Here is a 57,671-nt window from a genome sequence, read left to right on the forward strand (position 1 = left end):
CTACGAACCCAAGCTTTATTAAGATGAGCGTTGATGACGCTTATTACACTTCGGCTGAATTTTCTACTAAGAAAGAACCGATCACCAAAGGAGTCATCGTTAAAGTTCTAGGGATTGAATTTTCTAATTGGGGCATACCTCGTTTGAAATGTGACAAAGGCTTCCTTACTGCAAATAAATCTTATGTGCAACAACAGGACATGAGCAACTATTTCACTACGAACCCAAGCTTTATTAAGATGAGCGTTGATGACGCTTATTACACTTCGGCTGAATTTTCTACTAAGAAAGAACCGATCACCAAAGGAGTCATCGTTAAAGTTCTAGGGATTGAATTTTCTAATTGGGGCATACCTCGTTTGAAATGTGACAAAGGCTATCTTACTGCAAATAAATCTTATGTGCAACAACAGGACATGAGCAACTATTTCACTACTAACCCCGGTTTGGTTAAAATGATTCAAGATGATTTTTATTACACCTCTGCTGAGTTTTCTACAAAAAAAGGACCTATCTCTAAAGGTGCAATCGTAGACGTTTTGGCTATCGAATTCTCTAGTTGGGGAGTTCCTCGCTTGAAATGTGAAACAGGATATTTATCCGCTAATAAAATTTATGTCGAAAAATTTGAAGAAAAAAACGAATTCTAATTTTATTTTTGTTCTACTCTTTATGAATATCAATAGATTTCCTTGAAAAAGTAAGGTTTCCCCGCTATAATGCAGAGAGGTTTAACTATTCTATATGAAGTGAGGAAAACAATTGATTACTGTAAATGATGTAAGTTTGCTATTTTCAGACCGCAAACTTTTTGATGATGTAAATATTAAATTCACGCCTGGTAACTGTTATGGCTTGATTGGTGCTAATGGTGCCGGTAAATCAACGTTTCTAAAGATTTTGTCTGGCGATATCCAACCAACAACTGGAAATGTTGCTTTAGGCCCTGATGAACGTTTGGCTATTTTGAAACAAAATCACTTTGACTTTGAAGAAAATACTGTTTTAGAAACGGTTATCATGGGTCACAAACGATTGTATGAAGTAATGAAAGAAAAAGACGCTGTCTACATGAAAGAAGATTTCACGGATGAAGATGGAATCAAAGCGGCTGAGCTTGAAGGGGAATTTGCAGAGTTAAACGGTTGGGAAGCTGAACCAGAAGCAGCAGTTTTACTCCAAGGATTAAACATTCCTGAAAGTTTACATGACCAAAAAATGAGTGAACTAACAGCTGGCCAAAAAGTTAAAGTGTTGCTTGCGCAATCCCTATTCGGTAAACCCGATGTTTTACTACTAGATGAGCCGACCAATGGATTAGACACTCGCTCAATCAATTGGTTAGAAGAATTCTTGATCAACTTTGAAAATACAGTTATCGTCGTTTCCCATGACCGTCACTTTTTAAATAAAGTATGTACGCACATGGCTGATCTTGATTTCGGAAAAATCAAACTATATGTTGGGAACTATGATTTTTGGTTGGAATCAAGCCAATTAGCGGCAAAATTACAATCCAATGCCAATGCGAAAAAAGAAGAGCAAATCAAAGAATTACAAGACTTTATCGCTCGTTTCAGTGCGAACGCATCGAAATCCAAACAAGCGACTTCTCGTAAAAAAATGTTGGACAAAATTACTTTGGATGATATCCAACCTTCTTCACGTCGTTATCCATTTGTTGGCTTTACACCAGATAGAGAAATCGGAAATGATCTACTACACGTAGAAAATGTTTCTGTAACAATTGATGGTAAGAAGATTCTGGACAATATCTCATTCTCTTTAAATAACGTTGATAAGGTAGCCTTCATTGCAGATAATGATATCGTTACAACCACTTTATTCAAAGTGATTATGGGTGAAATTACTCCTGATACTGGTAGCGTTCGTTGGGGGGTTACAACCACTCAAGCTTACTTACCGAAAGATAACAGCAAAGATTTCGACACTGATTTGACGATTTTAGATTGGTTACGCCAATTTGCAAGTAAAGAAGAAGATGACAATACGTTCTTACGTGGATTCTTAGGAAGAATGTTATTCTCTGGTGAAGACGTCCTGAAATCAGTAAACGTCCTTTCTGGGGGCGAAAAAGTGCGTGTGATGCTCTCTAAATTAATGTTGTCTAAATCAAACGTACTTGTTTTAGATGATCCTACAAATCACTTGGATTTAGAATCGATCACGGCTTTGAATGATGGCTTGATGGCCTTCACTGGTGCTATTTTATTTGCATCACATGACCACCAATTTATTCAAACATTAGCGAATCGTATTATCGCTGTTTCTGACAAAGGTGTAGTTGACCGTGCAGATACAACGTATGATGAATTCTTAGAAAATAAAGACGTTCAAAAACAATTGGATGAATTGTTTTCTGGTGAGTATTAGAAAAGAATTTTCTCCATAATTTAATAGGATGAGGCGAAAGGCATTCTTGGCCTTCGTCTCATCCTATTTTTATTCATTCTGTTCATACCCATATAATTTTAGTTTACCAGAGAGGTACTCCCCTAAATAAATTTCATTGATTCCTTTGTACTGTTCCTTTTGCACTTGTTCAGCCAACCATTCGATATCTCTATTAATCAATTCCAACACATCATAGTTTGCTTGTCCATCTACAATGATTGGATACCGAATACTTTCATCCCCAAATTCTATCATTGTTAATTGGCCATTTTGTTCCAAGACGGCTCTTTTGACATTTTCAACTTCGTAGATAGCATTCGCTCTTAACTTAAACATTAATTCATTTGCTGAAATCCCACACCTGAGACACTCATTCACATCAACTTTTCCATCTTTGATCAAAGTGATTGGCCTACCATCTACAATATACTTTACATATCGATTATGTTCTTTTGCAAACTTAACTGTCAATACAAGCAACGTCCAAATAATCAATACTAAAACGAACTGTAGTACACTTATTGAGTCGTTATAAATTACCCCGCCTATAATTCCACCTAGGACATAATTTTGAACCTGATCCATTGCTGAAGAAGGGGCTAGGTTGCCTTTTCCCATTAAATTGATCTGAATGATTAAACAAATAATTCCCAAGCCAAGTTTGATGATAATTGGACTATAGAGTTGCATGATATCTTCCTTTCTACTTTAACTTATTTCGTAATTATAATATCTGAATTCATCAAGTGCGCTTCTTCTAAGACATAAGAATTTTGATCCGTACTTAATATCGTCTTGTAATATTTATCTTCGATTTTTACAAGTGTTCCATCCACTAACTGAGTTGAGCTTACAAGAATCTCTTTTTTGTCTACACCTTTTTCTTTTGATATCTGCTTCACAAAATTGACCATTTGAGACGATTGTGAATTTTTACTTTGATTTTGTGTATAGTCAGAATACTGAACACCTAGTAAAAACAATAGTAGCAAAAAAGTGATTATACTCAAATCTCGATATTTCGTTTGAATACGATGACGCATATACAAACTAAACGCAATAATCATTACAATCAATGCACCAAAAATAAAAAAATACTTGATATAATCATTGAGATTTGATTGTGATTCTAAGTAGTCTATACTATAAAAATTCAATAAAAATACCTCCAATAGAAATTTAGTCTTTAAAATAGATAGTAATAAAATATGCTTTATTAATTCAAAATAAAAGCATACTTACTTACAAAACAAAACACCCCGTCACAAAGAATGTACTAGGTGTTTTGTTTTTATCTCTTTTTACCTCTTGAAAAAACTGCAATACAACCATTCCCAGTATGACTAGTGATGGTTGGACCTAATGGATGCAAACGAATCTCTTTAACCTGAATTTTTTCCTCGATCAAAGCTTTGACCCTCTCTGCACTTTCTAAATCACCAGCATACGCAATAAAAACTGTTTGTTTTAATGGCTCCGTCATTCCTTGAACCGTTTCATCTGCCAGTTTCTTCAAAGCTTTGCTACGTCCTCGGACTTTTCCGATATTTTGCAGCTTCCCTTGATCATCTACCACAATGATCGGCTTAACGTTCATTAGACCGCCGATCGCAGCTGCTGCTTTGGAAATCCTGCCGCCACGTTCTAAATGCTTTAAATCGTCCACTGTGACCCAAGAATGAACAGTCATTGTATTGTCAGATAACCATAGTAGAATTTCGTCTATAGAATGACCATTTGCTTTTAACTCGATTACTTCACTGACTAACAAGCCTTCTCCAAGACTAGCAGCTTTTGTATCAACAACATAAATTACAGCATCCGGATGTTCTTCTTTCAAAATGTCAACAGCTTGCATTGCACTTTGGTATGAGCCACTTAATCCAGAAGAAAAAGCTAAATACACTATCGGAATCTGCTTTTCTACAAACGGTCTAAAAAATTCAATATAGCGTCCCACATTCACCTGAGAAGTTGTCGGCATACCACCTATTTTTATTTCTTGTAAAAACCAGTCATAGTCAAATGTTTTCCCCAAATCATCCACTAATTCTTTCCCATTTATCTGAATCGTCATACTGATAAAATCAACATCATTTGCTTCTAAATATGTATATGGTAAATCACAGCATGAATCTGTCATCAATTTGAATGTCATTTTTAAATCCTCCCTAATTCCTTTTCTATTTTACCACATAATTAATGGATACTCATGTGTTATTAAGTTCGTAAGTAATCAAAAAAGGCTTCTATTTGGAGGAAAATGAAAAGAGAGAGACAATTCTTCCTTTGTCCCTCTCTCGTTTCAAGATTTAAATTTGTGCCCAAACACTTTCCAAAACATTCGTTTGGTTACGGTCTGGTCCTACTGAAAATGTTGAAATACGCACGCCAACTAATTCAGAAATACGGTGAACATAGTTTCTCGCATTTGCAGGAAGATCTGCTAATGTTTTACATCCCGTAATATCTTCTGACCAACCAGGTAACTCTTCGTAGACAGGTTTACAACGGCTCAACTCTTTCAAGCTAGCTGGATAATGATAGATCAACTCGCCATCTAATTCATAAGCTGTACAGATCTTTACTGTGTCTAAGCCACTTAATACATCAATCGAGTTCAATGAAAGATTTGTAATTCCTGACACACGTTTAGAGTGACGCATCACAACCGTATCAAACCAACCCACACGACGCGGACGACCTGTTGTTGTTCCATATTCTTTCCCAACTTTACGAATTGTTTCTCCTGTTTCGTCAAACAATTCCGTAGGGAATGGGCCATCACCAACTCGTGATGTATAAGCTTTACAAACACCCACAACTTTATTAATCTTAGAAGGTCCAACACCGCTACCAATTGTAACGCCTCCAGCAACTGGGTTTGATGATGTTACAAATGGATATGTTCCTTGATCGATATCTAGCATAACACCTTGAGCGCCTTCAAATAATACGCGTTTACCTGCATCTAATGCATCATTCAAAATAACAGAAGTATCCGTTACGTATTGTTTGATTTGTTGACCATATTCATAATATTCTTCAAAAATATCTTCAAACGCAATTGGTTCGCTGTCGAACATTTTAACAAATTGACGATTTTTTTCTTCTAGATTTATTTTTAAACGTTCTTCGAAAATTTCTTTATCTAATAAATCAGCTATACGAATCCCTACACGAGCGGCTTTATCCATATATGCTGGGCCAATTCCTTTAATCGTTGTACCAATTTTATTTTCACCTTTGGCATCCTCTTGTAATTGATCCAATTGGATGTGATAAGGTAAAATCACGTGAGCACGGTCAGAAATACGTAAATTATCTGTCGTGACATTATTATCTTTTAAATAAGCCAGTTCTTTTACAAGAGATTTCGGGTTGACTACAACACCATTTCCGATCACACTGATCTTGTCTTTGTAAAAGATACCTGAAGGAATCAAGTGTAGTTTATAAGTGATACCATCAAACTTAATGGTATGACCTGCATTATCTCCGCCTTGATAACGTGCGATGACCTCAGCATTTTCACTTAAAAAATCCGTGATCTTTCCTTTTCCTTCATCGCCCCACTGCGTTCCGACTACTACAACTGATGACATTCGAACACCTCGTTCTAAATTATTTTGTCCTGAATCATTGTACCAATAAAACAGAACGCTTTCAAGAAAAAATCGAATATTGTTTTTTTGAAAAGAAAAAATCCAACCAAAACACGAACATTATTCCATTAATTATTTTACATCAGATAAAAAAACGAATTTTTTTCATTACCTTGTAAAGAAGTTTTATTTTGTTATAATCGTTAACAATACATTATAAACTTATATAGGAGGTATATTCGGGATATGAAATATTATTTTTGTTTAGAGATTGACGAATCTTTGTCTTTAGTCCAACCAACATTAACAATGGCGCACGATCTCTTTGAGCTAGTTGATTCAGATCGGGATCATTTAAGAAAATTTCTTGATTTTATTGATTCTTCCACAACTTATGAGTCTCAAGAGCGTTATATCAAAATGAAATTAGAAGGGGACATCAATGGAACCGACCGCTTATTTATCATCGCATTTAATCAAAAACTAATTGGTTGTATCGACCTACATCTCATTGATGCAGCTAATAAAAAAGCCGAACTCGGTTACTGGCTTCACTCAGCTCAAACCAATAAAGGTATTATGACTAAAATAGTGAAACACGTATGTAGCATCGCATTTGAAGATATGGGGTTAAATAAATTAAGCATTCGTGCGGATGTCGAAAACAAAGCGAGTAATCTTGTTGCCATCAAAAATGGCTTCTCTTTTGTTGGAACAGACAAATCAGAAGTGCTTATGTATGGCGAATTTAGAGACCTTAATAACTATTCTCTTTTAAAAGCCGATTTCAGCTAAAACAAGAGCCCAAGTAAGTCCTTTATGAAAACGGCTCTATAATTTATAGGACTGATGAATCAGAATTGATTCTTCAGTCCCATTTTCATTTTAGATATTAAAAAACATATCGTTCTCTAGTATGATTAAATCACCACAAAATAAACAACTGAGAGGACGATATGCTATATGAATGATTCTATCAAAAAAATGCTACGACTGACAGATAAAGATTTAATGATTAATGAGGTCTCTTACGAGACTTTTCAGAATACAAAGACATTGATCGTCGATGCTGTTCTCTCACCTGTTCCATATGCCTGTAGAAATTGTGGTTCTTCAGTGATAGCTGGGAATGGGAAATCGATTGTGGTTAAAAATGGCAAGAAAGAAACCATTATACGTTTTGAACAATAAAATCATATGCCAATGATTATGCGTCTAAAAAAGCAGCGCTATACCTGTAAAAACTGCCAAACCCATTGGACCGCTCAAAGTTATTTTGTCCGTCCAAGACATTCAATTGCGAATCATGTCAGATATAAAATTACTTCTTTACTGACTGAAAAAGTATCTTTATCTTTTATTGCGAAAAGTTGTCAGGTATCGTTGACAACCGTTATTCGCACATTGAAAGAGTTGAAAAGCTATTTACCAAAGTCTTCCAAAAGGATTCTACCCAAAGTATTGATGGTTGATGAATTTCGTTCTCACGCTTCCACTGAAGATAAAATGAGCTTTATTTGCGCAGATGGCGAATCAGGAAAGTTAATTGACATTTTACCTACACGAAAATTGCCTCGATTAACAAACTATTTCCGAGACTGTACCAACCCTGAAAAAGTAGAATTCTTAGTTACAGATATGAACGCCGCCTACTTCCAGCTCACCAAGAGTGTTCTACCAAATGCGAAATTAGTGATTGATCGGTTTCATATTGTCAAACATATGAATCAAGCATTCAACGATTTGCGTATCCATGAAATGAAAGAACTACGTAATGCAGGTCAAAACAGCGAGGCTGAAAAACTGAAAAAGAACTGGCGCTTTCTGTTAAAAAATCGTGCAAACATTAATCATTATGAATACAAAACATGGCTAAGTTTTCGAGCGCCTAAATATCCGTTTCTTACCGAAGCGATGATGATCGATCGATTGCTTGGTTTTTCCACGCCCCTGAAGGTGGCGTATCCCTTTTTTCACGAGTTGGTTGAAGCCTTTCGAGACAAAGAGTCCGAATTGTTTTTCTCCTTATTGAAAGAACTTCCAGAAACATTAGATGACAGCTTCCGTAAGAAACTTCAAAACCTTCTGACCTATGAAGAAGGCATTACCAATGCGATGATCTACCCTTACTCTAACGGGAAAATAGAAGCGAAGAATACCCATATAAAGACAATGAAACGAGTATCATACGGATTTAAATCATTTGAGAACATGAGAATCAGAATCTTTTTGATCAATCAATTAATCAAAGTGAAATAACAAAAAATCTGAGCCAGAATGAGATTCATTCTGACCCAGATTTGATTTTGCACAACTCATCAGTCCCTATTGACAAAGAGCCATGAAAACTTACTTGGGCTCTCCCATTATTTCTAGCTAAAGTTAAAACTCTTCTCTTGGTGATAACGAGGCGAACTTGTTAAACTCTTTGATAAATAACAGCTCTACGGTTCCTCGGGCACCACTACGGTTTTTTTCAATAATAACTTCGATTACATTATCAATTTCAGGTTCTTCACGATCACCGTCTTCTCCATCTTCTCCACGATCATAATAATCATCACGGTATAGGAAAGCAACGATATCTGCGTCTTGCTCAATAGATCCTGACTCACGGATATCACTTAGTACGGGACGTTTATCCTGACGTTGTTCTACACCACGAGATAACTGAGATAATGCAATCACTGGAACTTTTAATTCCTTTGCTAACTTCTTCAGTTGACGGGAAATTTCAGATACTTCTTGCTGGCGACTTTCACGACCAGTTCCTTCAATCAGTTGTAGGTAATCGATCAAAATCAATCCTAAATTGCCACGTTCTTGCGCTAATTTTCGACATTTCGCTCGAATTTCTGTGATTTTAATACCTGGCGTATCATCGATATAGATTTGTGCTCTAGATAAACTACCCATCGCAATAATTAGATTTTGCCACTCTTCTTCTGATAACTGACCAGTACGTAAGTGTCCAGCTTCAATCGAACCCTCCGCACAAAGCATACGGTTAACTAATGATTCTGCCCCCATTTCCAAACTGAAAATAGCAACTGAGCGGTCTGTTTTGGTCCCAATATTTTGGGCAATATTTAGGGCAAAGGCTGTTTTACCTACGGCTGGACGAGCTGCTAAAATAATCAATTCTTCCGCTTGTAGTCCCGCAGTCATTTTATCTAAGGCAGGATATCCGGTAGGTAAACCGGTAATTTCTTCGTCATTTTGATACAGTTGGTCTATATTAGCAATCGAGGTGTTCAATACATCAGCAATCGATAAAAATCCGCTTCGATTTCTTTTTTCCGAAACTTCTAGAATGCTACGTTCTGCATCATCTAATATAGTTTCAACATCTTCACCTTGTTCAAATCCTTTTGTAACAATCTCTGTAGCAGTTTGAATCAAGTTGCGCAGCAATGATTTTTGTTCAACAATTTTTGCATAGTACACAATATTAGCAGCCGTTGGTACAGCTAATGCTAAATCAGATAGATAGCTTAATCCGCCAACGTCTTCCAATAAGTTTTCTTGTTCCAAACGATCTTTGATCGTGATCACATCAATCGCTTCATTTCGATCATTCAAAGTAAGCATAGTCTGAAAAATCAATTGATGATTACGGCGATAAAAATCTTTTGGTTCTATGTATTCTAAAGCATCGATAATAACCTCAGCATCCAAAAAAACCGACCCTAAAACGGCCTGCTCTGCTTCCATACTTTGGGGCGGTACTCGATCTTGCCATACTTCATTCATTTTTTTCTCTCCTATAGCTAAAATTACGCTTTTCAGTCTTTCTATTTTAACAAGAAATAGCCGAAATGTACAATGACAATATCGTTTCAGCTCGTCTTAATGAAAAGCAAAAAACAGAGGCACTCCTCTGTTTTCACTCATTATTCTTCTACAACATGAACTTTGATTGTTGCCGTTACTTCATGATGCAATTTAACTGGTACTTTTGTAAAGCCTAGTGACCGAATCGGTTGTGATAGTTCTAGCTTACGTTTGTCTAATTTGACCTTATATTGCTTGTTTAAGGCCTCTGCGATTTGTTTTGAAGGAATTGATCCAAAGAGACGTCCATCCTCACCAGCCTTCGCTTTGAGCTCTACAACAGTTTCTTCCTTTTCTAGAAATTCTTGCATTTTTTTTGCTTCTGCCAAAATTTCAGCTTCATGTTTATCTTGGGCTTTCTTTTGTCCAGCTAAAGCACTGATACTGCCTTTATTCGCTTCTTGAGCATAACCATTTTTGATCAGAAAGTTTTGTGCGTATCCAGTAGGTACTTCTTTTACTTCCCCTTTTTTTCCTTTACCTTTGACGTCTTGTAAAAAAATGACTTTCACTTTATTATTCCTCCTCGTATAGTAATGAATAACCCAGCTCAACTCTTGGTTTTGTTGCACTTCTGGTCTGTTTCACAATAAAGCACATCGACTGCAACAAAACAGCTAAAGGAACTAGCCTAGTGAATCTGAATCATACATCACATCTATATTTTGATGAATCACTTTTAGCAACTGCTCTTTTACCTCAGCTACTGTTACATTAGATAATTGTACCGCAGCGTTGGTAAAATGACCACCTCCGCCCAAATTTTCCATAACTAGTTGGACGTTTATCGACCCGTTACTTCGTGCACTAATACCGATTTGCTTATCGATCCTCTTGGTTATAACAAACGCGGCATTGATTCCAACCATCGATAATAAGGTATCCGCCGTTTTAGCTGCTGTTACACTATCATACTCTTTCTCTTCACTACCCGTCACGATAACCGTATCTGGCGTAACATATTCGCTTTGGGCAATCAAACTGTTCATTTCTAAATAACTCGTTAAATCTGAACTTAATAAATATTGTACTAAAGATGAATCCGCTCCACAAGTTCTCAAATAACTAGCCACATCAAATGTGCGTGCTGTAGTTCGAACACTAAAACTTTTAGTATCGACAACGATTCCTGCGAGTAATAACGTGGCTTCGAATCTATCTAGCTGTTTGTTTACATTACTTTGATACTCAATCAATTCCGTCACTAGCTCTGAGGCGGATGAAGCGGATGACTCGATATAAGAAAGTAGTGGTTTCGCTGGGAATTCATCTCCACGGCGATGATGATCAACAATCACGACTTTATCAAATTGTTCGTATAATTCTTGTGAAATCGAAAGTGATGGTTTGTGGTAATCTACCATAATCAATAAACTGCTCTCCGTTTTTTTCTTCATTGCCTCTTTGGGCGTGATAATCTGTTTGGCTAATTCTGGATACTTCTCCAGCTCTGTCATCACCCGCTCAACATCTGGAATACTTTCATTTTTCTCTAACACAACCCAAGCTTCTTTATTGTGAAATTTAGCTAATCTTGCCATACCAAATGCCGAACCAATCGCATCCATATCAGGAAAGCGATGCCCCATAATATACACATCAGAGGACTCAGAAAAGATACCTTGAATTGCAGTACTCATCGCACGAGAACGAACACGCGTTCTCTTCACGACAGAGGCTGTTCTTCCTCCATAAAAAACTGGTTTCGCATTATCTTTAGCTTCTTTTACAACTACCTGATCACCGCCTCTAACTAATGCGGTATCCAAGTTCGTCTGTGCTGTATTACCAGTCTGGCTTAACGTTTCTCCACCATAAGATATTCCCATACTCAGTGTAATAGAGATCTCTCTTGTGCTAGATTCTTTTCTGATTTTATCCAAAATTTGAAATTTAGAATCCATCATTTTTTTGATATCCTCTAATTGAGCAATAAAAAAATAACGCTCTGCATTCAATCTTTTATAAAAAACTTGATATTCATCCATCCAATCAGAAACCATCGTAGTAATAAAACTATTCAAATAAGATATTTCCTTCTCATCCATGCTATCTGTAATATCATCATAATTATCAACCGAAACAATCCCGATAGCCGTTTGCATTTCTAATTTTTCATGGTATAAATTACTTTCTTCCGTAATATCTTTGAACGTAATTGTATTTTGCGTTATATCAACATTGAAGCGATAAACGTGATCTCCAACTTTAAATATGTCTTTATCCTTCTCCGCTAGTTTTACATATGTTTCTATTAATTCTGGACTAATAAGTGTTTGACCATCCTTATTAAAAATATTTTCCGCGAAAGGATTTAACCACTTAGCTTCCTTTGTATCAGGATCATAATTTATGATCCCAACAGACACTTCGTTAAAAGCATAATCTAATGACTTTTCTGCAATCGTACTCGCTTGTCTAATTTTCTCTGTATTAGATATCTCAATTTTTTTGATTAAATATACTATTCGATTTATCAATATGAGATTAAGAATCAACAATCCAGCTATAAATATATATTTATTAGATATCAAGAAAAATAGCATTACTTCTAATAAGAAGAGAACGAATACTGAACCAAAAATCCGTTTCATTCCATTTTTTTTCATGATAAAGACTCCCCCATTGTTCTGCAGATAAGCTTATTTTAGCATAAAAAAAGGATTTCTGCGAATCACAAAATGTTTCACGTGAAACATCCAAAAAGAAAACTATGTATTATTATCGCAATTAAGCTTGACTCTTTTTCTAATTATCCATAACGAATATATTATTTTATATAATAAAAAGAGATCAAAGAACTAGTTCTTTGATCTCTAAGTAAATTCTATATTATTGCTCTTCACCAACAAATGGTAATAAGCCCATGATACGTGCGCGTTTGATTGCAATTGTTAATTTGCGTTGGTTCTTAGCGCCAGTACCTGTTACACGACGTGGTAAAATCTTTCCACGTTCAGAAATGAATTTTTTTAGTAATTCGATATCTTTATAGTCAATATATTCAATATGGTTAGCAGCGATATAATCGACTTTACGACGTTTACGTCCGCCTCTTCTTTGTTGTGCCATTCTTATTCCCTCCTATCAAATTCGTTTAGAATGGTAAATCATCATCTGAAATGTCAATAGTCGAACCTGAACCACTAAATGGATCAGAATCTCTATCGAAATCAGGCATACCGTTATTGCTAGACTGAGAGGATGATTGATTAAAATTGTTTTGTCCTGAAAAATTATTATTCTGTGGTTGTTGGAAACTTCCGCCACCAGCATTATAAGTTGGTGTTGAATCTGACCCATCTGTTGTCTGTCTTTGTTCTGATGCAGAACGAGACTCTAACAACTGGAAATTCTCACAAACAACTTCAGTCACGTATACACGCTGACCTTGTTGATTTTCGTAATTTCTAGTTTGAATACGACCAGTCACGCCTAATAATGTACCTTTACGCGCATAGTTTGCCATTGTTTCAGCAGGTTTACGCCAAATCACACAGTTAATAAAATCTGCTTCACGATTTCCATTTGCATTCGTAAAGTTACGGTTTACCGCTAAAGTAAATGTCGCAACTGCTGAACCACTAGATGTATATCGTAAATCGGGATCTTTTGTTAGTCTTCCAACTAATACAACGTTGTTAATCATTTAAACATCTCCTTTCGTCAATCCAAATGTTTCACGTGAAACAATTTGGTTATACTTCTTCCTTGATAATCATGTGACGGATAATATCGTCATTGATTTTAGCAAGACGATCAAATTCATTGATTGCTCCTGCAGTTGATGGAGAAGATACTTTAACGATATGATAGATGCCTTCACGGAATCCGTTCATTTCATATGCTAAGCGGCGCTTTTCCCAATCTTTTGATTCGATAACTTCTGCTCCGTTATCTTTCAAGATTGTGTCGAAACGTTCTACTAAAGCAGTTTTTGCTTCTTCATCAATGTTCGGACGAATAATATACATAACTTCATAATTCGTAACTTGACTCATTGATTTTCACCTCCCTATGGACTTTAGGCTCTTAGATTGCTAAGAGCAAGGAGAGTTATCTAAAATATATAGACTACTCACAAGGTTTCATTATACAGCTAAAAGCTGATAAAATCAAGTGTTCTTCGCAATTTTTTGATCATCTTTTTTTCAATTCTATCACTCTCGTCTTACTTTACTATACGCATAAATAATTGTATTTCATTTTTATTGTTTCTAATTCAGGTTATTTCTTTTTCGTGTTATACTATCTTTGTTCGAAATTGCACAAATACTTTGACGTAGTTTGAAAGGATGCTGTTACATTGAATCAATTGTTAGAATATCAACCGCTCAACTTGTACACGAATTATCATAAGGCTGCTCTTAATACCCCAGAAACTGCCATTATTAATGATGAACCTTTACCAGCTTTTCCTGAGCTCGGAACGAATTACACTTATCAATTAAGTCATGAGGCAATTTTACATCGTGCCTTTCAATTAGCTAGTTTAGGGGTAAAAGCGGAAGACAAAATCATTATTTTTAAAAGTTCAAAATTCGATACGTATTTGTTAGCAGTTGCTGCCTCTTATTTGGGCGCTGTTCCCGCAATGATATCTTATCATTTTCCAGCAGAAACGATTGAGGTTTTTGTTGATCGTTTAGAAAATCCATTTATCTTATTTGATGATGAAACCGCAGATAAAATAGCTAAGGTAAAAAATAGTGCCCCAGAAAAACAAATTTCAGTATCGAAACTTTTGGAGGCTCCAGCTAAAGAAGTTCCACAAGTGAAATTACCAGAAGATATGATTGCTTATATGACACATACCTCTGGTACGACTGGTATTCCTAAATTGATTTGTCACTCTGCTAATTCCATGGGATGGCGCACAAAATGGCAAAAAACGATTTTCACAAAAATTGCTGATAAAAAACTTGTTGGATTCCATATTTCACCTGTTCACTCTCGTTTTAACATTGGGATTTCGTCATTAATGGCGATGGGATTTCCGATGATGCCGTTATCGATTTCAAATAGTGATTCTGTTGCTAAAATGCTTATAAAATACAAGCCGATTGCGCTTGAAACCCATCCAAATAATTTTGTTCAATGGACATCTCTAGCGAAAAGACAACCAGAGTCTTTCACAAGTGTACGCTATTACCATTCTACATTTGATGCAATCAATAATGCGACAATGGGCAGTTTCTTAAAAGCTTCAGAGAAAAATGATCCAATCTTTCTTCAAGTATATGGGCAAAGTGAATGTGGTCCAATGATCCTAAAAGCTCATACTTTAGCGTCTCTAAAAACATCAGATGCTCGTGATATGGGCGTTGGTTTGAACGAGTTGACTGAAGCGCGGATCGCAGACAAAGCTGGTAAGGTTTTACCAGCTATGACAGATGGACATATCCAATTTTTATCTAAAGGACGTGCCCTCACCTATTACAAAGAAGATAACCGTTTCCAAGCAACTGTTTTTGGTCCTTGGTGGGATAGTGGCGATTATGGTTTTATGGATGAAAACGGACATTTATTCTTGAAAGATCGGCAAGTTGATTTGATTGAAAAAATCGACAGTAATTTGGCAATTGAGGATCATCTGCTTGATGCTCTTGACTTCCTCCAAGAAGTGATCATCGTTAGAGCGAAAGATGATTCTCCTCAACCCATTCTTGCGGTTGAGCCAAAACACGGGATGGATTGGGATGCTTGGTGGGAACAAGTCGCTGATTTACCTCACTTAAACAAACCAATTATTATGGATTGGGACGACATTCCTCGTACTGCTACGATGAAAGTACAACGATTACAGATTGAGAAAGCTCTAAAAGAAAAATAACATGTTTTTATAAAAAGAATCACGGACTAACGAAAAATTAGCCTGTGATTCTTTTCATTTAGCATAAATCGTGTCATAAATACCGTATTTTAATAACGCTTCTAAGGATAAAGAGACACCAATCCCCAAACCAGCTGGCACGCTGATTACACCATTTTGCATTTCAATAGGCTTAGTCAAAATCTCCTCATAATAATAACGATCAGAAGCTGAAATATCTCCAGGGAACGTGAACCCTTTTTGGGAGGCAAACTGTAAATTTAATGCTCTTCCCACACCAGATTCAAACATGCCACCTAGCCAAACAAGTAGCTCCTTTTCTTTACAAAAATCAACTATCTTCATGGCTTCTGTAATACCGCCTACTCTAGGGATTTTTAAATTAATAGCCCGACAGCTTCCCAAAGCAAATGCCAGCTCACAATCTTTGAGTGTTCGAATATTCTCATCCAAACAGATATCTGTTTCTAGTTCTTTTTGCAGTTGTGCATGATCCAGAAAGTCATTCGCAGCAAAGGGCTGTTCGATCATCGCTAGATTATAAGCATCTAATTGCTTTAAATGAGGAATATCTTGAATGGTATAAGCTGAATTTGCATCCACCATAATTGAAATATCAGGAAATTTTTGCCGAATCATTTCAAGTGGTTTCAAATCATATCCCGGACGAATTTTTAATTTGATTCTTTGATAGCCAAGTGAAATATAATGCGTAATTTGATTTGATAATTTGGTTAAGTCAGTCTGAATCCCTACACTGACTCCAACTGGAATATGGTCTCTAGTATCATTAAAGTACTCTTTTAGGCTTTTACCGTTCCGTTTAGCATATAAGTCCCAGATTGCTGTCTCGAGGCTAGATTTAGCCATTTGATTCCCTTTTACTACATCAAAGAGAACTGAGACTTCTTTAGGATGTTGAATATCTGTATTTTTCAATAAAGGAATCAAATGGTTTTCAATTATTATTCGAGCTGTGTCAATAGTTTCTTCTATGTAATCTGGCTGTTCAAACGGAACTAGTTCTCCTATACCCTGAGTTCCTAGCTCATCTGTCACCAACAAAATATCAAAAGCTTTCTCTGTTAAACGACCGTAGCTTGTTTCAAAAGGAATTCGTAAAGGCAATCGAACACGATATCGATCAATGCGGTGAATTTTCAATTTGGTTTCCTCCTTCTTAAAAGCAGAACAAATCGATTAATCTTACGAAAAATAGATAACACTAAAAAGTGTATAGGTCTCGTTCAACTCTGCCAGAGAAATATAACTAAGGGATTTTGTACCTCAGTTATATTTTGTTGTTTCCCATGAGCTGATCCGTATAACTAATTAAAAACGAATACACCACTTCCTCAACTATCTCTGGTTTTTCCAAATGAACACAATGGCCTGCGTTCTTTACGATTTTAATAGACATATTCTGTTGTTTTTCTTGCATATTTTGTGCAATACGTTGAAATTTATGATCTAGTTCTCCCACAATCAATAAAGTAGGAATTTCGATTTTATCCAGCTCTTGCCAAAAATCAGGTTGGACTCCTGTCCCCATAAACCATAAACTACAAGCTAAACCAAAAGCTTGTTGGGATAAACGCTCTTTTCGTAACGTTGCCTGAATTTTGCAAGATAATTGTTTTTGACTATCAAAGAGAGACAGTTTTTCCCATTTATCGACGAAAGCTTCAATTGAGTGGCTCATTATAAAACCAGCTAAATGTTCATCAGAACACTTGCGTGTCATTCGCTCCGTTTTGCTTTTTAAGCCCGGAGAACCACTCTCTAAGAGTAGTTTCTGAATCTTTTGAGGAAATAGACAGGTAAAGCCTAAAGCCACTCTAGCACCCATTGAATAGCCTAATAAAGAAAACTTACTTATACCTAATTGTTCTGTCAATAGTGCAATATCCTGACACAAGCACTCCATCTGATAACGATAAGGATGGACATAGGAATCTGTTTGACCATGACCAATTAAATCGATCGCTAAAATGTTTCTATCTCTGTCTCTTTGAAAAACTGGAACAAACGTTTGACTCGTCCCTGTGAAGCCATGCAAGCAAACCAATGTTGGTCGATTTGCCTCATAGTCGGTCAACCACTGATAATAATAGTTTACACCATTTATAGCTGTTTTCATTTATTTTTCCCCAGCTTTTCTTTCAATCCATCAACAACTTTTTCATATAACAATACATTTTCTTGGCGATCACCAATAACCTCTATCAATTGAAATTTTGGTTGTTTTTGTGTCGCTTCTAACAACAACTCTAATTGTTCTAAGCTCTCAGCTTTTACATATTCAGCATCGTATAGCTGAGCAACTAAAGAAAAATCTAAATCGATCGGTGTGCCAAAAATTGGTTCGAAATCGTCTTTTTCCAAATGGCGCTGTGACAGAAAAGAAAAGATACCACCACCATTATTATTTAATAAAACAATCGTTAATGGTAAATTGTATCGTTTTGCCAACAACAAGCCGTTCATATCGTGATACATAGCTAAATCACCGATCAACAGTACATTTTGGCGCTCTGGATTTGTGGCACAAACTCCTAATGCTGTTGAGATAATGCCGTCGATTCCATTGATCCCGCGATTACCAAATAACTGATACTGATTATTATCAGGAGTTGAAAATCGATCTAAAAAGCGGATCGCATTGCTATTCGAAACAAACAATTGACCCTTTTTTGCCATTTTTTTATGAACAAGAATACTTGCTGTCGTTTCATTGAGAGTCTTCATCTCGCTAAGTTCCGTTAATTGCTGTTCGGTTGTTTCTTGCCAATCAATCCATTGATTACACCATGAATCTGATGTTCTTATTATAATTCTCTCCGTAATTTCCTTAGCAAAAGTCTGTTCATCTGCTTGGATAGCAACTTGGGTTTGTTTTAATTGATCTTGCCATTCACCCGTTTCATCAACGAAGTAGACCATTGTCGTCTCATTAAGAGATTGCAGCCAGAACATTGTATTTTTTGAAATGGGCATCATTCCAAATCGAACCACCACATCTGGATATTGGCTCATTTCAACTTCTTGAATAAACAAGTCAGCGTAACGCATAATCAAGGGACTATCGTTACTACTCGACGTGATATTTGCCAAAGGATCACTAAGAATTGGCCAACTTAATCTTTCTGCCAATTCAATAAATACAGCTGCTTCTTCTGGTGTGTGCGTTCCACCTACAACTAAAACACCTTTTTTCCCTTGCCATGCATCAACACATTCTATTAGTTGTTTCTCAGACAATTGCTTTTTACCTGCGAATATTTCAGTTGTTCTTTCAGCGAACAATGATCGATTTAAATCAGGCAATAATGGTTCCCGCAATGGGAAATTCAGGTGAACTGGACCTTTTGGTGTTTGGCAAGCCGTGTCTATTGCACGCATTCCTTGCCAATAAGCATAATCCAGCATCATTTTTGTTCCTTCTGGGATCGCCATTTCAATAAATTCTTTTACATGATGCTGAAATAAATGGAACTGATCCATTGCTTGAGGAGCGCCTACTTGCCGTAATTCATGGGGCCTATCTGTTGTCAAAACAATCAACGGGATATGACTAGCATTTGCTTCACAAATTGCCGGATAGTAATTTGCTGCAGCCGTTCCTGATGTACATAATAAAACAACTGGCTTACAGCTTGCTTTACTTAATCCCAAAGCAAAAAAAGCCGCCGAACGTTCATCTACTTCAATAAACGTCTCAATTTGCTCTTGTCGATGCAACAATAAGGCTAATGGCGTGGAACGAGAACCAGGGCTTATCACAGCTTGCTCTACCCCACTGCTGATCATCCCTTCAACAAAGGTTTGCAAATAATTGGTCATTTCACTTTGAGTTGTCATGATTGTCCCCACCTATCCCTCTTAGCATCGGTTGAAATTTAATTTTTGTCTCAATTCTTTCTTGCTCTGCTTGAGAATCTTTAATAATACCGCACCCAGCGTATAGATAACCTACTTTATCAGAAAGCACAGCTGAACGGATTCCTACTGCAAATTCTCCTATATCTTCTTTAAGAGCAATCCAGCCAATTGGAGCACCGTATAGACCTCTATCTAACTGTTCATGCTCTTTAAGCCAAGCCAAAGCTAGTTCCTTTGGCTCCCCGCCTAATGCAGGTGTTGGATGTAGTTGCTGGATTCCTTTCAAGAAACGATACTCTTTTTGACGTTGCCCTTCGATCGGTAGATGTAAGTGCTGAATATCCCGATTCTTTAATAATTCTGGTGTCTGAACCTCTATAGAAGTCCCTGTCATCTTTTCTAATTCTTTGATGATTCTATCTACAACGATTTTATGTTCTTGTTTATTCTTCATGTCATTCAGTAAATAGTTGCCAAGTTCATCATCTTCCGTCTTCGTTGTTCCACGTGAAACAGAACCAGCGATACTTGCCGTTGAAAAAGTCTTTGTAGATGCTCTTAATAATCGCTCTGGTGTAGCACCAACAAAGAGATGTTCATTCGATTCAAACACAAAAAAGTACGTATTTGTTTGCTGTTGTTGCAGATTCCTTAAAATAACCTCTGCCTGAAAGGGACGATTACTTTGCACTTTCATTTGTCTAGCCAACACGACTTTCTCTAACGGTCCTTCTTCTCGTAATTTCGCTACCGTTTCGTCAACAACCGTCATCCATTCAGATACAGCGATTTCTTCTGCTTTTATTTGTGCCGTATCTTTTTCTTCTACTAACTGAGTATCCATTAGTTCTTCGAATTCAGCTGTGAGTTCCAACCACTTTTGTTGTATTATTTCTTTATTTTCTGCACTAAAATTCATCGTAAGATACTGTTTTCCAGCGGTTTCTGTAAGTAAAAAGGTCGGTAAATAAAACAGCCCTTGTTCCATAATTCCCCAATCATTTTGCTTCGATTGTTTGCCGTCAAAAGCAAAACCGCCAAATAAAATAGCTCCTGTTCCAGAAACAGAACAATTTTGATAAATTTTATCTTTTTCTTCTAAAATAAATGTATCTACTTGCTCAAACGAAGCTTGATCATGCGCTAATTCATTTTCTCTACCGAAACCAACTAGCGTAAATTTTTTATCCGGTGTTTGCCAATAAAACCGTTCACCTTTAAATGCTTTTTGCCCCTTCTCAAAAGAAGTACGCAAAGGTGTTGTAATTTCATTTATTTCTTTGACCCAGCTAAATTGACGATAGCCATTTTCATAAGCTTGTTCTAATTCTTTAGGAATGCTCATTTGCTTAAAAAAGCCTCCCTTTCTATTGTTGTTAAGCGGTGTTTCGCTAATTTCCCACTAGCTGTTTTAGGTAGTGAATGGCACAAATAGATTCGTTTAGGTAGTTTATATTTTGCTAAGTAATTTTTAGCAAAGGTATTTATTCTTTCTTTTGTGATCGTTGATTCTCCAACAATGTAAGCTACTGGAACAGCGCCCCATTTTGTATCAGATTCACCAACTACGGCAACCTCTTTTATACCAGGAAACTCTTGAAGAATATGCTCGATTTCTGTAGGATAAATATTTTCGCCGCCTGAAATGATCAACTCACTTAAACGACTGACTAAATACAAATATCCTTCTTCATCTAAATAGCCCATATCACCCGTTTTAAACCAGCCATCTGCCGTCCATTTTACCGTTTGCCATTGCTCGCCATTTAAATACGCACGAACGACATTCTTACCTTTTAAAAGAATCTCTCCAACTTCATTTGGAGGCACACGTCTCTCTTGTCCATCAACGATTTTGATTTCCATTCCCATCAGTGGTTTTCCTGCAGAGCCTATTTTATTTCCAGCATCTTTAAAGCTTAATGCCACGACTTGAGAGCAAGTTTCGGTCATTCCATATGATTGGATCACAGGTATACCATAACCTTCACATTTTTCCAACGCTTTGGGAGAAATGGGACCCCCACCAAGCAGGATTGCTTTAAAAGCTGAGCTATAGCCCTTTGCAGGATAGTTTTCCAGTAACTGTTGGAGCATAACCGCCACAACAGAAATCACTGTCCCACGATCTTCGGCTAAATCATTTGTCACTATTTTTGCATCAAATTTATGATATAAACGGATACTGCAACCCAGCACTAATTGTCGCACAATGATCGACAAGCCACTAATGTGAAATAGAGGTACTGGACAAAGCCAACAATCTTCAGCCGTAATAGTCATATTTTCTTGCGTTGCCAGTGCACTAGCCAAATGATTACTAAAACACTGCACGACACCTTTAGGATTTCCTGTCGTACCTGATGTGTACATAATCGAAGCAGTGGTATTAGGTTGATAGATAGAATGGGATTCTGGTTCTACTACGGCTTCAGTGCCCTCTGGAATAATCATTTCAATTACTATTAATTGATCCAGTTCAGTAAAAAATGCCAAATTTTCAGTAGAAACCACTACCAGATTCACCTTTGCATCGGTCAATTGGTAGTGGAGTTCCTGCAAGCTTAACTGTGTATTTAATAAAACTAGCTCTTTACCTAATTCCCACAAAGCTAAAATCGAAAAATACATTTCTTTTGAATTACGGCTAAATAGCGCAACTCGTTTTTCATTATTCGGTATTTTTAACGAAAATGCTGCTGTCCATCGTTTAACTTCTTGAGCGACCTCAGCAAAAGACCATGCCTCATCCTGCCAATAAAAAGCAGGTTGATTAGGTCTTTCATCCGCTTGTTTTTGTAGCCAACTGCTCATGTTCTTCACCCTTTTATCTTATGGAAATTTAGGGAATTGGTCGAAATCAGGATCACGTTTTTCTTTAAACGAATCGCGTCCTTCTTTGGCTTCATCCATTGTGTAATAAAGCAAGGTTGCATCTCCTGCTAATTGCTGAATTCCAGCCAATCCGTCTGTATCAGCATTTAAAGATGCTTTGATCATACGTAAAGCAAGCGGACTTTTTTTCAACATTTCTTCTGCCCACTCCATTGTAACTTCTTCAACATCTGCTAAAGGTACAACGGTATTGATCCAGCCCATATCCAACGCTTCTTCTGCTGAATACTGTTTGCATAGGAACCACACTTCTTTAGCTTTTTTATGACCAACCACACGAGCTAAATAGCCAGAACCATAGCCGCCATCGAAACTTCCTACGTTTGGTCCAGTTTGACCGAATTTTGCATTATCTGCTGCAATCGTTAAATCACAAACAAGCTGAAGAACATTTCCGCCACCGATCGAATAGCCTTTGACCATCGCAATAACAGGTTTTGGAATCACACGAATCAGGCGTTGTAAATCTAATACATTTAAACGTGGAACACTATCTTCGCCCACATAACCACCATGTCCGCGGACTTTTTGATCCCCACCAGAACAAAAGGCTTTATCGCCTGCACCGGTTAAAATAATCACACCGACATCTTGCTTATCACGGCTAATGTTAAATGCATCAATCAATTCCATAACGGTTTTCGGTGTAAAGGCATTGTGTACTTGAGGGCGATTAATCGTAATTTTCGCCACTTTTCCTTCTTGTTCAAATAAAATTTCATCGTATTCTTTGATTGTTGTCCAGTTTCTCATGAGGAAACCTCCTTATAATTTTAAAGCGGAACAAATCGATTAATCCTGTAGAAAATTAGGAAATTGGCATTGAAACGTTCTTTGTTTCACTGACAATTTATCTATTTTCCTAAGGATTGATTTGTGTAGCTAGATAGTTTTAAAAGCGTAGTGGGCTCGTCCAGTCGAGGCTAGCCTGCGTAGCTAGATAACATAAAAGCGGAACAAGCCGCTTCGCTCTGACAGAAAGATAAGTAACTATGACTGCGGTGTTCTTTTCCTCATTCATCATTTATCTTTTTACCGAGAGATTAGTCTTACAATAATATAATTGTTTTCAATGTTTCTATTATACACAATTATGTAGTTTTTAGAATGATAGAGGGTTTAGAGAGCGGTGAAAAATCATATGTAGCGAAATCAGAAGAATTTAAAAAATTAATTATTTATAGTATTTTATTATATTGCCTTTTCTTACAGTTTTGCGACTAAAAGGCAGTGTTTTAATGATCGATACGTTATTTTCACCATAATCCAACCTCCTACATAATTGAATTCATTAATAGTATCTAATGAAGTGGCTATGAAAAAGAATAAAATTACTATATTAATTTCAATAATTTTAGTAATAAGGGGCTCTTTATGGCGAAAAATAAAGATATCTATCTACAAAAAAAGAATCGAAGATTATATACCGTATAATTACAACGACATTCACAGATTCAAAAAAAGTACCCATCTGATAGTACGTGTATTCATGATTGTAAAAATGAAAAAAGAGTTTAAGTTTCTCTGCTTGACTTACGCGAAATACTTTTGAAGAAGAATTTACTAATAACCCAGAATAGAAAAATATTTGTTTTATAATTACAAAGATGTAACCAGTGTAAATTAAAAAATATTAGAAAAAACGCCTATGGGAACACCTACAAGTAAAGGATACGTCAGTAATGACAAAAACATGCGCTTTTCTGCTTATATACATAACTGGCACTTTAACAATGATCTCGATTTTGAAAATAGAAAACCCGAGTATTTATTAAAAAACGAAATAACAAAATCTGTTGAAGAAATTGAGAAAGAAAAACAAGGAGAACTAAATAGCACAGCGCTATCCTCCACATAAATTTTACTCATATTAATGCTACCCACTAAACTAAACATAACCCCATCAAAAATCTTAACTTACCGATTTTTGATGAGGTCAAATTTAACTATTTACATGCTTATCAATGTGCTAACATCTCTTGTGCAATCTCAAATCCAGTCATACCTACAGGATAATAAGTCGGCCAATTATCCATTTCTTCCAATAATTTTTGTTGACTTTCATTACCAAAATAGATATGGAAATGTGCTGCTTTGGAAGGCGCGATGCCATGATCTGAAAATTGAACATACTTATATGGCGTATCCTCCGTTGCTTCAAACAAAAAGCGAACCCCACGATTTCCAGCTTTGTAAGTTAAGATTTCTTTTCCTGCGTATTTATATTTCGATGTGTATTTTTTATCCCCTACTATAAATGTCATGGCGTCCTTACTGGTATCAATACGATCAACGTCCGTTTGATACCCTTTTTGATAGTAATCTTTGTATTCTGCGGCCGTCATTTTTTTCGTTAATTTTTCTTTATAATCAAATACTTGGTCAAACGTGCCATCTTCTAAATAAGGAAATACCGATTGCCACTCACCTGCATAATCAGAAAGGGTGCGATCTTTGACATCTTTATCGTCAAAATACCCATTTGAAACAGTCTTGTTTACTTCTGGTTCGGCGACTTCTTTTTTAGGTGTCACTTCTGTTGATTTTATCAGTGCTTCTAAATTCTCCTTCATCACACTGATATACGTTTTACCGGCCTTCATGTCATCGTTGGTAAGTCCCTCTAACGGATTTAATACAAGTAATTCAACACCCGCTTCATTCGCTAACGTTTTTGCTACTCGGTCATTTGCATTTTCTTCAAAATAAATATAGTTGATTCCTGTTTCTTCAACTAGCTCTTTTAATTCCGCAATCCGTGAAGGCTTTGGTTCTTGATCAGGAGAAATCCCTGCGATCGGTACTTGTTTTAGGTTGTAGTCTAAGGCTAAATAAGAAAAAGCTGTATGTTGCGTAATAAAATTCTTTTGTTTGGCATTCACCAACTTTGCTTCATACAACTTATTAAGCTCTGTCAACTCTTCAATGTAATCAGCTGCATTTTTAGTAAATGTCGTTTTTTGCTCCGGAAATTGGTCGATCAACCCATCTCTGATTGTTTCCACTTCTTTAATTGCACGAAAAGGACTCAACCACAAATGCGGATCATAGTCATGAGAATGACCGTCATGATTCTCCTCAGCTGAATGATCGTGGTCTTCACTTCCAGGTAAAAGAACCATACCTTCACTTGCTTTGATGCTCGTCACGTTCTTCAATGATTTCTCCATCTTAGGAACCCAAGTTTCCATATATTCACTATTGTAAACAAAAGCATCCGCGTCTTGTAAGTTAGCGATTTCTTTTGCAGAAGGTTCATAATCATGTGCTTCAGTTCCTGCTGGCACCATCAATGTAACCTCGCCAGCATCACCGACAATATTTCTTGTAAATTCATACATTGGATAAAAAGAAGTAACGATTGTCAGCTGTTCTTTCTCTTTATTCTTTGTTTCAGATTTTGGTTTAGTGCAAGCAGTTAAAATAACCGTTAGTAAAAATAAACCTGTAATAATAAGTGTTAACTTCTTTTTCATCCCTAATCTCCTCAATCGTTTTATTTATAATATGCTGCATCTTAAGATAATTGCTCGTGCGAAAAAAACATTATTATATAAGGTCTAGTTGTTCATTCGATCACACCTTTCCGATTCGCGCTAATTAAAACGTAACAATTACGTTTTAACCACATGAGAATATAACAATTTTTTTTATCATTGTCAAGAGACGAAGAAAAACCAAGAAAAAACGGACATGTTTTTTCTTGGTCTTTCTATTTTTTTGCTTTTTTACTATTATTCCATATAAACACTATTTGTCGGAACTACCTGTGCACCGAATGGCATCAGCGCTAACTTCGCTAGTTTAAATGATTGCATTCCAAATGGAATTCCAATAATCGTCACACACAAAATAATTCCACTGATACAATGGCCTAGTGCTAGCCAAAATCCACTGATAACCAACCAGAGAATATTTACTAAAAACGAACTTGTACTTGTACTATATACAACCTTTTTACCGAACGGCCAAAAACTCAATCCTGCAAGCTTGAAACACTGCAGACCAATCGGAATCCCAACAATCGTAATGCACCAAAGTACACCTGCTAAAAGCCAAGCCAAACCACCAGCGAAACCACCAAAAATAAACCAAATAATATTTCCAAGACATCCCATAAAGCAAACCTCTACTTTCTACTTAAACTTACAAAAATAAATTATACTACAAAATCAAAAAACAAAACCTTATTCAAAACATAAATTTACTAAATTATATGAATTTCCTTGTGAACATTTACTAACTTGGTTACTATTGGTTAATAAGTTATTCATCACAAGGGAGAGTTGTTTATGAGCACAGCAGTCGTAGTGTATCAAAGTACACCATTGATCGGAAAAAGCAAACTGCCTAACGGAAATATCTTAGGTATGTTTAAACAAACTAAACTAGTAACTAAACTAAACCAAGCACTCGAAAAGAAAAATAGTCATTGGATTGTTACGTTAGGCGACTCTGTCGCAGCTATCGATGTTATCGCTCAAGAAGCCGATGCTATTATCTGTGTTCCTGGACTACAAAAACAATTTGAGTTAAACGATTATCCTCAAGAGAACGTATTCTACTTTGATTCTTTGAGTTATAATGAGTTGAATCTAGATAACGTGATTGCCTTTCTAGAGTCAATCCAACAATAACTTTTTGAAGGAAGAAAGGATTGATTTTCATGCATCTATTAGATTATTTGAACATTGAAACAACTGAATTATCCAAAGAGAAAGTAGTTCTAACAATGGACATAAAAGAGTTCCATAAACAACCTTATGGAATTTTACATGGTGGAATGAATGGTATTTTGATTGAAACAGCCTGCAGTTTAGGAGCGAATGAACAGCTTGATGCTCAATCTTATGCTGTTGGTCTCGATCTTCAAATCAACCATTTAAAAAGTGTACCCAGTGGTCTATTAACGGTCATCGCAACAGCAGATCGAATCGGACAATCTATTCAAGTCTGGGAAGGCAAAATCTTTAATGATGCCAACGAACTGACAGCTGTCGGTCGTTGCACACTGATGAGTCGCCAAATCGATAAGTAAATAGAAAACTGCTACAATCATTTAGTGGTATTTAGGGTATGAAAAAAGGGGGACTTTTTACTCTTATTTCATACCCTTTATTCACTCGATTACTCCACTTGATAAACTACAGTATCTCACCTGTGATAACTTTTAAATTCATTAGTAACGAGGTCATTGTATCTAATTCTCTTTGGTCTACCTCTAAATATTTTTTGTTCAAAATCTTCTCTCTCTCTTTTTTGACAAGTAAATACATTAGAGTCAATTCTTCTGACGTTAAATTGGATAAGTAAACATGATTTGGTTCTGAATAAGCAAAAGCATCTATCTCAAAAGTCTCTGGATTTCTTTTCAAACTTGTTCTGATCTGAAAACCATTTGAAAAAGTGATCATCTCTACATAAAGGTATTCAGAAAAAGTAATCGGTCTACGCTCATAAATAGTCGTTTTTCCTCCAAATATTTCTAGTATATTTTCAAGAAAATTGGATAATGCCGTTCCAATATTTAATTGTTTTGAAAAAGTTTTTGAAAGTAATAATTTTTCTTGTGTCATCATTTTACCTCTCACTTCTTATTACTTTCATTATAATCGTACTTTTTTTCAAAACAAAGCAAAACGATATTATATATTTTTTGAAATTATAAAAAAAGAACATCTCAAGCTTCTGCCGAAATGTTCTTTTTTATTTTATTCTTCTGTTGTTGTATCAGTATCGGTTATCTCAGTTTCAACAACTGTTGTTTCCACACCTTCAACTTCTTCAACAATTTCATCTGGTTCTGGCTCAACAACCGCCATCGTGACTACTTTTGCATCTTCTTCCATTCTCATCAAACGAACCCCTAATGTAGCACGCCCTGTTTGAGAAACTGAATCGACATTGAAACGAATAATGACCCCTTTATTGGTGATCACTAGAATATCTTCATCACCATGAACAGTCGTAAGTCCTGCTAATGGACCATTTTTCACTGTAATGTTGGCTGTTTTGATTCCTTTACCACCACGGCCCTTCACAGGGTACTCAGAGGCTTTTGTACGCTTACCGTAACCATTTTCCGTCAACACTAGAACTTCCGTGTCAGCGTCCAAGAGAGAGGCTCCTACGACGTAATCATCTTCTCTTAGACGAATACCACGCACACCTGATGCTGTACGGCCCATATCACGGACTGCAGTTTCAGCAAAGGTCACAGAATAACCATTATGTGTTCCGATGATCATGTTTTGTTCGCCATTTGTTAAGACAACATTGACTAACTCATCCTCTTCTTTAAGACCGATTGCAATCAAACCATTGCTTCTAATATTAGAGAATGCTTTGACTGCTGTACGTTTAACAGTACCTTTACGAGTCGTGAAGAATAGATAATGTCCTTCTTCGGCTTGTCCTTCAACAGCGATGATTGCTTGGATCTTCTCACTAGAGTCGATACCTAGCATGTTGATCACAGGGATTCCTTTAGCTGTTCTGCCGTATTCAGGAATTTCATAGCCTTTGGCACGATAGACTTTACCGTTATTTGTAAAGAATAATAATGTATCATGTGTTGAACAAGAGACAAGGTTTTTCACGAAATCGTCATCATGAACACCCATTCCTTGAACACCACGACCACCACGGCGTTGTGCTCTAAATTCACTATTAGCCATTCGTTTGATGTAGCCATTGTTCGTCAAAGTAATCACGACTTCGGCTTCTTCAATCAAGTCTTCGTCTTCTAAGCTTAGGACTTCACCGACTAATAGTTCTGTGCGACGTGCATCGCCGTATTTATCATGAATTTCACCTAGCTCTGTTTTGATGATCTCAATAACACGTTCTGGACGAGCTAAAATATCATTCAAATCAGCAATGAATTTCAATAATTCTTGGTATTCATTTTCAATCTTATCACGTTCTAAACCTGTTAAACGGCGTAGACGCATATCTAAAATCGCTTGTGCTTGACGATCTGAAAATTCAAAACGTTCAATCAAAGAAGCTTTTGCTTCATCATCTGCTTTAGAGTTTCGAATAATTGCGATGATCTCATCAATGTGATCTAACGCAATTCGTAAACCTTCTAAGATATGAGCACGCGCTTCAGCTTTTTTCTTATCAAATTCTGTACGACGTGTAATAACTTCTTTTTGATGCTCTATATAATTTTCAAGAATTTCTTTCAAGCTCAAAATCTTAGGAATCCCTTTTTCGATTGCCAACATATTAAAACCAAAAGAGGTTTGCAATGCCGTCATTTTATAAAGGTTATTCAAGATAACAGAAGCACTGACATCACGACGAACATCAATGACGATCCGCATACCCTCACGAGAAGATTCATCACGTAAATCAGTGATTCCTTCGATTCTTTTTTCACGATGCAATTCTGAAATTCGTTCAATTAAGCGTGCTTTGTTGACCATATATGGCAACTCAGAAACTAAGATACGTTCTTTACCGTTTGGCATATCAACAATCTCAACTTTGGCACGAATTGTGATTGATCCTCGACCTGTTTCATAAGCACGACGAATACCTGATTTGCCCATAACTAAACCGCCTGTAGGGAAATCTGGTCCAGGTAATACTTCCATCAATTCATTCGTTGTTGCATCGGGATTTTCCATCAATAAACTTGCGGCTTCGATTACTTCCGCTAAATTATGTGGTGGAATATTTGTTGCCATCCCTACAGCAATCCCTGTTGTTCCATTCACTAACAGGTTAGGAAAACGTGCGGGTAATACATCAGGCTCTTGTTCTGAGTCATCGTAGTTTCCATGAAAATCTACGGTATTTTTATTGATATCACGTAACATTTCCAATGCGATCTTGCTCATTCTCGCTTCGGTATAACGCATCGCAGCAGCACCGTCGCCATCGACAGAACCGAAGTTTCCATGTCCATCAACTAGCATACTTCGATAACTAAATGGCTGAGCCATTCGTACCATTGCTTCATAAATGGATGAATCTCCATGTGGATGGTACTTACCCATAACGTCCCCAACGATACGAGCAGATTTTTTATGTGGTTTGTCTGGTGTTACACCTAACTCATTCATCCCATATAAAATACGGCGATGAACTGGTTTTAACCCATCACGAACATCCGGCAACGCACGCGCTACAATAACGCTCATTGCATAATCAATGAAGGATTCTTTCATTTCACTGGTCAGATTGACGTCTTGAATGTTCTCTTTGATTTCTTCACTCATGAATTTATCTCCTTCTTCATTAAATATCTAGATTTTTCACGTAATGGGCATTTTCTTCAATAAATGCTCGGCGTGGTTCAACACGGTCCCCCATCAACATTTCAAAAATTTGATCGGCTTCGATCGCATCATCAACACTGACACGTGACATCAAACGTTTTTCAGGATCCATTGTTGTTTCCCATAATTGATGATCATCCATCTCTCCAAGACCTTTATAACGTTGAACGCTCGGTTTTGGACTAGCTGGTAGGCTCTCTAAAACTTTAGCTAGTTCTTCCTCAGCATTTTTTCCTGGTTGAACGTAGGTGATATTTTTCCCTTGTTTGACCCCATATAACGGTGGTTGAGCGATATATACATATCCCGCTTCAACAACCGGACGCATGAAACGATAGAACAGTGTCAATAACAGTGTACGGATATGTGCACCATCGACATCGGCATCGGTCATGATTACTAATTTGTGATAACGTGCTTTAGATACATCAAAATCAGCACCAAACCCTGTCCCCATCGCTGTAAACAATGAGCGAATTTCTTCATTGGCTAAAATTTTATCCATGCTGGCTTTTTCAACATTCAAAATTTTCCCACGAATCGGTAAAATCGCTTGGAATTCACGACTACGTCCTTGTTTTGCTGATCCACCGGCTGAATCTCCTTCGACGATGAAGATTTCGCATTTTTCAGGATCTTTACTTGAACAATCGGCTAATTTACCAGGTAAATTACTGATTTCAAGAGCGCCTTTACGACGAGTCACTTCACGGGCTCTTTTAGCAGCCATACGAGCTTTTGAAGCCAGTAGACCTTTTTCTACGATTTGTTTCCCAACAGTTGGGTTTTCCATCAAGAATTTATTGAAATACTCAGAGAATAAACGGTCAGTAACCGTACGAACTTCTGAGTTTCCTAATTTTGTTTTGGTTTGTCCTTCAAATTGAGGTTCTGGATGTTTGATCGAAATAACAGCTGTTAATCCTTCACGAACATCTTCTCCTGTTAGGTTTTCGTCATTTTCTTTCATGATTTTTTGTTTACGAGCGTAATCATTGATGACACGCGTTAATGACGTTTTAAAACCTGATTCATGCGTTCCACCTTCATAGGTATGAATGTTGTTGGCGAAACTTAGTAAGTTAGTATGGTAGCCATCTGTGTATTGCATAGAGACTTCCACGATGATATCTTGCTGCTCTCCTTCAATGAAAACAGGTTCTGGGAATAATACATCTTTGTTCGCATTCAAGTGTTCTACGTAACTCTTGATTCCGCCTTCGTAGTGGTATTCTTTCAAGACAGGTTTTTCTTCACGTTTATCTTCAATAGAGATTTTTAGGCCTTTATTTAAGAAGGCCAATTCTCTAACTCGTGTTGCTAATTTATCAAAGTTAAAAATCGTTGTTTCTGTAAAAATTTCTGGATCTGGAACAAAATGGACAGTCGTCCCATGACGGTCAGTATCGCCGATGACTTTCAAATCATCTTTGACAGCACCTTGGTGAAACTCTTGGAAATAAATTTTACCTTCTTTGTAGACTTTTACGTCTAAAGTTGTGGATAGCGCGTTAACAACAGAGGAACCTACCCCGTGAAGTCCACCGGAAACTTTATATCCGCCACCGCCAAATTTTCCTCCAGCATGGAGAACGGTAAAGACTGTTTCTACCGCTGGACGACCAGTTTTTGCTTGAATACCAACTGGGATTCCCCGACCATCATCGACAACTGTAATACTATTGTCTTCTTCGATGACTACTTGGATACTTGATGCAAAGCCTGCTAACGCTTCATCGATCGAATTATCAACGATCTCCCAAACTAAATGATGTAACCCTTCTGAACTCGTAGATCCTATGTACATACCAGGACGTTTACGAACCGCTTCAAGACCTTCTAATACCTGAATCTGACTGGCATCATATTCTTGGGCACGTTCTTTCATGTTTTTTTCTTCTTCTGTCATATAGATGCTTCCCTCTCTATCTCTCCCTGATGAACATAAAATATATCTGGTTCAACAGTTAATTTATTGTTTAAATGATCCAAACTGGTCGTAGTTAAAAACGTTTGGACCTTTCCTTCAATCGTTTCTAGCAGGTGCAATTGTCTTTCATTATCTAATTCACTCATGACATCATCCAATAACAACACAGGATATTCCCCTGTTTCTGAATACATTAAATCAATTTCCGCAAGCTTTACGCTAAGAGCCGTGGTTCGTTGTTGCCCTTGTGAACCATATGTTTGGACATTTTGTCCGTTTACATTAAAAATCAAGTCATCTCGATGAGGGCCTAAAAAGGTATTCGCTTTGAACAATTCTCTTTTCCGGTTATCAAGAAGGCTCTGCAGTAGTTGCTTTTGGATCTCTTCTAGTGAAAAATTTTCTTTGTCTAATGGAATGCTTGAAAAATAATCGATTGCTAGTTCTTCTTTTTCGTGGCTAATTTTCTTATGAAGTAAATTGGCCCAATGCTCTAATTTTTTGATAAATTCTAAACGAGCAAACAGGACTTTACCACCAAATTCAGCTAATTGTTCAGTCAAAATATCTAGATAGACATGATCTGACTGTTTTTTTTCAGCCAACTGCTTTAAATATTGATTACGTTGTTTTAAGACAGTCTGGTATTGAACCAAATCATATAAATAGATCGGATTAACTTGACCTAATTCCATGTCGATAAATTTACGACGTAATTGTGGCGAGCCCTTCACTAAAGATAAATCTTCCGGCGCAAATAAAATAACGTTTAATTGCCCGATATATGAACTCAAACGCTTTTGTTCAATATGATTGACCTTTGTTTTACGGCCTTTGTTGGAAATAATGATTTCTAGCGGTACCGTTCCGGTCTTTTTTTCAACAACGCCACTGATTCTTGCTGAATCGGAATCCCAATGGATCAATTCTTTTTCGTTACTGGTTCGGTGACTGCGGGTCATCGCTAAAACATAAATACTTTCTAAGAGATTTGTCTTACCTTGTGCATTTTCTCCTAGAAATATATTCAGTGTTTTAGGAAAATCTAAGGTCAGCCCATCATAATTACGATAATGCTGTACCTCGATTTCATTCAGTCTCATCGACTACCTCGCCTTTTTTGACCATAAAAAAAGTACCTTCTTCAGGTATCTCGAGCATCATACCGGCGTATAATTTTCTGCCGCGGCGATTCTCTAATTCCCCATCTACGAAAACACTATTTTCAGCTAAGTACCATTTGGCAGCGCCACCACTGCTGATAACGTCGACTTCTTTTAAGACTTGACCTAGTGTCATGTAATCAGTTTCTAAAACAATCGTCTTTTTCAAAATGCATCCCTCTTTTTTGTTTTCACTTTTACTCTTATATTATACTCTTTTTTACGTCAAAAAACAAATTTATCCGTCTAATTTTCTTTCTAAGCAATTTTGAATACAATCGACAAAAAATATTCTAACGATTAAAAAAGGCTTAAAATGCATTTTAAGGAGAAATTTGTAAGTTTTACTTCTTGAAAATTATTTCAGTAGTTTTCATTTTATTTAGAATGACGAATGAAAGATAAATGATCTATTTTAAGGAAATAAAAAAGCACCTGCCTCAAAAACGAGACAAGTACTGTTTTTTATTTTTAGTTTGTACGAACTGGTGTAATCAATTGAATAAAGTCCAAATCAGTTTCAGTCGGTTCTAAGGTAAATGGTCGAATTGCTGAAATGAATTTAACTGTAATGCTCATATCGCCGAATGCACGTAAGGCATCTTTCATATAATCTGGATTGAAAGAAATTTCCAATGGGTCACCCGTTACTTTTTCATAATTTAATGGCTCTTCCACTTTTCCTATTTCTGGAGAGTTTCCGTAAAGAACAACAGAATCAGACGCAATGGCTAAACGAACAATATTATTACGGCCTTCATGTGATAATAATGAAGCGCGATCAATGGCAGACAATAAATCTGGAACATAAAAATCGATTTCCGTATTAAAGCTTGTTGGGATCAAACGATTGGTATCAGGATAATTTCCTTCTAACAAACGAGAATAAAAATACATGTTTTGTGTTTTAAACAATACTTGGTTTTCCATGATGCTGATCTCAACCATCTCTTCTTCATTTGTAAACGAACGAGAAAGTTCAGTCAAACTTTTCCCAGGGATGACGATATTGAAATTTTCAGCTGCTTGTTCGATAGGAATAATTCGTTGGCTCAAACGATGTGAATCTGTCGCAACAGCCAATAATTTTTGATCTTCCAAAATAAAATGAACACCGGTTAAAATGGGACGACTCTCATGAAGGGAAACGGCAAATCCCGTTTCATTGATAATTTTTGTCAAAAGATGAACTGGTAATTGAATTTGATTTTTAGCATCGATAACTGGAAGGTGTGGATAATTGTCTGCGTCCAATCCGTTTACGGTAAAGTCGGCTTTTCCTGAAGTAATTGCAACTTGATTATTCTCTAATACTTCTAGAGTGAACATATCTTCAGGTAATTTACGAATGATTTCACCAAAGAAACGAGCTTGTAAAACGATGCTTCCAGTTGATTCGATCGTCATTTGAGCTTTTTCATCTTCTTTACTTAAAAAACTTTCAATAGAAATATCTGCATTACTACCCGTTAAGGATAATCCTTCATCTGTTAAGACGATTTTTACACCGGTTAAAATAGGGATAGTTGTTTTAGAAGAAATAGCTCGTTGAACAGTTTGTAATTCTTGTAAAAATATATTTCTTTTTACGGTTAGTTTCATAATAAATGAACTCCTTTTTAATTGATTTTAAATGCACAAATTTTGTTAGGACTGTTTGTATTTATATATAAATAAATAATAAAAGTAGTAGGTCCTGTTAATTCTGTGGAAAAGTGTAGAAATGAAATGAAGTAGGAGTTTTCCACTTGTGTATAACTTGTGGAAAACTTTTTACTATTTCTCTTTTTTTATCCACAGGCTACGAATTGAGCAAGTTTTTGATTTCCCCAACTTCTTTTTGGATTGTTGGATCTTTTTCCATTAATTGTTGGATTTTTTCATGAGCATGGATGACCGTAGTATGATCTTTACCGCCGAATTCTGCACCGATTTTAGGCAGAGAATTTTCGGTCATCTCTCTAGATAGATACATTGAGATTTGTCTAGGAACAACGATGGACTTCACACGTTTTTTGCCTTTTAAATCTTTTAATTGGATATGGTAATACTTTGCCACTTCTTCTTGGATTTGTAAAATCGATAAATGAGTTTGACTGCCAACAGATTTCAACGATTTTAAGGCATCGGCTGCTAAACTAGTGGTAATATCCTCACCATTGATTGTAGCAAATGCTTGAACTCGGACTAATGCACCTTCTAATTCACGAATATTAGAATCAATTTGACCAGCGATGTAGCTAAGTGTATCGTCAGGGATCTCTAGGCGTTCTGCGTCGGCTTTTTTCCGCAAGATCGCAATTCGTGTCTCTAAATCTGGTGGCGTAATATCAACAGAGAGACCCCAAGCAAAACGAGAAACCAATCGCTCAGGTAGTTTTGGAATATCATTAGGTGGTCGATCACTTGTCAGTACGATTTGTTTGTTTTCATTGTATAAATCATTGAAGGTATGGAAAAATTCTTCTAATGTTGCTTCCTTCTCAGCCAAGAACTGAATATCATCCACTAATAGTAAATCGACATTTCGATACTCTTTTCGAAACTGTTCTGAATTTTTTGTTTGAATCGAATTGATAAATTCATTTGTAAATGTTTCGCTGCTGACGTATTTTACTTTCGCATCTGGTCTATTTTGTAACATTTGATGACCGATTGCATGCATCAAATGGGTTTTCCCTAAACCTACTCCACCATAGAAGAATAATGGATTGTAAATAGAACCAGGATCTTCTGCAACAACTAAAGCTGCTGCGTGCGCCATTTGGTTTCCTTTTCCGATCACGAATGTGTCAAAAGAATACTTTGGGTTCAATAAAGCTTTTTTCCCATGTTCAGCAATTTTTTCTGGTGTTACAGGAGCTTTCTTTTCTTCTTGAACAGGCACGAGCTCTTTTTCACCAGTAATAACAAAATGAGGCATTACTTCAGCACCAGTCAATTTAAAGCCGGTTTCGACGATTTTTGCGGCTAAATTCTTTTCCCAATAGTCTTTATGAACAGCAGAAGGAACTTCTAACCATAATTGGTTATTCTCCAACTTTAGCGGTTGTGTTGTTTTTATCCAAGCATCAAAACTTGGTGCAGACAAAACAGATTGGTAAGTATCTTCTAAATCTTTCCAGAAACTTTCCATATCGGGCATATGGTGACCTCCTTAATATATAAGTAACAACACTCTACTTCGCTTCACCTTAAAATTTTTGACATTCAGTGATGAATAGAAGCAAGAGTCCTTACATTCATCTTGTATCAATTTCTAAGAGTAAACCCACGAAGTTAGATAAAACTTTTTCTATATAAAAATGCAGCACAACTATAAATAGATAAGCAAATAGAATTTTAGCATTTTTTTGGAAGTTTTTCCACAGGCAAATTGTGAATTGTGGAAAAAAAATTCACAGAAGGGTATAAACTTATCCACATAGAGAAATAAAACGGTGGAATTCTCATTGTTTTTTTATTTATCCACAACAGTTTCTGTAAAAAAAAATCAAGTAATTCAAGCTTTTTTTAAAGTTATACACAGCCGGAAAATAATTTGTGCATAACTTTTTAACAGCCTGTTTTTTTGTGCAAAACTGCAGAAGAAACTCAAAAAGAAATAGATGTCTCAAAAAAACTATCCACAAGTTATTCCTAAACTTTCCTCTTTTGTGGATAACTTATTTCAATAAGAAGAAAAATTTATTCCAGAAAATTTATTGACAAACCTACCTATTACTAGTTATACTATCAAAGTATGTCTATGTATTGATGGATAGTTACAATTTCAGGAGGTGGAACAAGAGATGAAAAGAACGTATCAACCAAACAAGCGCAAACGTCAAAAAGTTCACGGTTTCCGTAAACGCATGAGCACAAAAAATGGTCGCAACGTATTAGCGAGCAGACGTCGTAAAGGCAGAAAAGTTATTTCAGCATAATCTATGTTGACTTTAAATAACGAATCAAGTTTAAACTAAGAACCCTTTATTATCTTCACAATGTATGTGTGGAAATAATAAAGGGTTCTTTTGTTGTGAATCACTACGATTGGCTTCGCCAGAGTAGATGATGAACAATACTTGGCGACCTTAGGGAGAGAAGTTACATTACTAGTGAATCACCAAACGCTAACACCAAAAAAAGTAGTATAGTAATGAACGAAAAGTAAGAGTATTAATCGAACGAAGATAATAGTTATGTTCTAAATCAAGAAGGATAGAGTGATTCGTTGATGAACAATACTTGGCGATCAAAGGAAGAGAACTCACTTATTAATAAGTTACCAAACGCTTAATACTAAAAAAGTAATCCAATATAGTAATAATCATACGAAAATAACAGTCTTATTCTCAATCACGCTATCTTGGTTCGATTTCTCCGATTTTTACAAGCTAAATGCTAAAAATTGAACCCATACTTATCTCAATGTAAACTAACCTCAAAAAATCTCTCAATGCCATAAAATAAAGTGTAAAAAAACAAAAAAAATGATAAGATATAAAATTAGAGTCATTAAGACCAAAATCTCTAGAGATTTTCCCTAAATTTTGAAAAAAAATGACTAAAATATGCTATCATTGTAGAGTGAGTAAAAAAGAAAGATAGAAAGAAACAAAGGGATGCAGATGAAAAAATCCTATAGAGTAAAAAAAGAAAAAGAATTTCAAGCAGTGTTTCAACATAAACAGTCCTGTGCGAACCGAAGATTTGTTGTCTATGTATTAGAAAAACCAGAGCAAAAGCATTTTCGGGTAGGAATTTCCGTAGGTAAAAAAATCGGGAATGCCGTTATGAGGAACGCTGTAAAACGTAAAATTCGTACGTCGATCTACCAACTAAAAGAATCAATCGATCCGACTTGTGATTTTATTATCATCGCAAGACCTGGTGTCGACAAGTTGACTTCTGAAGAAATTCATAGCAACGTAACGCATGTTTTAAAACTTGCCAAAATTTTGAAATAAGAGAGGAATAGTTTTGTGAAGAAGTATAAACGCCTATTATTGATGGCAGGTTTGATTACACTTGTTTTTGTGTTGTCAGCCTGTGGAACAGCCCCAATTAATGAAAGCAGTACAGGAATTTGGGACCGCTATATTGTCTATTATTTCGCTGAAGCAATTAAATTTTTGTCCATTTCAGCAAATACGGGTATCGGGATCATTCTGTTTACATTAGTGATTCGAATTATTTTGTTACCACTGATGCATTTCCAAACGAAAAGTATGCGCAAAACGCAAGAATTACAGCCAAAATTAAAAGCGCTACAAAAACAATATTCTTCAAAAGATCCAGAAACGCAACGTTTATTCCGTGAAGAACAGCAAAAACTATATGCTGAAAATAATGTAAACCCATATGCTGGTTGTTTACCATTATTGATTCAAATGCCAATCATGATGGCGCTATATCAATCAATTTCTCGTGTGCCAGAATTGAAACAAGGAAGTTTTATGTGGTTGAATCTTGGGAAACCAGACCCGTATTTGATTTTACCGATTCTTGCGGCAGTCTTTACATTTGCCAGCACATATTTAACTAGTATGAGTCAAGTTGAATCAAATGCGTCATTAAAAATCATGAACTTCGTAATGCCAGTGATGATTTTTGTAATGGGTATGAGTTTAGCTAGTGGACTATCTCTTTACTGGGTAGTTTCAAATGCGTTCCAAGTAGGACAAACATTATTAATCAATAACCCATTTAAAATCCGTAAAGAGCGTGCAGAAGCAGAACGACAAGTGAAAGAACGCGAACGAGCATTGAAGAAAGCAATGAATCCTAAGAAAAAAAATAAGAAAAAATAAAAGGAGGTTTTCCAGATGCCGGTTTATGAGGGAAACACAATTGAAGAAGCAATAACTAAAGGGTTGGGCGCACTGAATTTATCAAAAGAAGAAGTAGAGATCAAGGTAATAATAGACGCTAAAAAAGGTTTCTTGGGTTTCGGTAAAAAACGTGCTCAAGTCTCAATCGAGCCTACTGTCAGTGAACAAATCACAGAAGCTGTTGTAGAGACAGTCGAAGATGTCATTGTGGCAGACGAGGAAGTTAAAGTAGAGACAGCTGTTGACGAATTATTGGCCGCTAAAATGCCAGATACCTCTGGACCTAAAGTCTTGGAAAACCTAGAAGATGAAGAAGCGATCACTGAACTAGCGCTGTATTTAACAACTATTTCAAAAGAGTTGAATGCACCTGCTTTAGTTCGTTTAGAGCGTAAAGATGGTTTGTTGGTTTTTCATTTAGAGACAGATAAACAAGGGATTTTGATCGGAAAACACGGAAAAGTTTTAAATGCGCTTCAGTATTTAGCACAAGTTTTCGTCCATCGTGTTGCGGAAAATAAATTGTCTGTGGTAGTAAATGTTGGTGATTACCGTGAAAAACGTCAAGCGATTTTGCAACGCTTAGCAGAAAGAACGGCAGAAAAAGTTAAGCAAACTGGTCGTCCGGTTTTTCTAGAACCAATGCCAGCGTTTGAAAGAAAACAAATCCACTTTACTTTGAGCAAAGATGATCACATCAAAACGCATTCAGAAGGTGACGAACCTTATCGCTATCTGGTTGTGGAACCCGTGAAAAAATAGTATTAAACAATAAATGCCTCTTTAAAATAAATTTTTTAAAGAGGCATTTATTGTTTAAATCAGATAATTATATAAAAAAAATACATTGACAAATACTACTAAACAAAGTATATTTTAAACGAAATCATTCTTATCAACGTACAAAATACGATGATAAAGTAGTTGGAGCATTCGTGCTTCTTCCAGCCTGATCCTTTTAGGATCAGGTTTTTTCTTTCTAATATTTAACCAATGGTTGTTTGTGTAAATTGAACGACTGTTCCATAAGCAAAAATTTCTACAACCCATTTTCCTTGATACTCTACATATTTCTCTTCAAAATGACAATTGATGACAGCATCAGCTTCGTATTCAAATGCAATCACTTTCAACTGACGATAAACCCCACTGAATACATCATTTGGATTGACATCTGGTGAAAATAAGTCTGTCTCAATTCGATCAGTTGCAAAAACAATATCTCGAACGATATATTTTTTGTTGACATTTCCCGTAGATAATGTGATTCCACTTAAACGATTTTCTAGTTCTTGTTCATTAAATTTATCTTTTTTATCTCGTTTCATCTTAGGAACCTCCTTAATTTATTAGGTTTATTTTAAAGATAAAACGGTAGAAATGCAAAATTTATGAATGATTTCAGTGAATAAACAATGTTGCGAAAAAAACATAAATATGATATTCTATGTCAAGAAATTAATAGGAATTGATGCAGTGAAAGTGCTAGATCCAACCTGAAAAAATAGGGGTGGAGTGGGCGCTTTTTTTGTAGCCAAAAATAGATGTATACATAAGTAACAAAAGATACGAGTGGTTTAACGTAGTCATTATTACGAAAAAAACGGCTCAATCCATTAACGAAAGGAAGTCAGTCAACCATGCAACAAATTACGCTAGAATTTGATACGATCGCCGCAATTTCAACGCCACCTGGCGAAGGAGCAATCAGCATTGTCCGTTTAAGTGGTGATGAAGCGATTAAAATTGCAAATAAAGTATATCGTTCCGGCAAGAAGCAACTACTAGATGTTCCTACTCACACGATCCATTATGGTCATATCCATGATCCGAAAGACGACAGTTTGTTAGACGAAGTGATGGTTTCAGTCATGCGAGCACCAAAAACGTTTACGAGAGAAGATGTTGTTGAAATCAACTGTCATGGCGGTATCGTGGTCGTTAACCAGTTATTGCAACTATTGTTAAGAGAAGGTGCACGTTTGGCTGAACCTGGTGAATTTACGAAAAGAGCATTTTTAAATGGTCGAATGGATTTGTCTCAAGCAGAAGCTGTGATGGATTTGATTCGGGCAAAAACGGATCGAGCGATGCACGTGGCGTTGGATCAACTAGATGGAAATTTATCCACTTTGATTCGTTCATTAAGACAAGAGATTTTAGAAACATTAGCCCAAGTTGAAGTTAATATTGATTACCCAGAATACGATGATGTAGAAGAATTAACGACAAAATTACTACTTGAAAAAGCTGGATTTGTCAAAGCTCAGATCGAAGGTTTATTGACGACAGCGAAACAAGGAAAAATTTTGCGAGAAGGGCTAAGTACAGCCATTATCGGTCGTCCAAATGTAGGAAAATCGAGTTTACTAAATCATTTATTACGTGAAGAAAAAGCAATTGTAACAGATATAGCGGGAACGACACGAGATGTCATCGAAGAATATGTCAATGTGCGCGGAGTTCCATTGAAATTGATTGATACAGCAGGAATCCGAGAAACAGAAGACATTGTGGAACGAATTGGTGTAGAGCGTAGCCGTAAAGCATTGGCTGAATCAGATTTGATTTTGCTAGTTCTAAATCAACATGAGCCTCTAACAGAAGAAGATCGTCAATTACTAGCCGCAACAGAAGGCTTGAAACGTGTGATCTTATTAAACAAAATGGATTTAGCGCCTCAATTAGATCGAGAAGAATTAAACCAACATGTTCATGACGAAGAAATTTTACCAGTATCCGTTTTATCAAATACTGGGATGGAACAATTAGAATTAAAAATCGCAGACTTATTTTTCGGCGGACAAACAGGGGAAAAAGATGCCACTTACGTATCCAATACCCGCCACATCGCCTTACTAGATCAGGCAGCAATAGCGTTAGATGAAGTGATTCAAGGAATTGAAGCTGGAATGCCGGTTGACCTCGTTCAAATGGATATGACTCGCTGCTGGGACTTTTTAGGTGAAATTGTCGGCGATAGTGTTCAGGACGAGCTGATTACCCAATTATTCAGTCAATTTTGTTTAGGAAAATAGAAAGGAAGAGTCGATGAATCAATTTAAAGCAGAATCTTATGACGTAATCGTAGTCGGAGCAGGTCACGCAGGATCAGAAGCAGCCCTAGCATCCGCTCGTATGGGCAGCAAAACGTTGCTTTTAACAATCAATTTAGATATGGTAGCCTTTATGCCATGTAACCCCTCTGTGGGAGGTCCAGCCAAAGGAGTCGTGGTTCGAGAAATCGATGCGTTGGGCGGTGAAATGGGTCATAATATAGATAAAACATACATCCAAATGCGGATGCTAAATACAGGAAAAGGTCCGGCCGTTCGCGCCTTGCGCGCCCAAGCGGACAAACACGCTTACGCAACAGAAATGAAGCACACTATCGAGCGTACGGACAACTTATCATTACGACAAGGAATCGTGGAACGCTTGATCGTAGAAGGGGGTATTTGTAAAGGGGTTATCACAACAACAGGTGCACAATACCAGAGTAAAGCGGTAATCATTACAGCTGGAACAGCCCTGCGTGGAGAAATCATCATCGGTGAATTAAAATATTCTTCCGGCCCCAATAATTCATTGCCATCCATTGGTTTAGCCGATCACTTGAAGGAATTAGGCCTTGAAATGGATCGTTTCAAAACGGGGACACCACCTCGCGTGAAATCCAGTACGATCGACTATTCTGTTACAGAAGAACAACCTGGTGACGAACAACCAAATCACTTTAGTTTCAGTACGCCGGATGATGCGTATAATTTGGACCAACGTTCTTGCTGGTTGACTTACACGAATGAAGGAACTCATGAAATTATTCAAGATAATTTACACCGAGCACCGATGTTTACAGGAATTGTTGAAGGAGTAGGGGCACGCTATTGTCCATCGATCGAAGACAAAATCGTTCGTTTTTCTGACAAACCTCGCCATCAACTATTTTTGGAGCCAGAAGGATTGAACACTGAAGAGGTTTATGTTCAGGGGCTTTCTACTTCATTACCAGAAGATGTTCAAACTGATATCTTACATTCAATTGCAGGATTAGAAAAAGCTGAAATGATGCGTACAGGATATGCGATCGAGTACGATGTTGTTGTACCACATCAATTACGCCCAACCCTTGAAACGAAAGTAATCGATGGTCTATTTACAGCTGGGCAAACCAATGGTACCAGTGGCTATGAAGAAGCAGCGGGGCAAGGACTGATTGCAGGAATCAACGCGGCACTTAAAGTGCAAGGTAAAGATCCGTTTGTAATGAAACGTAGCGACGGTTATATTGGTGTGATGATCGATGACTTAGTAACAAAAGGAACAAATGAACCGTATCGTTTATTAACATCTAGAGCGGAATATCGCTTGATTTTACGTCATGATAATGCGGATTTACGTTTGACAGAACAAGGCCATGAAATTGGTTTAGTTAAAGAAGACCAATATACTGCCTATCTTGAAAAGAAAAAGGCTGTCGAAGCCGAAATCGCTCGGTTAAACGCAGTCAGAGTGAAGCCTACAGCGGATGTACAAGCATTTTTAGAAGCGAAAGGCTCCGTTCCGTTGAAAGATGGGGTTTTAGCAGGAGACTTCTTAAAACGCCCAGAAATGACCTATCATGAAGTGATACAATTTATCCCAGCAACAGATGCGAAATTAGATGATAAAGTCATCGAACAAGTAGAAATTCAACTTAAATATGAAGGCTATATCAAAAAAGCCTTGGAAAAAGTCGACAAACTAAAACGCATGGAAGCCAAACGAATCCCAGAAAATATCGATTACGAAGCAATCAATGGATTAGCGACAGAAGCAAAACAAAAATTACAAAAAATCCAACCAGAAACAATTGCTCAAGCCAGTCGAATCAGCGGTGTGAATCCTGCTGATGTTTCGATTTTGATGGTTTATATCGAACAAGGCAAGATAGCAAAGATAAAACCAGAAAATACTTAAGAAGTAAAAAATAAACTGAAATTAATAGATATAGTGAAAAGCTTGGGACCTGCATCTTAAGCTTTTTTTGTTTCATGTGAAACATTCTCAATTTACCAGCCTTAAATCAGAAGTTTGGGAGATTTTTAACAGTAAAGTAACAGTCGATTACCTTAAATATAGAGTAAGATCAACCTATCAATAAAAATCAAAACAAAGGAGTAAAATCAGTGCGGACAATAAAGACAATCAGCGACTTTTGGGAAGTAATCGATGAAATAAGAATAAAAAAAGAATTAAATTGGACAGAATTAGTTGGAGGAAAAGCGAACTTAGCTGCTAGTCAACATTGGAATCCTCCGTTGACGTATATTCTTCAAATACAAAAAAAGCTAGATATAGATATCCTGAATACGTTTGTCTATGAATTAGTTGAATCGGAACAATTAATTGGTAAAGACCCAGAAACGCCAAATAAAATGAAGTTGATTCACCAGTGGATTCAGTCTGACAATTGGATGGAGGATGAAGAAATCATCCAAAAAGTTCAAGAAGTTGCTAAAACGATTCTATAAAAAAATTAAAGGAGTAAGAAAATGGCTAATATAGAAAATATGATTAAATGGATGACAGACCGTAAAGGAACCGTCACGTACTCGATGAATGCAAGGCTAGGCCCTAATAGCTACGATTGTTCAAGTGCGGTTTACTTCGCTTTGATCAGCGGTGGTTTTTTTACTAGTGGAATGATAGGCAATACAGATAATCTGTTCTCACATTTGGAAAAAACTGGCTGGATGCAAGTCCAAGAAGATGCCTCAGGAAATTATCCTGCTAAAAAAGGAGATATTTTTATCTGGGGAAATCGAGGAGCATCAGGTGGAGCGGCAGGACATACAGGCATTTTTTTAGATGATCAAGATCAGATCATTCATTGTAATTATGGCTATAATGGTATTACAGTCAACGATCACGATACGATTTGGGAAATAAACGGCTGCCCTACCTTAACTGTATATCGTTATGGAAAACCCGGAAACAGTCAATTAAAACCACAACCAAATCCTTCACAACCAATTTCTGTGACGAAAGAACAACAAACCGGCTTGATTTCAATGTCAGGTACATTTTATCCAGATAGAAAATTAGCAGTAAGCGAAGACACAGAACCAGATGAGGTGGTGAGTCCTGCACTAGATTATTATTTACCTGGTATGGCAGTCCACTATGATTACTATCTTCATAGTAATGGCTATGTTTGGATCAGCTATATCAGTCAAGGAGGTGCTCGGCGCTATATTGCCGTGGGACCAGATGATGGGCAGACTAATACAACTTGGGGGACAGGTTTTTTTAATTGATTAAAAGGTCTATCAAAAGTAACCTTGCTATAATGATGGAAACGTCACGATAGATGGAGAGATAGTTAATGAAGACTAATTTTGTAGAGAGTGAATTTGCTCCATTAAAAAGAGTTGTTTTAGCACAATCACAATTTTATTTGCCTGAATAGGAGGACGAGTTAGATACAAGCTTTCTATCAGAAACAAACATAAAACTTTTCAAGAATAAAGTTGGTGATATAGGTGATCTTTACCCAGATATGCAGAAAAAATGGGAAAAAGAGCAGATGCTTCAATTGTTAGGCTCCTATGATGTAGAAGTTATCAGACCGCGGAAGTTGACAACTTATGAAAAGACATTAGGAAAAGAGAGTGGACATGGCTATGCTAATTTCTTTTCCAGAGATCCGTTTTTCACACTTGGTAATTTCATCATCGAAGGCAACTTGAGGTTTGCTCACCGACGTTTGGAAATCTCGCCGATACGAGCTATTCTAAAGGAAGAATCCAAGCATGCAGAACACACCACAACCAGATTTTAAGAAGGATCAGAAAGTGAAACAGGACCGTTTCTAGAAGGCAAGCGATGTTTTGGTTTATGGCAAAAAAATATTTGTGGGATATTCAGATTTGGCCAGCAATCAAAATGGAATCAATTGGCTGAAGACACTGTTAGCTCACTGGGACTAATACGTTTGCATCCAGATATAATGCACCTAGATTGTGCTCTAAGCATGGTTAAAGACGGATTGATTATTTACTGCGAAGAAGCTTTTTTAGATGGGTTACCCAATGCGCTAGATAACTGGGATAAGATAACTATTTCTTTAAAAGAAGCCTCCTACTGATTGCAAATGGCCTTCCGAATAATGACTCTGTGTATGTGACAGATCAGTCATTCACACAGTTGATCACAGCGTTGGAAAGTCATGGCGTCAAAGTAGAAACATTAGATTACGAAGTTTCAAGAATATTCGGTGGCTCTTTTAGATGTACAACACAAGCACTACTGAGAACAAGCTATTAATCTAGGAATTCACTCGAATTTTATAAAAAGATAAAATAACTTCAGATTTTTACCAAACAATCGTAATAAAGAAACCAAAATTTCGACACAAAATAGTCACAAATTAGAGTTATTATATATTCATACCAAACAAACAACCCTAACAAAACACTTTTTCATTTTTTAACTCCTTTTCCCGCTCTTCCCCAAGAGCGGGTTATTTATTGTGAATCACTGTGATTGGCTATGCCAGAACAGATGATTCACAATACTTGGCGACCAAAGGGAGAGAAGTCCCCGAACTAGTGAATCCCCTTCTATTACCCCAAAAACAAAAGAAATCTTGAGATAAGCCAAGCCAGAACAACCAGTGAACAAAACAAAGAGTTAAAAGGGAGAGAAGTCCCCGAACTAGTGAATCCCCCTCTATTACCCCAAAAACAAAAGAAATCTTGAGATAAGCCAAGCCAGAACAACCAATGAACAAAACAAAGCATTAATAGGGAGCACAATTACTATAATAGTCAGTCATTAAACGTTGTTTCAATATCTATATTCCCAAATAATTAAAAAAGTAGAACCTGTAAAATAAAAAAACATCTAGACATGATCCTTCAATTTGAAGTCACTGTGTCTAGATGCTTTTGTTGTTCTTTGGTTAGTGTAACATTAATTAGGAAATGAGCACCTACCTACTATGTTTTCCTTTTTTTCTTCTCCAGAAAAGAAGAGATCCCGCGGCTCCAGAAATAAAGGTACCCAAACCTTGTCCTAGTAAAGATGTTTCTGATCCTGTGTTCGGTAGTCTTCTACTAAAACGAGTATCCGGAAGTCTAGATTTCGATGGATCTGCGACTAGATTAGTTTTAGAACGTGTAGTCTTAGGCAAAACGTCTGCTTTTATAGGAGCTATTAACGATTCAGGTGCTTCAGATTGTTTTCCTGCTACGGGTGCCTCTAATATTTTAGGTACCTTAGGTGCAGTAATGTTAATAGATCGCTCTACTGGTGGTTTAGCAAGGTCCACAGTTTCTGGTGCTGTAAGTGCTGGAACAATAGGCTCATCGCTTTTAGGTGCTTCTTCCAGTTCTTTAGGCCGTTCTAGTGGGTCTACGTTCGTACTATCTTCTAGCTCGTTTAAATCAACAGGTGCTTCAGGTTGAATACTCCCTTCAGCTTCGACAGTATCGAGTTCCACATTACTCACATCTTTTGAAATGAGCAATTCATCGATTGGATCAAGAGGCGTAGAGGTATGTTTTATTGTTAGCATTGGCAGATCGATTCCTTCAATTTTAACACCTAATTTTGTTGAAGCTAGAGAAGATGCAAGTGCAATATTCTTTGGTTCTAGTACTGGGGTTACATTTTCAGGCGCAGTAATCCCTAAGGGTTCTTCAGGTGGTTTAGACATATCAGGTATTGGTGGAATTATTGGGTCATTGATTTGTTTGAGCCCTAGTAAATCTAAATCTGATTTGATAGGTTCAACACTAAAATCAGAAGGCGGTACAAAAATATCTAAATCTTGTCCTAATATAGTACTAGTATACTCGCCAGTTTGCTTAAATTGAGTGGTCAACCAATAATAAATTGATATTGGTTGACCGGGTATTTCTGGAAAAGGAGTATTTTTTAGCCTGTTGATGTTCGCAGCAGAAAGAGTAGAAGTGAGATCAGACATAAGTTCAATTGATGTTAGGATAGAATCTTTTAGATAATAGATCTGAACTGTACTACCAGTTTGAGCATTAAAGACTTTAATTGCTTCTGTTATATCCTTTTTCGCCTGTGCCCAAGTTGATGAAACTCCTTCCAAATAAGCTCCATACTCGGAGAATTTTTCCACTTGTTCTAAAACTGCTTTTTCATAAGCAGCTACAAATCTATTCCAATCCTCTAAAGTTTTCATTTTTTGTAAATTCTCGGTTGTGAAGTCAGGTGATATTGATGTAAAATCACCTGTTTCTAATGAATTAAAAATCGGTTGCCAAACATTTGAGTAGTCATCATTTGGATCTCCAACATTACCAATTTCCCATCCAGATGTATAAGTTTCGAATGCTTCTAGATAGTTACTATAGGATTCATAATATTTTTGATAAGCAATGGCTTTATCACTGTTTTTTTGCATCATTTCAGTTGAATCTGCAATAAACTCTACTAATTTGCCTTCAAAATTTTCTGGATTATACACGAAATTATATTTAATATCATGCGAAATTGAGCTAGAGTTATAGATGGTATTTTTCTCTTGATAATCTTCAATGATTGGCCAAGAATCAATTAAAGATGCTGTTAAATCTTGTTTAGCTACACTATATTCTGCTTTCCAAGTACTTAAAATATCAGGAATTTTTTTGTAGTTATCTTGTGTGATTTGAGCTGTTGGGAAATCAGCAATAACTTGCTTCATGTTAGTAATTGAAGTATTGATTTCGTCCTTAGCAATAACAGCCTTTTCATAAGCTTCGAGTGCATCTGTATAAGGTTTTGCAGCTGTGAGATAACTATCTTTTGCAAGATCATACTTGGTTTGTAGATTATTAAAGAGCCCAATTGTTATATCATAGTCATTTTTAAGAGTTTTTAATTTTTCATGTGCTGCTTGATATGCAGTATCGGCTAATTTCCACGCAATATATGCTGCTTCGTATGATGTATTAACCTTATCGTATTCTTCGTGAAGTGTTGTAAAAGAATCTTCTATTTTTTCATATTCTTTTGAAACAGCGGTGTACTCTTCGTCATGTATTTTTTTTTCAGCTGTAACTTCGACCAGTATGCCTAAAGTTGTATTATAGGTTTTTAGTGTTTTTTCATATTTATTTTTAAGGTCAACGTAGTAAACAGCTAAAGCAGTATATTCTTTTTTGATAAGCTTAAAGGATTCTTTCGCTTTTGAAATTGCTTCTGATGCGATTTCAAAAGCTGTTTTAGCAGTACTAAACTCCGTTCCTAGAGTAGAAAATTGCTTTTTAACCGCTTCGTACTCTTTCATCGTTTCAGTATAGTGTGTTTTTAAATCAGAGTACTGTTTCTGCGTTTTTTTTATTATTCTTCCTAAATTAGTAAAGGATGTCTCAGCTTTTGAAAGATCTGATTTTAGTTGTGTCAATTCATTTTTCAACGTTTGATATTTTGGGAAAAGACGGTCATATTCAGCACGAGCTAGTTCATATTTTTTGGTTACAGCATCATATGTTTTGTTCGCCTCGATATATTCTGCTTCGGTCACATCGAAAGCTTCTGATCCACTTGTAAATTGATCAAAGAGGGTATCATAAGAAGCCTTTACTTGAGTAAAGTGATCTTTTACTTCATCAGATTTTTTAAGTGCAGCTTTGTAGGCTGTTTCTGTTTCAGCATAGACATTCATGACGTGAGTATAGTTAGCGTTGATTGTTTGATACTCTTTTTCTAATTGTTGATAATCATTCTTTGCGTTATCATTTTGTGTCACAAGAGAATCGTATTTTTGCTTGATAGACTGATAAGCTGCAGTGATAGCTTGATATTCACCTGTTGCAGTTTCATAGGCTGTTTTGACTATTTGAAATTCAGCAGTTAGTGAATCTGCTTGTTCTTTTACTTGTTGGTATTCTTTATCGAGTTCATTGTAGCGTTCGTTGTTTTCAGCATAGGCTGTCAGTGCAACGGAATATTCTGCTGTACCTTCTTGATATTGCTTTAAAAGTGCTTCTGCAGCTACTCGTTTTTCATTATAGTGTTTCAGGTTAGTTTCGTAAGTAGCAAGGGTTGTATCATAATCTGTTTTTTGTTGATCATACGTTATTTTAGCCACTTGATAGGTTTTTGTTTTCTGTTCAAATGCTGTTTTTCCTTTCTCATACGTTATGCGAGCTGTTTCATATTGGTTCACTAATTCGTTTAATTGAGTTGAGATCGTTTCATATGTAGTCTTTTTCTCTTCATAAGTTTGTTTTGTTGTGTGATAATCGTCTTTGATTTTATTGTACTCAGCCAGTTTATTTTCGTATTTACTTATTGAAGTCTTCAATGCTGATAAGCGTTTTTCATAGGTTGTTTTGTCAGTTAAGTAACTGTCTTTCGCTTCGTTATACTCTGTTAGTATAGCGTTATATTCCGCAAGCGCTAAATCATATTTGGCTTTAACTTCAATATAGCCAGGTTTAGCAGCTTCGAGTGCTGCTTTTAGTGTAGTATAGGATGCGACAGCCAGATTAAATTCTTTGGCTTTAGTCTCATACGTTGTTTTTTTAGAGTTATAAGTATTAAGCAATTTCTCATAAGAAAGCTTTTGTGCGTTATAGTCTTTTAATTGGTTATTATAACTGTCTTTTGCTTTATTATAGGCTGTTTGACTCTTTCCATAAGCTATTGCAGCTTCTTCGTAAATTTTCTGTTTTTTTTCATAGGCAACGCGTAAGGTTTCGTAGTCGGCTCTTTTTTTCTCTGCATCCTCGTTTAATGTTTCATATTTTGTTCGTTCGGCTAAATAGTTTTTTTGCATGCTAATAAACGTTTCTTCTGTTTGTTGATAAAGGTCTTTTTCTGCTTCATACGCATCTTTTGCTTCATTATAATCGTCAATATGTGCTTCATAGTTTGACTTGTTTGTTTCATATGTAGTTCTGCTTACTTCATACTTTTCAGTAGCCTCATCAAATTTTGTGAGCTGTATCTGGTAGGTTTCTTTTAATCCATCTAAAGTGGTTTTAAGTTGATTTGCGGTTGTGTACGTTTTATCTGCTTCATTTTTTAAGATATCATACTCTGCTAGTGACGCATTGTAACGCTGTTTGGTTGCTTCGTATTCATCTTTTGCAGTTGTATACTCCGCTAATATAGTCTTATAATCTTTTTCCAAGACGGTTTGAGCTGATTGGGATTGCTTTACTTGTTTTATGGTTGCAGCTAAACTTTGTACCGGAGTAATTGTTGTTATGACAAGCGTACTTGAATACAATAAAAATTTAAATGAACCTTTTCTTAATGAATCATTCATTAATTTACACTTACCTTCCTTTTTTTAATATTATTATAGTAAAAATATAAAAACCAAAAGATAGTTATATTTATACAAATGTAATTATACAATATGTTTACGTGATATATTTATCATAATTTTCTCCACGATTCTAATTTTTTGATAAAAGACAATTAAAATTTATATTTAAAAACTATTCTTTTTTTGTATTCTTTTTTTGCATAAAAGCATTTAATTTTATTATTAGCTAATTTTATTCGAAAAATAAATTAAAAAATCTGATTTTTAACTAACAAACGTAATAAAGAAACCAACTTTTCAACATAAAATAGACACAACTTCAAGTTATTATATATTCATACCAACCAAACAACCCTAATAAAACACTTTTTCATTTTTTAACTCCTTTTCCCGCTCTTTCCCCGTAGAGCGGGTGTTTTTTTGTGAAACACTATGAATAGTTTCACAAAAAAAAGAGTTCAAAAATGAACTCTTTTTTTTTACCAATTTCGAAATATCCTAGAGACAGTAACCAATAAGACGAAAGCCACACCAACTAATTAGTAGCTTACACTGTAATTTGTTTTCTTAACTTCAAAAATGCGCTTGTTTGGGTTTCCAGTTTGTGTTAAGTCTCTGGTATCTTTACCTGCATGAACAATTGGTTTATAATTCGTTGCATTTGAATCGGAACTACCAAATGCGATGACGGATAAGTCATTTGTCTTTTGTTCAGGTGTTTTTAACCACGCGCTTAAAAAGTTTCGCCGAAGACACTTCGGATTTGGAAATCATATTGGAACGACAGCTTTAACCCTTTATATTCAGTACCATCAAATGTGCGGTTCTCAAGATTACTAACAACGACTTTACTAGGATCTAAATCATTTATTGAAATAATAGGGTCAAGTCCCATTGTAAAAGCTACAATTTCCATATCTTTTTGATAATAGAAATAGAATTCGGGTTTTAACCATTTAGCAGTTGGAATTGTTTCTATGCCCATGTTGTATTCATTTTCAAATCCATAATTTCTAAATGACGTTTGAAACCCTACATTTCCTCCAGGTGCAGCAGATAAGCCATCTGAATATTGCCCGATGAAGGGTCTTGATTGTCCACTCTCATTAATGACTACGTTAAATCGACCAATCTCTATTCCTTCAGCATTTAAGATGGCTATAGATGCTTTATCAGCAATACTCGTGATAGCTCTAGCAATCAAACTAAACGTTCCATCGGATTTAATAATAGTAGTTTGTTGGCGTTTATTGTTTACGTATAAGCGAGCCTGAGCTGCTCCGCCGCCGTTAACAGTACCCGTGATATTTCGTTCTCCAAGAGAGAAGTCATTCAAGTTCGTTACTAATTTAATTGGATTGACTGCCACCTTGGCTTTTTGAACTAATTCACCCTCAACATCAAACCCCAACACTTCAACATAGTCTCTAAGGAATTGAATTTCATCATTAGTATCCAATGAAAATAGGCTAGTATAAGGTACTTCTTTTTCATCAACTATTGCAGTGTTTACGGCAAGTTTTACATCAGTTATTTCCCAATCTGCAAGTCCTGTGACAACAGAGTCTTTTTTTAAGGTAAATGCATCAGGTGTTAAAATCCATTCGCTTTCTTGAAGAAATACTTCAGATTCTTCAACAACAACCTTTTTATCTCTCTCTAATCCAAGAACGGTTACGCTATCTTCCATAGATTGAATACTATTCTTGATATCCAGTTCGAAAAAGTAATTGTCTTCTTTTGGAACATCCTCAATAACTCTTTCTGTTGTTATCAATTTTTCATTGACCCAAAGCTGAACCCAATAAATATTGCTTCCTTTTTTAACCTCACCAGTTACAAATAGACTCTTTTTTCCACCAACGCCAACTGGATCAGTAATAATATTTTCTGCATGATTTTTAAAGGCAGCAGCTGTATCAACGGGGGGTGTTTCAGCTGCTAAAACAGTTGATCCAGTATTATCCGGAAGAATGATACCTCCCAAACTTAACCCTAAGACAACACTTGCGGTAACGATCATTTTTTTCATTTGCTTTCTCCTTTCAAAGCTATTTATAATCATTGTAAATCATTTATATCATTAAGTTAATAAAAACGAACTGAGATAATTTGAATCGTGAATGTATTCAAATAAGAAAAATGATGTTTATTTATCGAAAGAATATTTTATTTGGCAGCTTCATCCGTCACTTTCAGGACAATATTGAATTTCGAGTTTTTTCATAAAACTCAGGCCGTTCTGATTGCAACTCCGCAAACTCATCACTAATTAGGAAAAGGTGAGGCATAGGTTCAGAAACATCGCCACTTTTATATAATTTTTGATACTGATTGATATGATTCACGTTATTCTCCGAGAACAGGCGCTGGCGGCGTTTTAGCTCGGCATTGATCGAGATTAAGGCACGCATACTTTGAGCGCCATCTAGGTTGGTAATACTCCCTAATAAGTGAGGCAGGTTACGGAACAAGTTCGCCATTCCTCCACCTTTGTAGTCAATCAGTAGGAAAGCCACATCGTAAGGATGGAAATTCACGGCTAAACTCAAAATATAGCTCTGCACGATTTCCGATTTACCAGAACCTGTTGTCCCAGCGATTAACCCATGAGGTCCGTGGGCTTTTTCATGTAAGTTCAAGTAGACAATATCGTCTTTTCCACGTAAACCTAAAAGCACAGCTAAGGTTCGTATGAGATAAAAGAAAAAGACAGAAGCTACTTAAAAAAGTAATTTCTGACTCTGAAAGGTAATAAGTAATTAAATTTTTTCTTTTCGGTGTAGTTCTTCAATTTGATTTTCCATTTTTGGGAATAGTCTGTGAAAAATCAGATTGAAAAGCTGAGAATATTTTCGAACAGGCATAATAGTCACTAGCGATTTTCTTCTTGTTTACGGGGCGTTTTTTGTCACTGAAAAAGTCGTTCAGTAACTTTAGTGCAGCTTGCCAAGAATTTAGTTGCTCCAACATGTCATGCAGGGAATAAATTTCCTGATGGCTTACCATTTTAATAGGTGGATTATTTTTTGTCTCTAGCTTTTTAATTTCTATAATTCTCCTCCTTTTTTTGAAACGATGCTTATAAGAGCACCACTTCTTTTTTTATTATACTATATGATGTTCGTATGAGCAACAGAAGGATGGAGGAAATTTTATGGAAAGAAAAGTAGAAATTCGTTTGAAACAATTGGTTAAAGATAGAGGTATATCATTAAGAGAGCTTGCACGTTTATCTGATATTGAGCCTTCAATTGTTAACAAATTAGCAAATAATAAAAGAGAAAAGATTTATTTACCGCATATCAAGAGGATAGCCGATGCTTTGGATATTAGTGATATATCTGAGATAATTCGGTTGAAGTAAAAAATTGTGCAAATATCGCATTTCTGATATTTGCACAATTTATTATTCTATATTTCTACTTTTGTTATTTTAGTCACCTTATTATCTTCTAATTCTATAGATAAAGATAGATACCCTTTTTCTGATGTATCATTCCATCGCAATACGATTAGTCCATCTCCATTTTTTCTCATTTTGTCTGGTTCACCAAGTTCATTCATAACCTTATCAAATGAATCTTCTTCTGTTATTTTTTTAATCTTCTTTTCGTCAGGTATCGTTAAATCATTGCTGTTCATTTTGATAAACGATAATTCATTTTCTTCTGGAGAGTATATTAAATTTTGAATATAATCCTTTGAAATAATAGAAATTTTAGAAATATTCTTATCTTTACCTTCTTGGAAAATATACTCATTTTTTTCAGCAAATCTTTTCAATGTTTCAATATTGGATTTTTCATTTTTTGTGGAAACATCCATTGTTTTAAAAATGTCTGGAAAAGAGTTATATGTTTTCTTATTGGAAGATACGAATAGCCATCCTCCAATGATAGCAACGAGGGTAACGCTAATTAAAACAACAATAAAAACTTTTTTATTTTTCAATATTCTCTCCGTTCTTATTTAACAGAAAAGTTTATTTTAGATTACCTATCTCTTGAATAACTTGAAATTTTCTATTTGCTATTCGATAGTTTCAGGTTTTCTAATTGGTTAGAGTTATTCTTCCTGTTGTTTCTTCTTTTTTTCTTCGTATTCTATCCGAACAGCTTTTGTATAAGAGTAGTGACGAAATAGCAAAACAATGCCACATACAATGAGTATCAATTCTAAATTTCCCCAAGTAAACGAACTATAACTAGAAAAAATATTAGTAAAACCTGAAGCTAAACAGCAAACAAATATCCACCACGCAGTTGAGTTTTTTGGAAAAGCTTTCTCTTTTTTTACTAACCAAAACATTACGATAGTTTGAATAATAGCTCGAATAAGCATCCCGCTTAGAAGTAGTCCATATAGATAGTATTGACTTCCTGCCCAAAATCCAAAAATAACATTGAATATTGTCATTATTACTTGGACAAAAAGAAGAATAGTCGCCATAGTATCTAGTTTATCTCCAGGATGTTTACTTTGCACTATTTTGTAGCTCCTTTTCAGATAATTCATCTGTGTCATAGCTTATTTCGTTACAATAGTGAATGACTAATTGGTAGTTATCGTTTGTTAATTCTTGATTATCATATCGATCGTTTCCAAAATCGATTAAATCTAATCGCACATCATTTGGAAGAAGTTCTTCATAGCAATTTTTATTGGTTCTTAAAGCACCTTTGAAGTATTCTTTTCCAAATAAAGATAATGTAACGCCAAATTCAATTTCTTTGACTGGTTTCTCAGTTTGATTAAGTAGAGCATACTCTAATACCATATTTTCATTTTTAATGGTTATATTTCCAGTAATGATTACTAATTCATTGGCAGGAAATTTGTCTTTATTTTGTTCTAGAAATTCTTTCCAAGCTGCAATGTAATTTTTGTCAATGGTCATTACGTCATATTCAGGTGTTTCCTGTAGGTACTTTGCCCATTTAATGTTCATTGGTGTTGTCCACCTTCTCTCCATTTATTTCTAAATCTGTTATTTTAAAAGTGATATCTGGACCTTTATTTTCCATTAATAAATCTGCTGATTTTAAAGGAGCATCTCCATAGATAGCTAATGTAAAAAAACTTTTAGGTGGTAGTTCAACCAAATCATCACCCTCAAAATTAGATTTTATAGGTTCTACATCTCCAATATTTTTGAATGAAGGAGTAAGGGTAAAACTTAATTTTTTGATAGTCGTATTTGTCGTATTTATTAGAAATGTTCCTAAGGTGTAGCGTTCTTCTTCAGGAGAATAATGCAATCCGTATAAGATAATATTTATTTTTTTAGATAAATCTATATTATCTTGTATTTTTAGGAAATTTACTTCAAAAAAGTTGTTATCAATGAAAGTTTGTTTCTCATTTTTTTTCTGATTTTTTGTTAATAGGAGTTTATAATCTCCTATTTGATAGCCGTTGTTTAGATAATCTTCTTGCTCCTTAGTAATTATTTCTTCGCTTGCGCTATTTGAAATAACGTTATTATTAGTATTTTTACAACCAACAAAAAATACACAAGTGATAATTAATATAAGTATATAACCTATTCTTTTTTTAAAAAAATGCATGACACCATTCTTCCCTTCAAATTAAAGATCAGTATCTAAATCTATTAGGTCAACTTTTTTCCCAGAAACACCGATACCAATTAGACCAGGAGTACCTATCTCTATTCCATCTGAAGCTAAATTGGCTTTAATTTTGGCAGATATTATAGAGATGTCA

49 protein-coding genes and 3 pseudogenes (1 of these 52 running past the window's edge) are annotated in these 57,671 nt (G+C 36.0%); 18 read left to right on the plus strand and 34 right to left on the minus strand.

The genetic code is table 11. The features are described 5' to 3' along the window. Together BCR22_RS15350 and BCR22_RS02905 are read left to right on the plus strand one after the other, a co-directional pair. Positions 1 to 650 (plus strand): DUF5776 domain-containing protein (locus tag BCR22_RS15350; RefSeq protein ID WP_240485845.1); only part of this gene is annotated, 650 nt, incomplete at its 5' end. Between the two features lie 112 nt (positions 651 to 762). Further along, positions 763 to 2,394, plus strand: coding sequence for an ABC-F family ATP-binding cassette domain-containing protein (locus tag BCR22_RS02905; protein ID WP_069653490.1), 1,632 nt, complete (start codon positions 763 to 765; stop codon positions 2,392 to 2,394). 69 nt (positions 2,395 to 2,463) lie between these two features. Here the strand turns inward: BCR22_RS02905 and BCR22_RS02910 are convergent, their stop codons facing one another. The 4 genes from BCR22_RS02910 to BCR22_RS02925 all read right to left on the minus strand — a co-directional run bounded on the left by BCR22_RS02910 (position 2,464) and on the right by BCR22_RS02925 (position 6,020). Continuing rightward, the gene (locus tag BCR22_RS02910; protein ID WP_069653491.1) at positions 2,464 to 3,105 is read right to left on the minus strand and encodes a DUF421 domain-containing protein; all 642 of its coding nucleotides are present in this window, start codon (positions 3,103 to 3,105) and stop codon (positions 2,464 to 2,466) included. A 23-nt stretch (positions 3,106 to 3,128) separates the two neighbouring features. Next, the gene (locus BCR22_RS02915) at positions 3,129 to 3,572 is read right to left on the minus strand and encodes a DUF3290 domain-containing protein (RefSeq protein ID WP_069653492.1); all 444 of its coding nucleotides are present in this window, start codon (positions 3,570 to 3,572) and stop codon (positions 3,129 to 3,131) included. 134 nt (positions 3,573 to 3,706) lie between these two features. Next, positions 3,707 to 4,573, minus strand: coding sequence for a DegV family protein (locus tag BCR22_RS02920; protein ID WP_069653493.1), 867 nt, complete (start codon positions 4,571 to 4,573; stop codon positions 3,707 to 3,709). A gap of 154 nt (positions 4,574 to 4,727) precedes the next feature. Then, entirely contained in the window at positions 4,728 to 6,020 is a 1,293-nt protein-coding gene (locus BCR22_RS02925; RefSeq protein ID WP_069653494.1) for an adenylosuccinate synthase, read from the minus strand. 246 nt (positions 6,021 to 6,266) lie between these two features. Here BCR22_RS02925 and BCR22_RS02930 point away from each other — a divergent pair, with 246 nt between their 5' ends. Together BCR22_RS02930 and BCR22_RS02940 are read left to right on the plus strand one after the other, a co-directional pair. Then, positions 6,267 to 6,815, plus strand: coding sequence for a GNAT family N-acetyltransferase (locus BCR22_RS02930; protein ID WP_069653495.1), 549 nt, complete (start codon positions 6,267 to 6,269; stop codon positions 6,813 to 6,815). Between the two features lie 168 nt (positions 6,816 to 6,983). Then, positions 6,984 to 8,279, plus strand: a pseudogene (locus BCR22_RS02940) (ISL3 family transposase). A 123-nt stretch (positions 8,280 to 8,402) separates the two neighbouring features. On the opposite strand, the gene dnaB reads toward BCR22_RS02940, so the two are convergent. From dnaB to rpsF, 6 genes are all read right to left on the minus strand, one after another. After that, on the minus strand, positions 8,403 to 9,773 hold the full coding sequence (gene dnaB, locus BCR22_RS02945; protein ID WP_069653498.1) for a replicative DNA helicase: 1,371 nt from the start codon (positions 9,771 to 9,773) through the stop codon (positions 8,403 to 8,405). Positions 9,774 to 9,913: 140 nt separating this feature from the next. Further along, positions 9,914 to 10,366, minus strand: coding sequence for a 50S ribosomal protein L9 (rplI, locus tag BCR22_RS02950; protein WP_069653499.1), 453 nt, complete (start codon positions 10,364 to 10,366; stop codon positions 9,914 to 9,916). Positions 10,367 to 10,480: 114 nt separating this feature from the next. Beyond that, a complete protein-coding gene (locus BCR22_RS02955; RefSeq protein ID WP_069653500.1) occupies positions 10,481 to 12,463 on the minus strand; it encodes a DHH family phosphoesterase in 1,983 nt (660 codons plus the stop codon). 223 nt (positions 12,464 to 12,686) lie between these two features. Continuing rightward, entirely contained in the window at positions 12,687 to 12,926 is a 240-nt protein-coding gene (rpsR, locus tag BCR22_RS02960) for a 30S ribosomal protein S18 (RefSeq protein ID WP_010762117.1), read from the minus strand. A 25-nt stretch (positions 12,927 to 12,951) separates the two neighbouring features. Continuing rightward, entirely contained in the window at positions 12,952 to 13,503 is a 552-nt protein-coding gene (gene ssb / locus BCR22_RS02965; RefSeq protein ID WP_025870561.1) for a single-stranded DNA-binding protein, read from the minus strand. A 49-nt stretch (positions 13,504 to 13,552) separates the two neighbouring features. Continuing rightward, on the minus strand, positions 13,553 to 13,855 hold the full coding sequence (gene rpsF, locus BCR22_RS02970) for a 30S ribosomal protein S6 (protein WP_010766612.1): 303 nt from the start codon (positions 13,853 to 13,855) through the stop codon (positions 13,553 to 13,555). A gap of 305 nt (positions 13,856 to 14,160) precedes the next feature. Between rpsF and BCR22_RS02975 the strand changes: the two genes are divergently transcribed. After that, entirely contained in the window at positions 14,161 to 15,687 is a 1,527-nt protein-coding gene (locus BCR22_RS02975) for an AMP-binding protein (RefSeq protein ID WP_069653501.1), read from the plus strand. Between the two features lie 54 nt (positions 15,688 to 15,741). On the opposite strand, the gene menC is transcribed toward BCR22_RS02975, so the two are convergent. The 6 genes from menC to menB form a co-directional block, all read right to left on the minus strand. Beyond that, positions 15,742 to 16,851 (minus strand): o-succinylbenzoate synthase, encoded by a 1,110-nt coding sequence (gene menC / locus BCR22_RS02980; RefSeq protein WP_069653502.1) that lies wholly within the window; start codon positions 16,849 to 16,851, stop codon positions 15,742 to 15,744. Positions 16,852 to 16,978: 127 nt separating this feature from the next. Beyond that, positions 16,979 to 17,827, minus strand: a complete 849-nt coding sequence (gene menH, locus BCR22_RS02985; protein ID WP_069653503.1) for a 2-succinyl-6-hydroxy-2,4-cyclohexadiene-1-carboxylate synthase — start codon at positions 17,825 to 17,827, stop codon at positions 16,979 to 16,981. After that, a complete protein-coding gene (gene menD, locus BCR22_RS02990) occupies positions 17,824 to 19,548 on the minus strand; it encodes a 2-succinyl-5-enolpyruvyl-6-hydroxy-3-cyclohexene-1-carboxylic-acid synthase (RefSeq protein ID WP_069653504.1) in 1,725 nt (574 codons plus the stop codon). The genes menH and menD overlap by 4 nt, the downstream gene beginning before the upstream one ends. After that, positions 19,532 to 20,914 (minus strand): isochorismate synthase, encoded by a 1,383-nt coding sequence (locus BCR22_RS02995; RefSeq protein WP_069653505.1) that lies wholly within the window; start codon positions 20,912 to 20,914, stop codon positions 19,532 to 19,534. The genes menD and BCR22_RS02995 overlap by 17 nt, the downstream gene beginning before the upstream one ends. After that, complete coding sequence (locus BCR22_RS03000) at positions 20,911 to 22,383, minus strand: o-succinylbenzoate--CoA ligase (protein WP_069653506.1); 1,473 nt, start codon at positions 22,381 to 22,383, stop codon at positions 20,911 to 20,913. The genes BCR22_RS02995 and BCR22_RS03000 overlap by 4 nt, the downstream gene beginning before the upstream one ends. A gap of 18 nt (positions 22,384 to 22,401) precedes the next feature. Then, positions 22,402 to 23,217, minus strand: coding sequence for a 1,4-dihydroxy-2-naphthoyl-CoA synthase (gene menB / locus BCR22_RS03005; protein ID WP_069653507.1), 816 nt, complete (start codon positions 23,215 to 23,217; stop codon positions 22,402 to 22,404). Positions 23,218 to 24,112: 895 nt separating this feature from the next. Here menB and BCR22_RS15975 point away from each other — a divergent pair. Continuing rightward, positions 24,113 to 24,322 (plus strand): DUF1433 domain-containing protein, encoded by a 210-nt coding sequence (locus BCR22_RS15975; RefSeq protein WP_069653508.1) that lies wholly within the window; start codon positions 24,113 to 24,115, stop codon positions 24,320 to 24,322. A gap of 103 nt (positions 24,323 to 24,425) precedes the next feature. On the opposite strand, the gene BCR22_RS03015 is transcribed toward BCR22_RS15975, so the two are convergent. Next, complete coding sequence (locus BCR22_RS03015; RefSeq protein ID WP_069653509.1) at positions 24,426 to 25,940, minus strand: zinc ABC transporter substrate-binding protein AdcA; 1,515 nt, start codon at positions 25,938 to 25,940, stop codon at positions 24,426 to 24,428. 258 nt (positions 25,941 to 26,198) lie between these two features. Next, positions 26,199 to 26,582, minus strand: coding sequence for a YccF domain-containing protein (locus tag BCR22_RS03020; RefSeq protein WP_069653510.1), 384 nt, complete (start codon positions 26,580 to 26,582; stop codon positions 26,199 to 26,201). A 174-nt stretch (positions 26,583 to 26,756) separates the two neighbouring features. Between BCR22_RS03020 and BCR22_RS03025 the strand changes: the two genes are divergently transcribed. Further along, positions 26,757 to 27,101 (plus strand): hypothetical protein, encoded by a 345-nt coding sequence (locus BCR22_RS03025; RefSeq protein ID WP_069653511.1) that lies wholly within the window; start codon positions 26,757 to 26,759, stop codon positions 27,099 to 27,101. Positions 27,102 to 27,130: 29 nt separating this feature from the next. Continuing rightward, positions 27,131 to 27,502 carry a PaaI family thioesterase gene (locus tag BCR22_RS03030; RefSeq protein WP_069653512.1) on the plus strand — a complete coding sequence of 124 codons (372 nt, stop codon included), beginning with the start codon at positions 27,131 to 27,133 and terminating at the stop codon, positions 27,500 to 27,502. 106 nt (positions 27,503 to 27,608) lie between these two features. Here the strand turns inward: BCR22_RS03030 and BCR22_RS03035 are convergent, their stop codons facing one another. The 7 genes from BCR22_RS03035 to dnaA form a co-directional block, all read right to left on the minus strand. Next, the gene (locus tag BCR22_RS03035) at positions 27,609 to 28,040 is read right to left on the minus strand and encodes a hypothetical protein (RefSeq protein ID WP_069653513.1); all 432 of its coding nucleotides are present in this window, start codon (positions 28,038 to 28,040) and stop codon (positions 27,609 to 27,611) included. A 135-nt stretch (positions 28,041 to 28,175) separates the two neighbouring features. Then, the gene (gene gyrA, locus BCR22_RS03040) at positions 28,176 to 30,695 is read right to left on the minus strand and encodes a DNA gyrase subunit A (RefSeq protein WP_069653514.1); all 2,520 of its coding nucleotides are present in this window, start codon (positions 30,693 to 30,695) and stop codon (positions 28,176 to 28,178) included. A 19-nt stretch (positions 30,696 to 30,714) separates the two neighbouring features. Next, a complete protein-coding gene (gene gyrB, locus BCR22_RS03045; RefSeq protein ID WP_069653515.1) occupies positions 30,715 to 32,664 on the minus strand; it encodes a DNA topoisomerase (ATP-hydrolyzing) subunit B in 1,950 nt (649 codons plus the stop codon). Further along, complete coding sequence (recF, locus tag BCR22_RS03050; protein ID WP_069653516.1) at positions 32,661 to 33,788, minus strand: DNA replication/repair protein RecF; 1,128 nt, start codon at positions 33,786 to 33,788, stop codon at positions 32,661 to 32,663. The genes gyrB and recF overlap by 4 nt, the downstream gene beginning before the upstream one ends. Further along, positions 33,775 to 34,017: a S4 domain-containing protein YaaA gene (yaaA, locus tag BCR22_RS03055; protein ID WP_010766628.1), complete on the minus strand. Its 243-nt coding sequence runs from the start codon at positions 34,015 to 34,017 to the stop codon at positions 33,775 to 33,777. Before yaaA ends, recF begins: the two co-directional genes overlap by 14 nt. A 302-nt stretch (positions 34,018 to 34,319) precedes the next feature. Further along, the gene (gene dnaN, locus BCR22_RS03060; protein WP_069653517.1) at positions 34,320 to 35,450 is read right to left on the minus strand and encodes a DNA polymerase III subunit beta; all 1,131 of its coding nucleotides are present in this window, start codon (positions 35,448 to 35,450) and stop codon (positions 34,320 to 34,322) included. Positions 35,451 to 35,649: 199 nt separating this feature from the next. Beyond that, entirely contained in the window at positions 35,650 to 36,993 is a 1,344-nt protein-coding gene (gene dnaA / locus BCR22_RS03065) for a chromosomal replication initiator protein DnaA (RefSeq protein WP_069653518.1), read from the minus strand. Positions 36,994 to 37,639: 646 nt separating this feature from the next. On the opposite strand from dnaA, the gene rpmH reads away from it, so the two are divergent. The 4 genes from rpmH to jag all read left to right on the plus strand — a co-directional run bounded on the left by rpmH (position 37,640) and on the right by jag (position 40,426). After that, positions 37,640 to 37,774 carry a 50S ribosomal protein L34 gene (gene rpmH / locus BCR22_RS03070; RefSeq protein WP_010762140.1) on the plus strand — a complete coding sequence of 45 codons (135 nt, stop codon included), beginning with the start codon at positions 37,640 to 37,642 and terminating at the stop codon, positions 37,772 to 37,774. A gap of 687 nt (positions 37,775 to 38,461) precedes the next feature. After that, positions 38,462 to 38,800, plus strand: coding sequence for a ribonuclease P protein component (gene rnpA, locus BCR22_RS03075; protein WP_069653563.1), 339 nt, complete (start codon positions 38,462 to 38,464; stop codon positions 38,798 to 38,800). Between the two features lie 15 nt (positions 38,801 to 38,815). Then, positions 38,816 to 39,643, plus strand: a complete 828-nt coding sequence (locus tag BCR22_RS03080; RefSeq protein WP_069653519.1) for a YidC/Oxa1 family membrane protein insertase — start codon at positions 38,816 to 38,818, stop codon at positions 39,641 to 39,643. A 15-nt stretch (positions 39,644 to 39,658) separates the two neighbouring features. Continuing rightward, the gene (jag, locus tag BCR22_RS03085; protein ID WP_069653520.1) at positions 39,659 to 40,426 is read left to right on the plus strand and encodes an RNA-binding cell elongation regulator Jag/EloR; all 768 of its coding nucleotides are present in this window, start codon (positions 39,659 to 39,661) and stop codon (positions 40,424 to 40,426) included. A gap of 224 nt (positions 40,427 to 40,650) precedes the next feature. Here jag and BCR22_RS03090 read toward each other — a convergent pair whose 3' ends face one another. Further along, positions 40,651 to 40,992 carry a hypothetical protein gene (locus BCR22_RS03090; protein WP_069653521.1) on the minus strand — a complete coding sequence of 114 codons (342 nt, stop codon included), beginning with the start codon at positions 40,990 to 40,992 and terminating at the stop codon, positions 40,651 to 40,653. A 312-nt stretch (positions 40,993 to 41,304) separates the two neighbouring features. Between BCR22_RS03090 and mnmE the strand changes: the two genes are divergently transcribed. The 5 genes and pseudogenes from mnmE to BCR22_RS03115 all read left to right on the plus strand — a co-directional run bounded on the left by mnmE (position 41,305) and on the right by BCR22_RS03115 (position 46,972). Next, entirely contained in the window at positions 41,305 to 42,702 is a 1,398-nt protein-coding gene (gene mnmE, locus BCR22_RS03095; protein WP_069653522.1) for a tRNA uridine-5-carboxymethylaminomethyl(34) synthesis GTPase MnmE, read from the plus strand. A 13-nt stretch (positions 42,703 to 42,715) separates the two neighbouring features. Continuing rightward, a complete protein-coding gene (gene mnmG / locus BCR22_RS03100; RefSeq protein ID WP_069653523.1) occupies positions 42,716 to 44,623 on the plus strand; it encodes a tRNA uridine-5-carboxymethylaminomethyl(34) synthesis enzyme MnmG in 1,908 nt (635 codons plus the stop codon). Between the two features lie 209 nt (positions 44,624 to 44,832). Continuing rightward, positions 44,833 to 45,177, plus strand: a complete 345-nt coding sequence (locus tag BCR22_RS03105) for a hypothetical protein (protein ID WP_069653524.1) — start codon at positions 44,833 to 44,835, stop codon at positions 45,175 to 45,177. Between the two features lie 21 nt (positions 45,178 to 45,198). Continuing rightward, complete coding sequence (locus tag BCR22_RS03110) at positions 45,199 to 45,963, plus strand: peptidoglycan amidohydrolase family protein (RefSeq protein WP_069653525.1); 765 nt, start codon at positions 45,199 to 45,201, stop codon at positions 45,961 to 45,963. A 68-nt stretch (positions 45,964 to 46,031) separates the two neighbouring features. After that, positions 46,032 to 46,972, plus strand: a pseudogene (locus BCR22_RS03115) (dimethylarginine dimethylaminohydrolase family protein). 667 nt (positions 46,973 to 47,639) lie between these two features. On the opposite strand, the gene BCR22_RS03120 reads toward BCR22_RS03115, so the two are convergent. The 3 genes and pseudogenes from BCR22_RS03120 to BCR22_RS03130 all read right to left on the minus strand — a co-directional run. Continuing rightward, the gene (locus BCR22_RS03120) at positions 47,640 to 51,941 is read right to left on the minus strand and encodes an LPXTG cell wall anchor domain-containing protein (protein ID WP_069653526.1); all 4,302 of its coding nucleotides are present in this window, start codon (positions 51,939 to 51,941) and stop codon (positions 47,640 to 47,642) included. Between the two features lie 736 nt (positions 51,942 to 52,677). Then, positions 52,678 to 53,976, minus strand: coding sequence for an immunoglobulin-like domain-containing protein (locus tag BCR22_RS03125; protein WP_069653527.1), 1,299 nt, complete (start codon positions 53,974 to 53,976; stop codon positions 52,678 to 52,680). Between the two features lie 187 nt (positions 53,977 to 54,163). Continuing rightward, positions 54,164 to 54,637 (minus strand): annotated as a pseudogene (locus BCR22_RS03130) (FtsK/SpoIIIE domain-containing protein); the annotation flags it as partial. A gap of 464 nt (positions 54,638 to 55,101) precedes the next feature. Here BCR22_RS03130 and BCR22_RS03140 point away from each other — a divergent pair. After that, on the plus strand, positions 55,102 to 55,311 hold the full coding sequence (locus tag BCR22_RS03140; protein WP_069653530.1) for a helix-turn-helix domain-containing protein: 210 nt from the start codon (positions 55,102 to 55,104) through the stop codon (positions 55,309 to 55,311). A 47-nt stretch (positions 55,312 to 55,358) separates the two neighbouring features. Here BCR22_RS03140 and BCR22_RS03145 read toward each other — a convergent pair whose 3' ends face one another. From BCR22_RS03145 to BCR22_RS03165, 5 genes are all read right to left on the minus strand, one after another. Further along, a complete protein-coding gene (locus BCR22_RS03145; protein WP_069653531.1) occupies positions 55,359 to 55,898 on the minus strand; it encodes a hypothetical protein in 540 nt (179 codons plus the stop codon). Between the two features lie 114 nt (positions 55,899 to 56,012). Further along, positions 56,013 to 56,432 carry a hypothetical protein gene (locus BCR22_RS03150; protein ID WP_069653532.1) on the minus strand — a complete coding sequence of 140 codons (420 nt, stop codon included), beginning with the start codon at positions 56,430 to 56,432 and terminating at the stop codon, positions 56,013 to 56,015. Further along, positions 56,422 to 56,895: a hypothetical protein gene (locus BCR22_RS03155; protein ID WP_069653533.1), complete on the minus strand. Its 474-nt coding sequence runs from the start codon at positions 56,893 to 56,895 to the stop codon at positions 56,422 to 56,424. The genes BCR22_RS03150 and BCR22_RS03155 overlap by 11 nt, the downstream gene beginning before the upstream one ends. Further along, positions 56,885 to 57,514 (minus strand): hypothetical protein, encoded by a 630-nt coding sequence (locus tag BCR22_RS03160; protein ID WP_069653534.1) that lies wholly within the window; start codon positions 57,512 to 57,514, stop codon positions 56,885 to 56,887. The genes BCR22_RS03155 and BCR22_RS03160 overlap by 11 nt, the downstream gene beginning before the upstream one ends. A 21-nt stretch (positions 57,515 to 57,535) precedes the next feature. Next, a protein-coding gene (locus BCR22_RS03165; protein ID WP_069653535.1) for a hypothetical protein crosses the window boundary here: on the minus strand, positions 57,536 to 57,671 show its 3' end. It continues 1,013 nt past the right edge of the window; only the last 136 of its 1,149 coding nucleotides appear in the window; its start codon lies off the right edge, out of view; the stop codon is at positions 57,536 to 57,538.

This window comes from Enterococcus plantarum, assembly GCF_001730295.1.
GTDB classification, from domain to species: domain Bacteria; phylum Bacillota; class Bacilli; order Lactobacillales; family Enterococcaceae; genus Enterococcus_L; species Enterococcus_L plantarum.

Bases quoted from the DNA above. Each gene is read 5' to 3' on its own strand.
- BCR22_RS02910 (WP_069653491.1), bottom strand. From the start codon at position 3,105: ATGCAACTCTATAGTCCAATTATCATCAAACTTGGCTTGGGAATTATT.
- BCR22_RS02920 (WP_069653493.1), bottom strand. From the start codon at position 4,573: ATGACATTCAAATTGATGACAGATTCATGCTGTGATTTACCATATACA.
- BCR22_RS02925 (WP_069653494.1), bottom strand. From the start codon at position 6,020: ATGTCATCAGTTGTAGTAGTCGGAACGCAGTGGGGCGATGAAGGAAAA.
- BCR22_RS02930 (WP_069653495.1), top strand. From the start codon at position 6,267: ATGAAATATTATTTTTGTTTAGAGATTGACGAATCTTTGTCTTTAGTC.
- dnaB (WP_069653498.1), bottom strand. From the start codon at position 9,773: ATGAATGAAGTATGGCAAGATCGAGTACCGCCCCAAAGTATGGAAGCA.
- BCR22_RS02955 (WP_069653500.1), bottom strand. From the start codon at position 12,463: ATGAAAAAAAATGGAATGAAACGGATTTTTGGTTCAGTATTCGTTCTC.
- rpsR (WP_010762117.1), bottom strand. From the start codon at position 12,926: ATGGCACAACAAAGAAGAGGCGGACGTAAACGTCGTAAAGTCGATTAT.
- ssb (WP_025870561.1), bottom strand. From the start codon at position 13,503: ATGATTAACAACGTTGTATTAGTTGGAAGACTAACAAAAGATCCCGAT.
- rpsF (WP_010766612.1), bottom strand. From the start codon at position 13,855: ATGAGTCAAGTTACGAATTATGAAGTTATGTATATTATTCGTCCGAAC.
- menH (WP_069653503.1), bottom strand. From the start codon at position 17,827: ATGAAAACAGCTATAAATGGTGTAAACTATTATTATCAGTGGTTGACC.
- menD (WP_069653504.1), bottom strand. From the start codon at position 19,548: ATGACAACTCAAAGTGAAATGACCAATTATTTGCAAACCTTTGTTGAA.
- BCR22_RS02995 (WP_069653505.1), bottom strand. From the start codon at position 20,914: ATGAGCATTCCTAAAGAATTAGAACAAGCTTATGAAAATGGCTATCGT.
- BCR22_RS03000 (WP_069653506.1), bottom strand. From the start codon at position 22,383: ATGAGCAGTTGGCTACAAAAACAAGCGGATGAAAGACCTAATCAACCT.
- menB (WP_069653507.1), bottom strand. From the start codon at position 23,217: ATGAGAAACTGGACAACAATCAAAGAATACGATGAAATTTTATTTGAA.
- BCR22_RS15975 (WP_069653508.1), top strand. From the start codon at position 24,113: ATGGGAACACCTACAAGTAAAGGATACGTCAGTAATGACAAAAACATG.
- BCR22_RS03015 (WP_069653509.1), bottom strand. From the start codon at position 25,940: ATGAAAAAGAAGTTAACACTTATTATTACAGGTTTATTTTTACTAACG.
- BCR22_RS03020 (WP_069653510.1), bottom strand. From the start codon at position 26,582: ATGGGATGTCTTGGAAATATTATTTGGTTTATTTTTGGTGGTTTCGCT.
- BCR22_RS03025 (WP_069653511.1), top strand. From the start codon at position 26,757: ATGAGCACAGCAGTCGTAGTGTATCAAAGTACACCATTGATCGGAAAA.
- BCR22_RS03030 (WP_069653512.1), top strand. From the start codon at position 27,131: ATGCATCTATTAGATTATTTGAACATTGAAACAACTGAATTATCCAAA.
- BCR22_RS03035 (WP_069653513.1), bottom strand. From the start codon at position 28,040: ATGACACAAGAAAAATTATTACTTTCAAAAACTTTTTCAAAACAATTA.
- gyrA (WP_069653514.1), bottom strand. From the start codon at position 30,695: ATGAGTGAAGAAATCAAAGAGAACATTCAAGACGTCAATCTGACCAGT.
- gyrB (WP_069653515.1), bottom strand. From the start codon at position 32,664: ATGACAGAAGAAGAAAAAAACATGAAAGAACGTGCCCAAGAATATGAT.
- recF (WP_069653516.1), bottom strand. From the start codon at position 33,788: ATGAGACTGAATGAAATCGAGGTACAGCATTATCGTAATTATGATGGG.
- dnaN (WP_069653517.1), bottom strand. From the start codon at position 35,450: ATGAAACTAACCGTAAAAAGAAATATATTTTTACAAGAATTACAAACT.
- dnaA (WP_069653518.1), bottom strand. From the start codon at position 36,993: ATGCCCGATATGGAAAGTTTCTGGAAAGATTTAGAAGATACTTACCAA.
- rpmH (WP_010762140.1), top strand. From the start codon at position 37,640: ATGAAAAGAACGTATCAACCAAACAAGCGCAAACGTCAAAAAGTTCAC.
- rnpA (WP_069653563.1), top strand. From the start codon at position 38,462: ATGAAAAAATCCTATAGAGTAAAAAAAGAAAAAGAATTTCAAGCAGTG.
- jag (WP_069653520.1), top strand. From the start codon at position 39,659: ATGCCGGTTTATGAGGGAAACACAATTGAAGAAGCAATAACTAAAGGG.
- BCR22_RS03090 (WP_069653521.1), bottom strand. From the start codon at position 40,992: ATGAAACGAGATAAAAAAGATAAATTTAATGAACAAGAACTAGAAAAT.
- mnmE (WP_069653522.1), top strand. From the start codon at position 41,305: ATGCAACAAATTACGCTAGAATTTGATACGATCGCCGCAATTTCAACG.
- mnmG (WP_069653523.1), top strand. From the start codon at position 42,716: ATGAATCAATTTAAAGCAGAATCTTATGACGTAATCGTAGTCGGAGCA.
- BCR22_RS03110 (WP_069653525.1), top strand. From the start codon at position 45,199: ATGGCTAATATAGAAAATATGATTAAATGGATGACAGACCGTAAAGGA.
- BCR22_RS03120 (WP_069653526.1), bottom strand. From the start codon at position 51,941: ATGAATGATTCATTAAGAAAAGGTTCATTTAAATTTTTATTGTATTCA.
- BCR22_RS03125 (WP_069653527.1), bottom strand. From the start codon at position 53,976: ATGAAAAAAATGATCGTTACCGCAAGTGTTGTCTTAGGGTTAAGTTTG.
- BCR22_RS03140 (WP_069653530.1), top strand. From the start codon at position 55,102: ATGGAAAGAAAAGTAGAAATTCGTTTGAAACAATTGGTTAAAGATAGA.
- BCR22_RS03155 (WP_069653533.1), bottom strand. From the start codon at position 56,895: ATGAACATTAAATGGGCAAAGTACCTACAGGAAACACCTGAATATGAC.
- BCR22_RS03160 (WP_069653534.1), bottom strand. From the start codon at position 57,514: ATGCATTTTTTTAAAAAAAGAATAGGTTATATACTTATATTAATTATC.